The sequence below is a fragment of the Muricoccus harenae genome (assembly GCF_009848505.1).
GTDB classification, from domain to species: domain Bacteria; phylum Pseudomonadota; class Alphaproteobacteria; order Acetobacterales; family Acetobacteraceae; genus Roseomonas; species Roseomonas harenae.
Genome location: NZ_WWDL01000022.1, coordinates 1 through 55,079, shown reverse-complemented (window position 1 = coordinate 55,079; position 55,079 = coordinate 1). Strand labels below are relative to the sequence as shown.

Annotated in this window: 57 protein-coding genes, 1 tRNA gene and 2 rRNA genes (1 of these 60 running past the window's edge); 18 read left to right on the top strand and 42 right to left on the bottom strand. The window is 69.6% G+C overall.

The genetic code is table 11. The features are described from left to right. Together atpA and GSE44_RS16160 are read right to left on the bottom strand one after the other, a co-directional pair. A protein-coding gene (atpA, locus tag GSE44_RS16165; protein WP_159349866.1) for a F0F1 ATP synthase subunit alpha crosses the window boundary here: on the bottom strand, positions 1-540 show its beginning. Its footprint begins 993 nt before the window's first position; the window shows 540 of its 1,533 coding nt (coding positions 1-540); its start codon is at positions 538-540; its stop codon lies beyond the left edge, outside the window. Between the two features lie 2 nt (positions 541-542). After that, on the bottom strand, positions 543-1,142 hold the full coding sequence (locus GSE44_RS16160; protein ID WP_159349865.1) for a F0F1 ATP synthase subunit delta: 600 nt from the start codon (positions 1,140-1,142) through the stop codon (positions 543-545). Positions 1,143-1,524: 382 nt separating this feature from the next. Between GSE44_RS16160 and GSE44_RS16155 the strand changes: the two genes are divergently transcribed. Then, positions 1,525-1,770, top strand: a complete 246-nt coding sequence (locus GSE44_RS16155) for a hypothetical protein (RefSeq protein ID WP_159349864.1) — start codon at positions 1,525-1,527, stop codon at positions 1,768-1,770. A 12-nt stretch (positions 1,771-1,782) separates the two neighbouring features. Then, the gene (locus GSE44_RS16150) at positions 1,783-2,097 is read left to right on the top strand and encodes a hypothetical protein (protein WP_159349863.1); all 315 of its coding nucleotides are present in this window, start codon (positions 1,783-1,785) and stop codon (positions 2,095-2,097) included. 96 nt (positions 2,098-2,193) lie between these two features. On the opposite strand, the gene GSE44_RS16145 is transcribed toward GSE44_RS16150, so the two are convergent. Beyond that, complete coding sequence (locus GSE44_RS16145; protein ID WP_235924877.1) at positions 2,194-4,524, bottom strand: primosomal protein N'; 2,331 nt, start codon at positions 4,522-4,524, stop codon at positions 2,194-2,196. 72 nt (positions 4,525-4,596) lie between these two features. On the opposite strand from GSE44_RS16145, the gene fsa reads away from it, so the two are divergent. Both fsa and GSE44_RS16135 read left to right on the top strand, forming a co-directional pair. After that, positions 4,597-5,253 (top strand): fructose-6-phosphate aldolase, encoded by a 657-nt coding sequence (fsa, locus tag GSE44_RS16140; RefSeq protein WP_159349862.1) that lies wholly within the window; start codon positions 4,597-4,599, stop codon positions 5,251-5,253. A gap of 348 nt (positions 5,254-5,601) precedes the next feature. Beyond that, positions 5,602-6,276, top strand: coding sequence for a hypothetical protein (locus GSE44_RS16135; RefSeq protein ID WP_159349861.1), 675 nt, complete (start codon positions 5,602-5,604; stop codon positions 6,274-6,276). 99 nt (positions 6,277-6,375) lie between these two features. On the opposite strand, the gene GSE44_RS16130 is transcribed toward GSE44_RS16135, so the two are convergent. Then, on the bottom strand, positions 6,376-7,344 hold the full coding sequence (locus GSE44_RS16130) for a Gfo/Idh/MocA family protein (RefSeq protein WP_159349860.1): 969 nt from the start codon (positions 7,342-7,344) through the stop codon (positions 6,376-6,378). A 133-nt stretch (positions 7,345-7,477) separates the two neighbouring features. Here GSE44_RS16130 and secD point away from each other — a divergent pair, with 133 nt between their 5' ends. The 4 genes from secD (at position 7,478) to GSE44_RS26270 (ending at position 11,831) form a co-directional block, all read left to right on the top strand. Further along, positions 7,478-9,085: a protein translocase subunit SecD gene (secD, locus tag GSE44_RS16125; RefSeq protein WP_159349859.1), complete on the top strand. Its 1,608-nt coding sequence runs from the start codon at positions 7,478-7,480 to the stop codon at positions 9,083-9,085. A 14-nt stretch (positions 9,086-9,099) separates the two neighbouring features. Continuing rightward, positions 9,100-10,113, top strand: coding sequence for a protein translocase subunit SecF (gene secF, locus GSE44_RS16120; protein WP_159349858.1), 1,014 nt, complete (start codon positions 9,100-9,102; stop codon positions 10,111-10,113). Beyond that, on the top strand, positions 10,110-11,078 hold the full coding sequence (locus tag GSE44_RS16115) for a tripartite tricarboxylate transporter substrate-binding protein (protein WP_159349857.1): 969 nt from the start codon (positions 10,110-10,112) through the stop codon (positions 11,076-11,078). Before secF ends, GSE44_RS16115 begins: the two co-directional genes overlap by 4 nt. Positions 11,079-11,282: 204 nt before the next feature. Further along, positions 11,283-11,831: an EAL domain-containing protein gene (locus tag GSE44_RS26270; RefSeq protein ID WP_268893661.1), complete on the top strand. Its 549-nt coding sequence runs from the start codon at positions 11,283-11,285 to the stop codon at positions 11,829-11,831. A 10-nt stretch (positions 11,832-11,841) separates the two neighbouring features. Here the strand turns inward: GSE44_RS26270 and GSE44_RS16105 are convergent, their stop codons facing one another. The 15 genes from GSE44_RS16105 to GSE44_RS16035 all read right to left on the bottom strand — a co-directional run bounded on the left by GSE44_RS16105 (position 11,842) and on the right by GSE44_RS16035 (position 26,781). Further along, positions 11,842-12,621 (bottom strand): DUF4394 domain-containing protein, encoded by a 780-nt coding sequence (locus tag GSE44_RS16105; RefSeq protein WP_159349855.1) that lies wholly within the window; start codon positions 12,619-12,621, stop codon positions 11,842-11,844. 212 nt (positions 12,622-12,833) lie between these two features. Continuing rightward, on the bottom strand, positions 12,834-13,517 hold the full coding sequence (locus GSE44_RS16100; protein WP_159349854.1) for an anti-sigma factor: 684 nt from the start codon (positions 13,515-13,517) through the stop codon (positions 12,834-12,836). Next, complete coding sequence (locus GSE44_RS16095) at positions 13,514-14,062, bottom strand: sigma-70 family RNA polymerase sigma factor (protein WP_159349853.1); 549 nt, start codon at positions 14,060-14,062, stop codon at positions 13,514-13,516. The genes GSE44_RS16100 and GSE44_RS16095 overlap by 4 nt, the downstream gene beginning before the upstream one ends. Then, positions 14,055-15,239, bottom strand: a complete 1,185-nt coding sequence (locus GSE44_RS16090) for an iron-containing alcohol dehydrogenase (protein ID WP_159349852.1) — start codon at positions 15,237-15,239, stop codon at positions 14,055-14,057. The genes GSE44_RS16095 and GSE44_RS16090 overlap by 8 nt, the downstream gene beginning before the upstream one ends. A 67-nt stretch (positions 15,240-15,306) precedes the next feature. Beyond that, positions 15,307-16,401, bottom strand: a complete 1,095-nt coding sequence (locus GSE44_RS16085) for an ABC transporter ATP-binding protein (protein WP_159349851.1) — start codon at positions 16,399-16,401, stop codon at positions 15,307-15,309. Next, entirely contained in the window at positions 16,398-17,393 is a 996-nt protein-coding gene (locus tag GSE44_RS16080) for an ABC transporter ATP-binding protein (RefSeq protein ID WP_159349850.1), read from the bottom strand. The genes GSE44_RS16085 and GSE44_RS16080 overlap by 4 nt, the downstream gene beginning before the upstream one ends. A 5-nt stretch (positions 17,394-17,398) precedes the next feature. Then, positions 17,399-18,829, bottom strand: coding sequence for an amidohydrolase family protein (locus GSE44_RS16075; protein ID WP_159349849.1), 1,431 nt, complete (start codon positions 18,827-18,829; stop codon positions 17,399-17,401). Between the two features lie 104 nt (positions 18,830-18,933). Continuing rightward, positions 18,934-20,526 carry an ABC transporter substrate-binding protein gene (locus tag GSE44_RS16070; protein ID WP_159349848.1) on the bottom strand — a complete coding sequence of 531 codons (1,593 nt, stop codon included), beginning with the start codon at positions 20,524-20,526 and terminating at the stop codon, positions 18,934-18,936. 17 nt (positions 20,527-20,543) lie between these two features. Continuing rightward, a complete protein-coding gene (locus GSE44_RS16065; protein WP_159349847.1) occupies positions 20,544-21,446 on the bottom strand; it encodes an ABC transporter permease in 903 nt (300 codons plus the stop codon). Continuing rightward, positions 21,446-22,384, bottom strand: a complete 939-nt coding sequence (locus GSE44_RS16060) for an ABC transporter permease (RefSeq protein WP_159349846.1) — start codon at positions 22,382-22,384, stop codon at positions 21,446-21,448. Before GSE44_RS16060 ends, GSE44_RS16065 begins: the two co-directional genes overlap by 1 nt. A gap of 4 nt (positions 22,385-22,388) precedes the next feature. Beyond that, on the bottom strand, positions 22,389-24,026 hold the full coding sequence (locus GSE44_RS16055) for an amidohydrolase (RefSeq protein ID WP_159349845.1): 1,638 nt from the start codon (positions 24,024-24,026) through the stop codon (positions 22,389-22,391). Then, positions 24,023-24,805, bottom strand: a complete 783-nt coding sequence (locus GSE44_RS16050; RefSeq protein WP_159349844.1) for a class II aldolase/adducin family protein — start codon at positions 24,803-24,805, stop codon at positions 24,023-24,025. The genes GSE44_RS16055 and GSE44_RS16050 overlap by 4 nt, the downstream gene beginning before the upstream one ends. 142 nt (positions 24,806-24,947) lie before the next feature. Continuing rightward, the gene (locus GSE44_RS16045) at positions 24,948-25,385 is read right to left on the bottom strand and encodes an acyl-CoA thioesterase (RefSeq protein ID WP_159349843.1); all 438 of its coding nucleotides are present in this window, start codon (positions 25,383-25,385) and stop codon (positions 24,948-24,950) included. Then, positions 25,382-26,077: a class I SAM-dependent methyltransferase gene (locus GSE44_RS16040; RefSeq protein WP_159349842.1), complete on the bottom strand. Its 696-nt coding sequence runs from the start codon at positions 26,075-26,077 to the stop codon at positions 25,382-25,384. The genes GSE44_RS16045 and GSE44_RS16040 overlap by 4 nt, the downstream gene beginning before the upstream one ends. Next, entirely contained in the window at positions 26,074-26,781 is a 708-nt protein-coding gene (locus GSE44_RS16035; protein WP_159349841.1) for an RraA family protein, read from the bottom strand. Before GSE44_RS16035 ends, GSE44_RS16040 begins: the two co-directional genes overlap by 4 nt. A gap of 143 nt (positions 26,782-26,924) precedes the next feature. Here GSE44_RS16035 and GSE44_RS16030 point away from each other — a divergent pair, with 143 nt between their 5' ends. Next, positions 26,925-28,592, top strand: a complete 1,668-nt coding sequence (locus GSE44_RS16030) for a methyl-accepting chemotaxis protein (protein WP_159349840.1) — start codon at positions 26,925-26,927, stop codon at positions 28,590-28,592. Continuing rightward, positions 28,589-29,779, top strand: a complete 1,191-nt coding sequence (locus GSE44_RS16025) for a PP2C family protein-serine/threonine phosphatase (protein ID WP_159349839.1) — start codon at positions 28,589-28,591, stop codon at positions 29,777-29,779. Before GSE44_RS16030 ends, GSE44_RS16025 begins: the two co-directional genes overlap by 4 nt. A gap of 41 nt (positions 29,780-29,820) precedes the next feature. Here GSE44_RS16025 and GSE44_RS16020 read toward each other — a convergent pair whose 3' ends face one another. Next, positions 29,821-30,336, bottom strand: a complete 516-nt coding sequence (locus tag GSE44_RS16020) for a hypothetical protein (RefSeq protein ID WP_159349838.1) — start codon at positions 30,334-30,336, stop codon at positions 29,821-29,823. A 133-nt stretch (positions 30,337-30,469) separates the two neighbouring features. Here GSE44_RS16020 and GSE44_RS16015 point away from each other — a divergent pair, with 133 nt between their 5' ends. Next, positions 30,470-31,633 carry a helix-turn-helix transcriptional regulator gene (locus GSE44_RS16015; RefSeq protein ID WP_159349837.1) on the top strand — a complete coding sequence of 388 codons (1,164 nt, stop codon included), beginning with the start codon at positions 30,470-30,472 and terminating at the stop codon, positions 31,631-31,633. A gap of 27 nt (positions 31,634-31,660) precedes the next feature. On the opposite strand, the gene GSE44_RS16010 is transcribed toward GSE44_RS16015, so the two are convergent. Genes GSE44_RS16010 through GSE44_RS15980 form a run of 7 tightly spaced genes read right to left on the bottom strand, consistent with a single transcriptional unit; the run spans position 31,661 to position 38,726 of the window. Beyond that, positions 31,661-34,204 carry an ATP-binding protein gene (locus tag GSE44_RS16010; protein ID WP_159349836.1) on the bottom strand — a complete coding sequence of 848 codons (2,544 nt, stop codon included), beginning with the start codon at positions 34,202-34,204 and terminating at the stop codon, positions 31,661-31,663. Then, complete coding sequence (locus GSE44_RS16005) at positions 34,201-34,944, bottom strand: response regulator (RefSeq protein ID WP_159349835.1); 744 nt, start codon at positions 34,942-34,944, stop codon at positions 34,201-34,203. The genes GSE44_RS16010 and GSE44_RS16005 overlap by 4 nt, the downstream gene beginning before the upstream one ends. Next, on the bottom strand, positions 34,941-36,005 hold the full coding sequence (locus GSE44_RS16000) for a chemotaxis protein CheB (RefSeq protein ID WP_159349834.1): 1,065 nt from the start codon (positions 36,003-36,005) through the stop codon (positions 34,941-34,943). Before GSE44_RS16000 ends, GSE44_RS16005 begins: the two co-directional genes overlap by 4 nt. After that, positions 36,002-37,138 carry a chemotaxis protein CheW gene (locus tag GSE44_RS15995; RefSeq protein WP_159349833.1) on the bottom strand — a complete coding sequence of 379 codons (1,137 nt, stop codon included), beginning with the start codon at positions 37,136-37,138 and terminating at the stop codon, positions 36,002-36,004. Before GSE44_RS15995 ends, GSE44_RS16000 begins: the two co-directional genes overlap by 4 nt. Next, entirely contained in the window at positions 37,135-37,914 is a 780-nt protein-coding gene (locus GSE44_RS15990) for a CheR family methyltransferase (RefSeq protein ID WP_159349832.1), read from the bottom strand. Before GSE44_RS15990 ends, GSE44_RS15995 begins: the two co-directional genes overlap by 4 nt. Positions 37,915-37,936: 22 nt before the next feature. Next, positions 37,937-38,263 carry an STAS domain-containing protein gene (locus tag GSE44_RS15985; RefSeq protein WP_159349831.1) on the bottom strand — a complete coding sequence of 109 codons (327 nt, stop codon included), beginning with the start codon at positions 38,261-38,263 and terminating at the stop codon, positions 37,937-37,939. 52 nt (positions 38,264-38,315) lie between these two features. Continuing rightward, positions 38,316-38,726, bottom strand: a complete 411-nt coding sequence (locus tag GSE44_RS15980; protein ID WP_159349830.1) for an ATP-binding protein — start codon at positions 38,724-38,726, stop codon at positions 38,316-38,318. 186 nt (positions 38,727-38,912) lie between these two features. On the opposite strand from GSE44_RS15980, the gene GSE44_RS15975 reads away from it, so the two are divergent. After that, positions 38,913-40,643: a solute carrier family 23 protein gene (locus GSE44_RS15975; RefSeq protein WP_159349829.1), complete on the top strand. Its 1,731-nt coding sequence runs from the start codon at positions 38,913-38,915 to the stop codon at positions 40,641-40,643. Positions 40,644-40,648: 5 nt separating this feature from the next. On the opposite strand, the gene phoB is transcribed toward GSE44_RS15975, so the two are convergent. The 8 genes from phoB to GSE44_RS15935 form a co-directional block, all read right to left on the bottom strand. Then, positions 40,649-41,365: a phosphate regulon transcriptional regulator PhoB gene (phoB, locus tag GSE44_RS15970; protein WP_159349828.1), complete on the bottom strand. Its 717-nt coding sequence runs from the start codon at positions 41,363-41,365 to the stop codon at positions 40,649-40,651. After that, on the bottom strand, positions 41,362-42,111 hold the full coding sequence (gene phoU, locus GSE44_RS15965; RefSeq protein ID WP_159349827.1) for a phosphate signaling complex protein PhoU: 750 nt from the start codon (positions 42,109-42,111) through the stop codon (positions 41,362-41,364). Before phoU ends, phoB begins: the two co-directional genes overlap by 4 nt. 17 nt (positions 42,112-42,128) lie before the next feature. Further along, the gene (gene pstB / locus GSE44_RS15960) at positions 42,129-42,911 is read right to left on the bottom strand and encodes a phosphate ABC transporter ATP-binding protein PstB (RefSeq protein ID WP_159349904.1); all 783 of its coding nucleotides are present in this window, start codon (positions 42,909-42,911) and stop codon (positions 42,129-42,131) included. 113 nt (positions 42,912-43,024) lie between these two features. After that, positions 43,025-43,918, bottom strand: coding sequence for a phosphate ABC transporter permease PstA (pstA, locus tag GSE44_RS15955; RefSeq protein WP_159349826.1), 894 nt, complete (start codon positions 43,916-43,918; stop codon positions 43,025-43,027). A 5-nt stretch (positions 43,919-43,923) separates the two neighbouring features. After that, positions 43,924-44,904: a phosphate ABC transporter permease subunit PstC gene (gene pstC / locus GSE44_RS15950; protein ID WP_159349825.1), complete on the bottom strand. Its 981-nt coding sequence runs from the start codon at positions 44,902-44,904 to the stop codon at positions 43,924-43,926. 56 nt (positions 44,905-44,960) lie between these two features. Then, positions 44,961-46,001 carry a phosphate ABC transporter substrate-binding protein PstS gene (gene pstS, locus GSE44_RS15945; protein WP_159349824.1) on the bottom strand — a complete coding sequence of 347 codons (1,041 nt, stop codon included), beginning with the start codon at positions 45,999-46,001 and terminating at the stop codon, positions 44,961-44,963. A 166-nt stretch (positions 46,002-46,167) separates the two neighbouring features. Then, entirely contained in the window at positions 46,168-46,596 is a 429-nt protein-coding gene (locus tag GSE44_RS15940) for a hypothetical protein (protein WP_159349823.1), read from the bottom strand. A 14-nt stretch (positions 46,597-46,610) separates the two neighbouring features. Beyond that, on the bottom strand, positions 46,611-46,913 hold the full coding sequence (locus tag GSE44_RS15935) for a hypothetical protein (protein WP_159349822.1): 303 nt from the start codon (positions 46,911-46,913) through the stop codon (positions 46,611-46,613). A gap of 173 nt (positions 46,914-47,086) precedes the next feature. Between GSE44_RS15935 and GSE44_RS15930 the strand changes: the two genes are divergently transcribed. Next, positions 47,087-47,242: a hypothetical protein gene (locus GSE44_RS15930; protein WP_159349821.1), complete on the top strand. Its 156-nt coding sequence runs from the start codon at positions 47,087-47,089 to the stop codon at positions 47,240-47,242. Positions 47,243-47,272: 30 nt separating this feature from the next. On the opposite strand, the gene GSE44_RS15925 is transcribed toward GSE44_RS15930, so the two are convergent. From GSE44_RS15925 to GSE44_RS15910, 4 genes are all read right to left on the bottom strand, one after another. Then, on the bottom strand, positions 47,273-49,036 hold the full coding sequence (locus GSE44_RS15925; protein WP_159349820.1) for a sensor histidine kinase: 1,764 nt from the start codon (positions 49,034-49,036) through the stop codon (positions 47,273-47,275). 39 nt (positions 49,037-49,075) lie between these two features. Then, complete coding sequence (locus tag GSE44_RS15920) at positions 49,076-49,246, bottom strand: NepR family anti-sigma factor (RefSeq protein WP_235924873.1); 171 nt, start codon at positions 49,244-49,246, stop codon at positions 49,076-49,078. 38 nt (positions 49,247-49,284) lie between these two features. After that, a complete protein-coding gene (locus GSE44_RS15915; protein ID WP_235924872.1) occupies positions 49,285-49,905 on the bottom strand; it encodes a sigma-70 family RNA polymerase sigma factor in 621 nt (206 codons plus the stop codon). Between the two features lie 94 nt (positions 49,906-49,999). Next, a complete protein-coding gene (locus GSE44_RS15910) occupies positions 50,000-50,524 on the bottom strand; it encodes a sigma-70 family RNA polymerase sigma factor (RefSeq protein ID WP_159349818.1) in 525 nt (174 codons plus the stop codon). 120 nt (positions 50,525-50,644) lie between these two features. On the opposite strand from GSE44_RS15910, the gene GSE44_RS15905 reads away from it, so the two are divergent. The 5 genes from GSE44_RS15905 to GSE44_RS15885 all read left to right on the top strand — a co-directional run bounded on the left by GSE44_RS15905 (position 50,645) and on the right by GSE44_RS15885 (position 54,526). Beyond that, entirely contained in the window at positions 50,645-51,361 is a 717-nt protein-coding gene (locus GSE44_RS15905) for a response regulator (RefSeq protein ID WP_159349817.1), read from the top strand. Positions 51,362-51,481: 120 nt separating this feature from the next. Then, positions 51,482-51,733 carry a CsbD family protein gene (locus GSE44_RS15900; RefSeq protein WP_159349816.1) on the top strand — a complete coding sequence of 84 codons (252 nt, stop codon included), beginning with the start codon at positions 51,482-51,484 and terminating at the stop codon, positions 51,731-51,733. An 86-nt stretch (positions 51,734-51,819) separates the two neighbouring features. Then, entirely contained in the window at positions 51,820-51,981 is a 162-nt protein-coding gene (locus tag GSE44_RS15895) for a DUF1328 domain-containing protein (protein ID WP_159349815.1), read from the top strand. A 7-nt stretch (positions 51,982-51,988) separates the two neighbouring features. Next, the gene (locus GSE44_RS15890) at positions 51,989-52,651 is read left to right on the top strand and encodes a hypothetical protein (RefSeq protein ID WP_159349814.1); all 663 of its coding nucleotides are present in this window, start codon (positions 51,989-51,991) and stop codon (positions 52,649-52,651) included. 39 nt (positions 52,652-52,690) lie between these two features. Beyond that, the gene (locus tag GSE44_RS15885) at positions 52,691-54,526 is read left to right on the top strand and encodes an ABC transporter ATP-binding protein/permease (RefSeq protein WP_159349813.1); all 1,836 of its coding nucleotides are present in this window, start codon (positions 52,691-52,693) and stop codon (positions 54,524-54,526) included. A gap of 59 nt (positions 54,527-54,585) precedes the next feature. On the opposite strand, the gene GSE44_RS15880 is transcribed toward GSE44_RS15885, so the two are convergent. The 3 genes from GSE44_RS15880 to GSE44_RS15870 form a co-directional block, all read right to left on the bottom strand. Continuing rightward, positions 54,586-54,662: transfer RNA gene (locus GSE44_RS15880), tRNA-Met, on the bottom strand. Between the two features lie 46 nt (positions 54,663-54,708). Next, positions 54,709-54,823 (bottom strand): 5S ribosomal RNA (gene rrf, locus GSE44_RS15875). Between the two features lie 121 nt (positions 54,824-54,944). Continuing rightward, a 23S ribosomal RNA gene (locus tag GSE44_RS15870) occupies positions 54,945-55,079 on the bottom strand; the annotation flags it as partial.

Sequence of the window (55,079 nt, the reverse complement as noted above, 5' to 3'; positions counted from 1 at the left end):
GATGACAGCGGTCTTGCCCGTCTGGCGGTCACCGATGACCAGCTCACGCTGGCCGCGGCCGATCGGGATCAGGCTGTCGATCGCCTTGATGCCGGTCTGCATCGGCTCGTGCACGGACTTGCGCGGGATGATGCCCGGCGCCTTCACCTCGACGCGCGAGCGCGTGACGTTGGTCAGCGGGCCCTTGCCGTCGATCGGGTTGCCGAGGCCATCGACCACGCGGCCGAGCAGGCCCTTGCCGACGGGCACGTCCACGATGGTGCCGGTGCGGGAGACGGTGTCGCCTTCGCGGATGCGGCTGTCATCGCCGAAGACCACGATGCCGACATTGTCGGATTCGAGGTTCAGCGCCATGCCGCGCACGCCGGCGGAAGGGAACTCCACCATCTCGCCGGCCATGACGTTCTGCAGGCCGTAGCAACGGGCGATGCCGTCACCGACCGTCAGGACGGTGCCGACCTCGGCCACATTGGCGTCGGTGTCGAAGCCAGCAATCTGCTGCTTCAGGATGTCCGAGATTTCTGCGGGACGGATGTCCATGGTCAGGCGGCCCCCTTCATGGCGTAGCTCAGGCGCTGGAGCCTGGACTTGATGGATGTGTCGTAGAGGCGAGACCCGATCTTGACGATCAGGCCGCCCAGGATGGAAGCGTCCACCGTCTCGGTGAGGCGGACGTTGGAATAGCCGGCCTCGGTGAGGCGGGCGGCGATCTGGGTGCGCTGGGTCGCGTTCAGCGGATGGGCGGTGACGACCTCGGCCGCCTGCTGCCCCCGCTGCTCTGCAAGCAGGGCGCCGAAGGTGGACAGCACCTCGGCGAGCGCCGAGAGGCGGCGGTTGGCGATCAACACGCCCACCAGGTTCTTCACGTCCCCGCCGATGCGGGCGCGGTCCAGCACGGCGAAGGCGCCGTTCCGCTGGGCCGCGGCGCCCAGCCGGGGATCGGCGATGAAGGCGCGGAAGCCGGCATCCTCGCGGACGAGGGCGGCAAGGTTCTCGACCTCGGCCGCGACGGCGTCGACCGTCTTCTTGTCCTTGGCCAGTTCCAGCAGCGCGAGGGCGTAGCGCTGCGCCACGCCGCCCGTCTGGCCTGAAGTGGCCTGGGGCGCGGCAGACTTGTCGATGGCGGCTGCTTCGGAGGCCACTGGCGATCCCGTTCGAGGGGTTGGTGAGGACCTGTCCGCCCGATTCCACCGGCATTACCGGGTTAGGCGGGCCTGCGCGTGACGCTCCGGGAATCCCCAGGCGCCGGCGCGGGCCCCTTAACATGATGCAATGCGGCGGTGCAATCGCCCCAGGGCGCGAACAACGCCCCTGGGTCGGGCCCATCGCACACCGATGCCGCCCGGCATGCCGGCCAGCCCGGAAGCGGCGCGTCCCGCGCCCCTGCCTGTGCCCCATAATTGGTGCACCTGCCGGTCGATTGGAACCCTCCCCCACCTGCCGCGCTCTATCCCTGACCCGGAGGGGCGGGGCGCTCCGCCCCTGCTTCCGGAGCGACCACGAATTCCTGCCAAGGAGGCCAGCATGAGCACGGATAAGACCGACCAGAAGCGGGACCGCGAAACGGGCGACTGGGTATCGGACCTGAAGCCGGGGGCGGGGCGCGAGGCAAAGGCCGACAAGGCAGTCGAGGACACCTTCCCCGCCTCCGATCCCGCGAACACGAATTCCGGCACCACAGGCTTCATCTCGCCGGGCGGCAAGGACCTCGGCAAGGCCACCGACCAGGGTAGCGGCGAGGCCGGCACCCGGTCGGGCGGCAAGCCCTAGGGGTGCCGTGCCATGAGCGGTAGCAAGCCTGGGGACCGGCCAGAGGAGGTCCGGTCCGAGGAGAAGCGGAGCGGACCTTACGAAGGCCTGGAGGAGGAGCGGCGGCTCCGCGAAACGGGCGGCTGGCGGGAGGGGCTGCAACCCGGCGTCGGCCGGGGCGCCGAACTCGACGAGGCGCTGGAGAGCGCCGCCCCGGATGCCGATCCGGCGATGCGGCCCGCAGTGCCCGGATTCGGCGTCCAGCCGGATGCAACGGAGATCTATGTCGAAGGCGGCGGTGTGGCCCGGGCGCGAAATGCGCGGGACGACCTGCCACTCCAGGGCTGATCGCTTCTTCAGCCGCGTGAACGGAGCAGCCCCGGACGGAGTCTGGGGCTGTTTTCCGTTGGCCGCAGCCTGCGAATCCGTTTCTTAGACGAAGCCTTAGAGGAAGCTCACCGGGTCCACGTCGACCTGCACCCGCACCGCATTCGGCACCTCCACCCGGGAGAGCCAGGAACGCAGGAGCGGCTGAACGGCCACGTCCCGCCGCGCCTTCAGAAGCAGGCGGCGGCGGTGGCGGCCGCGCAGCATGGCCAGGGGCGCCGGGGCGGGCCCCAGAACCTGGACCCCCTCCCCGCCCGGTGCGGCCAGGCCAAGGTCCCGCGCCACCCGGTCCGCCGCGCGTTCATCCTCGGAGGAGACGATCAGGGCGGCGAGACGGCCAAAGGGCGGCCAGGCGCCGGGGCGCCGGGCCTCCGCCTCCTCGGCCATGAAGTTTTCCAGGTTGCCCGACACCAGGGCCTGCATGACCGGGTGTTCGGGGTTCCAGGATTGCAGCAGCACCTTGCCCGGGCTTTCCGCGCGGCCGGCGCGGCCGGAAACCTGGTGGAGCAGCTGCACCGTCCGCTCAGCGGCCCGCAAGTCGCCACCCGCGAGGCCAAGATCGGCATCCACCACCCCCACCAGCGTCAGATGCGCGAAGTGCCAGCCCTTGGCGACGATCTGGGTGCCGATCAGCAAATCCACTTCGCGGTCCGCGATCATGCGGGCGGCCTCGGCGGCGGCGGCGGGGCCGGGAATGGTGTCGGAAGCCATCACGAAGCGGCGCGCATCGGGGAAAAGCTGCGCAGCCTCCTCCTGGATTCGCTCCACTCCGGGACCGATGGCGGTCAGGCTGCCCTCCGCGCCGCATTCCGGGCAGTGCGGGGGGATGGGCTCAGCATGGCCGCAATGGTGGCATTGCAAGCGCCTTTGCGCGCGGTGCTCCACCAGCCAGGCCGTACAGTTGGGACACCGGATGCGATGGCCGCAGGTGCGGCACAGTGTCATCGGCGCATAGCCGCGACGGTTGAGGAAGAGCATGGCCTGCTCCCCCTTCGCCAGGGTCTCGGTGATCGCCTCGATCAGCGGAGGGGAGATGAAGCGGCCGCGCTCGGGCGGAACCTTGCGCAGGTCCAGCACCGTCACCTCCGGAAGGCCGGCGCTGCCGTGGCGGCTGGGAAGGTTGACGGCCGAATAGCGGCCCTGCTCGGCATTGGTCAGCGTCTCAAGGCTCGGCGTGGCGGAGACGAGGACGCAGCTCGCCTCGGCCATGCGGGCGCGCACCACGGCCATGTCGCGGGCGTGGTAGATAACGCCGTCCTCCTGCTTGAAGGCGGTCTCGTGCTCCTCGTCCACGATGATGAGGCCGAGATTCGGGAAGGGCAGGAACAGGGCCGAGCGGGCGCCGACCAGCACCCCCACCTCCCCATCCGCCACCGCACGCCAGGTGGCGCGGCGCAGCCGGCCCGAGAGTTCCGAGTGCCACAGGGCGGGGGCGCAGCCGAAACGGGCCTTGAAGCGGTCCAGCCATTGCGCCGAGAGGGCGATTTCCGGCAGCAGAACCAGTGCCTGGCGCCCCTGGCGCAGGCATTCGGCCACGGCATCGAGATAGACCTCGGTCTTGCCCGAGCCGGTCACGCCGGCCAGCAGAGTGACGCCAAAGGCGCGCTTCGCCACCGATTCCCGGAGGCTGGCCGCCGCCTCCTCCTGCTCCGGCGCCAGGAACGGGCCGGGATGCTCCGGATCGGGCCGGGCGAAGCTGCGGGGGCGCGGCAGCAGGGCGGGCTCGATCAGCCCGGCATCGGCCAGGCCGCGCAGCACGCCGGTGGAGACCTCGGCCTCATCGGCGATATCGGCGCCGGCCCGGGGTTCGCCGGGTTGCATCGCTTCCAACACCCGGCGGCGCTGGGGGGTCATCCGGTAGCCCGGGGCGCCCTCGCGGGCGATCTCGCCGGCGGCGGAAAGCTTCCATCCGGCCTGCTGGCCCGGCGGTTCCAGGGCGGAGGGCACGCTCATCGCCATGCGCAGCACCGCCCCGGGCGGGGCAAGCGTGTAGGCGGCCACCCATTCGACGAAGCGGCGCAGTGCCTCCTTCATCGGCGGCGCAGGCAGGATTCCCAGGATATCGCGGAGGCGGCCCTCGGCCAGGTTCGGATCCGGTTCGCCATCCCAGACCACTCCGAGCATCTCGCGCCCGCCCAGGGGCACGGCAACGAAGCTGCCCGGCTCCGGCAGAAGCGTGCCGTTGGGCACGCGGTAATCATAGGCGCCGCCCCCTGGCGTATCGAGCGGCAGCGGCAGCAGCACGCGGATGCGGCGGGCCGGCGGCCCCTTGGGCGCGGCGCCGCGGCGCTTGCCCTTGGTCGTGGCGGCGGGCGCGGAGACGAGGCCGTCCCCGAACAGCCCGCCATCCAGGCTTGCGCCCTTCGCGCTGGACTCGGCCTCTTCCATCGCTATTGATCCGCCCCCGCCAGACCCCGCCCCTTCCCGGCCTCCAGGGCCGCGCCTTCCAGGACAGAGATCATGAAATTTTTCGTGGACACCGCCGAGGTCTCCGAAATCCGCGCCCTCGCCGAGAGCGGGCTGCTCGACGGCGTCACCACCAACCCGTCCCTGATCGCCAAGTCCGGCCGCCCAATGGCCGAGGTGATCAAGGAGATCTGCGACATCACCCCCGGCCCCGTCAGCGCCGAGGTCACGGCCACGGATTACAACGGCATGATGCGCGAGGGGGAATTCCTCGGGCGGATCGCCCCCAACGTCGTCATCAAGCTGCCGCTGACCGAAGCCGGGCTGCGCGCATGCAAACATATGGTGAACAACGGGGTGATGGTCAACGTGACCCTGTGCTTCTCCGCGGCCCAGGCGCTGCTCGCGGGCAAGGCCGGCGCGACCTACATCTCCCCCTTCGTCGGGCGGTTGGACGACATCGGCCAGGACGGCATGCAGCTGATCGAGGACACGGTCCAGATCTATGACAACTATCCGGCCATCCGGACCGAGGTGCTGGTGGCCTCCATCCGCCACCCGATCCACCTGATCCAGGCCGCCAAGATCGGTGCGCATGTCGCCACCCTGCCGCCGTCGGTGATCAAGTCACTCTACAAGCATCCGCTGACAGATCGGGGGCTGGAGAGCTTCCTGGCGGATTGGCAGAAGACGGGGCAGTCGATTCTCTGATCCGCGGCCAGGGGCTTTGCCCCTGGATCCCACCGGGGGCCGAACGCGGCCCCCGGACCCCCGGGGGTTTGCCACGGTGGCCGGCGCGGAAGCTGCCCAGATCCACCATCCACTCGGCACCTGCGCCAGTGGTACTGTGCGTTTGATTTCTGCGGGCACAAGCCCGCCTCTCCTCCTACATTGAAGTTGCATGGCGCCCCAACACACGCAGAAGCTGTAGTGCGGAGCAGTTCCAGTCGAACTGGGCGAGTTTACGGCCACCAGGACAACCGAAGGGGCGCCGACATCTCCGCACCCTGGACTGCATCCAGGCAGAAGGGCAGCCGTGACGCCCATTCAGGAGGTGCCATGTACGACCAGCAGACGTTCAAGACCGAACTCGACGGCCTCTACAGCGACTACAGCAAGCAGATGCCCCGCTGGTACGCCGACCGATGGGGCAAGACGGAAGAGATCGACCGGGCTTGGAAGCTCTACTCCAATGCCCGGAATTCGCAGCTCTCCATGCTGGTGCTTGGCGACATCTCAATCCGCCAGGACAACGACATGCTGAAGAACATAGGAACGACGGCCGCCTACCCCATGACCAATCCCAGCGGCACGACGACCGGCCGAAATCCCCGAACCTCGGCTTCCAACAAGACCGGCAGCGTTCTCAACGAGCAGGATTGGTGGCCGCTTCCGAACGACGCCTGGCTGCTTGGCGGCATCCACGGGCTCGCTCAGTTCCATCTCGCATCGGGCACGAACCCGGCCGATGACCTGTTATGGGACGCCTCCGCATCGCGCCCGCGCGTTCTTGGCCGCGAGCTGATCGGGCTTTTCGCCTTCGGCTACATCCGCGTCAGGCATGACCATGAGGCGAAGCTGGGAATCGTGTTCGGGCCGAACAACAAGAAGGCGGCGACGGATTCCACCTTCACCAAATACCTGTTCGCCCTGAAGGAATATATCGGCGTCGCCCAGATCAAGGCGAAGCTGATCAACACCAAGGATTACAGCCGGTTCGCGACGCCAGCCTGAGGGCCGGCGCGGCCTGGAGCATCCTTCGCCCTCCGCCTTCGAGGGCAATGCTCCAGGCGCTTCTCCCCGGGGCGGTTCACCCATAGGGCAATGGCACTCCTAGGCGCCCACGGCCTCCAGACACGCCTTCACCGCCGCCTCCACCCGCAGCGCCGCATCCAGCGCCGCCCGCCCGGCCGCGCCATCCGCCTCGATCGGCGCTCCGTCCAGGCAAGCCGCGGCAAAGGAGGCATGCTCGGCCTCCAGGCTGTCGCTTTCCGCCCAGGTTGCCTGGGAGAGGCCATGGCCGGGGATCTGCTCCAGCGGCTCGCCCTCCCCGCGCCGGACCCAGCTCATCTCCCGCTTCAGATGGTCCAGGTTGAGGTAGCCGCTGTCGCCGAAGAGCCGCAGGCGGCGCTCCATGTGCAGGGAGACGCGGCTGGCAGTGATGGTGGCGGCGGCACCATTGCCGAAGCGGAGCCGGGCATTGGCGATGTCGATGGTCGGGGAGACGACGCTGCTGCCGACAGCATCCACCCCGACCAGCGGACTGTTCGCCAGGGCCAGCGCCAGGTCCAGGTCGTGGATCATCAGGTCCAGGATCACCGAGACATCCAGGCTGCGTGGCCGGAAGGGCGCGATGCGGATGGCCTCCATATAGAGCGGGCGTCCCACCCGCGCGGCGAGGCCGCCCTCCGCCCGAAGCGCGCGCATGCCGCCGGAAAAGCGCTCGAGCTGCCCGACCTGCAGGACGACGCCCTTCGCCTTGGCCAGCGCGACCAACTCGTCGGCCTGCTCCAGCGTGGCGGCGATCGGCTTCTCCACCAGCACATGCCTTCCGGCGGAAAGCGCCTCATGGGCCAGTCCATGGTGGAAGGCGGTAGGCGCGGCCACGATCACGGCTTCCGCCCGGCCAATCACCTCCTCTGCCGAAAGGGCGGGGCAGCCGGCCTCGGCCGCCACCACCGCGGCACGGGCCGGATCGGCATCATGCAGGCCGATGAAGTCGAAGCGCGGGGCCTTCGCGGCCTTCAGCGCGTGGAAGCGGCCGAAATGGCCGGCCCCCAGGATGCCCAGACGTAGCCGCATATGCCCGATCCCCTTCGAAGACGGAGGCCTGTAGCAAAGAACCACCAGGGTTGCATCGGGGGCGGCCGGGCCGCATGTTCCGCCCCTGTTTCCAGGGCAGATTGCCAGTTTTTAACGGGGGGCCGAACAGGCCATGCTGTACTTCGCGCGGTGGAAGGTCGCCGCGATCCTGGGCGTTATCGCCTTGGGCCTGCTTCTTTGCGTTCCGAATCTCGTGCCCCGCTCGGCCCTGCCCGACTGGGCGGCGCGGCAGATCTCGCTGGGCCTCGACCTGCGCGGCGGCTCCTATCTCCTGCTGGAGGTGGACATGAACGCGGTGGTGCGGGAGCGGGTGGAAAGCCTGGCCGATGGTGCCCGCACACGGCTGCGCACTGCCAATATTGGCTACCTGAACCTGTCGCCGGATCCGAACAACCGCCGCCTCACGCTGCGCGTGCGCGATCCGGCCCAGACCGAGGCCGCCGCCGCCCAGTTGCGGGAACTGGCCAACCCGGTTCCGATCCGCGGCTCCGCCACTGGCGCCACCGAGCCGGACATCACCGTCGCCACCAGCCCGGACGGCACCGTCACCGCCACCCTGTCGGACGCCGCCCTGGTGGCGCGCGGCACCGGCGCCGTGGAGCAGTCCATCGAGATCGTCCGCCGCCGCATCGATGAAACCGGCGTGTCCGAAGCGCTGATTGCCCGCCAGGGGCAGAACCGCATTCTGGTGCAGCTGCCGGGCGTGGAGGACCCCAACCGGATCAAGGACCTGCTGGGCCGCACCGCCCGCATGACCTTCCACCTGCTGGACGAGAATGCGAATCCGAACGGCACGGGCGCCCCGCCCCCGGGCGTGCAGTTCCTTTCCGGCGAGGCGCGGGACGGTCAGCCTGCCCAGCGCTACGCCGTGCGCCGCCGCGTGGAGGTGGACGGCGCCAACCTGTCCGATGCCCGCGCGGGCCAGGACAGCCGGAATGGCGAATGGGTGGTGAACTTCACCTTCGACAGCGTGGGCACCCGCCGCTTTGCCGAGGTGACGCGGCAGAATGTCGGCCGCCCCTTCGCCATCGTGCTGGATGACAAGGTGATCACCGCTCCGGTGATCCGCGAGCCGATCATCGGCGGCAGCGGCCAGATCAGCGGCAGCTTCAACGCACGCAGCGCGAACGACATCGCCGTGCTGCTGCGCGCCGGCGCCCTGCCCGCGCCCCTGACGGTGGTGGAGGAGCGAACGGTCGGGCCGGAGCTGGGCGCGGATGCCATCCGGGCGGGCATGATCTCGCTCGCGGTCGGCGCCCTCTTCGTCTTCCTCTACATGGGCTTTGCCTATGGCCTGTTCGGCTGGTTCGCCAACATCGCCCTGCTGGTGAACATCATGCTGATGATGGCGGCGCTGTCCCTGCTGCAGGCGACGCTGACGCTGCCGGGCATCGCCGGCATCGTGCTGACCCTCGGCACGGCGCTCGACGCCAACATCCTCATCAATGAACGCATCCGCGAGGAGACGCGGGCGGGGCGGACTCCGATCCAGGCGCTGGAGATGGGCTTCACCAAGGCCTCCGGCACGATCATGGACAGCAACCTGACCAACCTGATCGCCATGGTTTGCCTCTATGCCTTCGGCTCCGGCCCGGTGAAGGGCTTTGCCGTCACGGTCGCCATCGGCACCATCGTGCAGATGTGGACCGCCACCACCCTCGTCCGCCTGTTCGTCTCCTGGTGGTACCGCGCGCGCCGTCCGCGCGAGCTGCCGGTCTGAGAGGGAGAACAACCATGTTCGGCTTCCTCCGCCGCCCTCTCTTCCGCCTGGTGCCCGATGACACGCGCATCCCCTTCATGAAGGGGCGCGTAATGGGGCTCGTCGTCTCGGCGGTGCTCTCCATCGGCTCCGTCATCCTCGCCATCAATCCGGGGCTCGAACAGGGCATCGACTTCAAGGGCGGCATCATCATGGAGGCCCGCACGCCGGGCCCCGCCGATCTCGGCCAGCTCCGCAGCGCCGTCGCGGGCCTCAATCTCGGCGATGTCGGCATCCAGGAATTCGGCGACGCCTCCACCGTCCTGATCCGCCTGCCCGTGCAGGGGGAGGAAGGCGCGACGCAGCAGGCCGTCTCCCGCGTGCGTGGCGCGCTCGAGACGGTGGCTCCCGGCGCGCGCATCCTGCGGACCGAGGCGGTGGGCAACCGCGTCTCGGACGAGCTGTTCCGGGGTGGGCTGATCGCGCTCGGCATCTCGCTCGGCGCGATGCTGATCTACATCTGGTTCCGCTTCGAATGGCAGTTCGCCATCGGCGCCATCGTCACGCTGATCCTCGATACGACCAAGGTGGTGGGCTTCCTCGCCGTCACCCGGCTCGAGTTTAACCTGACGACCATCGCGGCGATCCTGACGATCATCGGCTTCTCGGCCAACGACAAGGTCGTGGTCTATGACCGGATGCGGGAGAACCTGCGCAAGTTCAAGACGATGCCGCTGCGCGAGCTGATCGACCGCTCGATCAACGAGACGCTGAACCGCACTCTCGGCACGTCCATGACGCTGTTCCTCTCGGCGCTGCCGCTGGCCCTGTTCGGTGGCGAGACACTGGCGGGCTTCGCCTGGGCGATGCTCTTCGGCATCGTCATCTCCGCCTCCTCCTCGATCTTCATCGCGGCGCCGATCCTGCTCTTCCTCGGGGAGAACCGGCTGCGGCGCGGGACCGAGGCCGTGGCTAAACCGGGCGCTGCGGGCAGGTCGGGCGCGCAGGCGCCCAAGACCGCTGCGACCGCCGCAAGGCCGCGGGGATGACAAGGCGGCGCGCCCTCCTCGGCGCCCTGCCCCTGGCCGCCGCTGGCTCGCGGACGGCCTGGGCGCAGCTTTCCTACCCCTATGTGCCGCCGGGCACGCGGCCGCGCAGCATCACGCTGCTGGTCGGGGCCGCGGGAGGCAGCGGCGCCGATCTCTGGGTACGCGGCTTCGCGCCCTTCCTCGAGCGACACATGAAGCAGGTGCAGGTCGCGGTGGTGAATCGCGTCGGCGAGGGCGGGCTCGCAGTGATGCGCGACCTGGCGGATGCGCCGACCGACGGCTCCGTCATGGCTTATGCGCCCATGCCCTCCCTCCTGGCGCGCATGGTGGAGCGCCATGCGACCGCGCTGTTCGATCGGCTGCGCTTCATCGGCAGCGTGACAGAGGAGCCGGTGGCGCTGGTCGCCCCGCCCGGCACGGAGCTGGCGGCGCTGCGCAGCCAGAGCGGTGGGAGGCCCCTGGCCCTGCCGCCGCCGGTAAGCGCGGCCGCCATCCTCGCCGCCGAACTTGGAACCGAGCTGCCGCTGGAGCACCTGCACTTCCCCTCAGCCACCGCGGCGAGGCAGGCGGCGATGTCCGGCAATGTCGAGGCAGCGATGCTTGCCATCTCCGACTGCGTCATGCCCGTGCGGGAGGGTAAGCTGGCCGTGCTCGCGATTGCCGCGCGCGCCCGGCATCCACAGCTTCCCGAAACCCCCACCCTGCGCGAAGCCGGATTGGCGATCGAGGCGGGGTTGCGCCGGGGGATCGCCGTACCGGCAAGCATTGCCCCTGAGGCGGCATCCCGCATCTCCCGTGCCCTTGCCGCCGCCGCCGCCGATCCGGAGTTCCTCGCCCAGGCGGAGGCCCGCTTCATTCTGCCGGTCTTCCACGAAGAGACGGCGTGGCGCGCGCTGATTACCCAGGACCTGGTGACGCTCCGCAGCCGCTGGGAAACCTCGCCCTGGCAGGTGAGCGGCGGCTGACGGAAAACTTGCAAGTCGATAGCGCGAGAGGGGTGTTCTGGGGCCCTGCCTGGGCCGGCCCTATGCTCCGGCCCAGGCATCGCGGTAGGCCGGACTTGCCCGTCGAACCGGTTCGTGAAGGTGCGCTGGCTGCCAATCAGGCTCACAGAGACGGCAAAATCCACGCCGTCATCCGGAATTCCGGGCTTCTTTCCGCCGTCCAGGATGGGCTTCGCCTCATCGGGGCGCCGCCCGCGCCGTGCCGCTGTCCGAAGCCATGGCCTGGTTGGTCCGCCCTCGGCGCCCGCCGCTGGGACTCCTCTGCGAGCCGCATCCCGGAAGCTCCGGCTGGGACGCGCTGCATGCGGCGTCGCAGCCGTGACCCGCCTGCGCCAGGCGGGCCATCCCGTCCGGATTGACGACATGAGCCTGGAAAAGAACCGGGACGTGTTGCTGGACCTCCCCTTCACCGGCCTCAAGCTGGACCGGCATCTGGTGGACGCAACGCGCCACAGCCGTCGCGCAAGGGCGGAGATCGAGCGTCTGGTCGCCATGGCCCATGCACGGGGAATGCTGGTAACGGCCGAGGGGGTGACGGATGCCGCGCTGTGGCAGGCCTCGCGTGGGCCTGGGCTGACCATCCGCAGGGTTTCGCCGTCGGCCGCCCCCTTCTGGCGGCGGCCCATCCGGCCTGGGCTGCCGCCTGACGCGGCACGCGGCGTCCGCTCAGCCGCGCGAAGGACTGAGCGCGGAGCGGAGCGCACGGCCGCCTAGCCGTTAGCCGTCAGCGCATCGCGGCGATGTCGATCACCTCCATGCTGCCAGCGACCGGGCCAAGAGCCGTCGGCATCCCGTTCTCCAGATTGATCGTGTGCAGCACACCGCCCGACAGGAAGTACCCGGTGTTGGTCGTGCCCTCGGTGAGGATGTCGAAGGCTGCACTTGCGGGGACGCCTTCGCCGATTCGGCCGCGCATCTGCTGCACGCCGTCATTCGGCGGTGCCTGTAGGTTCAGTTGGCCGAGCACGGCATCCACCGTCAGCAGCATGGTGGCCGAGGCGCCCATCATGCTGTTCGTATAGGCGCCGGCCGAGATGCGCGGCGTTGTATCCGCCAGCGGGGTGCCCGGCTGGTACTTTAGCTGGCCGTCGCGGACGACCTGCCCATTCTCCACATTGACGCGGAAATTTATGCCGGAGCTGCCCATTAGTCGCAGGCGGTCCGCCACAGGGTTGAAGTCGACCACCGCGCGCCCGCCGGATTCGAAGCGCTCATTCAGCTGGCTTACCTTCGTGGCCGCACCGCTCATCGAGTCGATGGTGACGACCTGCCCGCTCTCCGTCACTCCGTAGAGCTTGCCGTCGGCCGGGCGGATGTCGATTCCCAGCAGCTTTCCCTCGGCGCCGCGCACGCGGACCGGGGCGGCAGCGCGGCGCGTATCGGTATCGATGTTGACCAGGCTGCCCTCGGCAGTCAGGCCGATCAAGGTCGCGGCCTCCGCCCCGACTGAAAGGCCGAGGATGGCGGCACCTGCCAGGGCAAGGCGGTGGATGGAACAGGGCATGCGTCTCTCCGTGCTTGGGCGGGACGCCTTGCCCCGCCCAGGCGCTACGGGGCGCGATGCTGTCTGGACGCCGGGACGAGCATCACCAAAGCGCGAGCGCGACAGAGCGCGGGGCAGCCCGGCTGGCACACGCTCTTTATCGACGCCCCCTTTATCGAAGCCACGCGGTTCCGGAGATGCCGACGCTCGCCGCAACGCCCGAGGCAAAATTCCTAAGACGGCCGCGCCGGTGCAAGGCGCCCGATGAACAGGATGGGCCCCGTCGGCCGCCCTGTCGGGGACCCGCCCGGTGGCTCCAGCGTGATCTCGATCAACATGCCCGGCTGCGGCCGCACGAGACCGGGCGCGACGCTGGCCTGCCCGCTTGCGGGGATCAGCCCAAGCGAAATGGGCGCAGTTGCTCCGGGCGGCAGGGCCCAGAGCTGCTGAACACGGCCGGGCTCCACGGCGCGGGGGTTCAGGCTGGCGAGGCGCAGCCCGCCGCCCTCGCTCTCCACGAGCCAGGCCGGCTGGTCGCGGCTGGTGAGGAGCACCGTCATCATCCGGGCGGGCTCGGCGGGGCGCAGGATGAGGAAGGCAGCTAACCCGGCCGCAACCGCGGTGGCACCAGCCGCCCAGGCCTTCCAGAGCCGGGATGGACGCAACGGCCCGGCGGGCGCCGAACCACGTGCGGCGAGTGAGGCCTCGATCCGGTCCCACAATTCGGCGGGGGGCGCCTCGGGCAGGGAAAGGCCGGCAAGTGGGGCGAGCCGGGCCTCCCAGGCGGCGGCAGCTTCGCGCAGGGGTGCGTTGAAGGGAATGGCGCGGGCGACCTCGGCAGCCTCCCTGGCGTCAAGGGTGCCGAGCACATGCTCGGCGGCGAGGGAGTCCAGCGCCTCCGGATCGGCGGGGATCATGCGAGGCACCCCTTCAGCCGCGCGAGGCCGCGGCGGATCCAGGCCTTCACCGTGCCCAGCGGCATCTCCAGCCGTGCGGCAATCTGCGCATGGGAGAGGCCGTGGACGAAGGCAAGGACGATCCCTTCGCGGTTATTTGCCTCCAGCGCAGCGAGGCAGTCGCGCAGGCGCACGGATTCCTGCGCTTCGGCCAGACGCTCCAGCGCCTCCGGTGCCACCGCGGTATCGCCGAGGCTGGGGTCGTCGATCGGGGTCTCGCGCCCACGGGCGCGGGCGAGGTCCAGGGCGGCATTGCGGACTATGGCGCCGAGCCAGGCGCCAGCCTCGCCGCGCAACGGGTCGAACTGGACGGCTCGGCCGGCGATCTTGAGCACGGCATCATGCAACGCATCGGCCGCCGCATCGCGGTCGCGCAGGATCGCCATTGCGATGCCGAAGAGCCGCGAGGAATGCGCGTCATAGAGGCGCCGGAGCGCGCCGGCCTCCCCGGCCGCGACGCCGCGGATCAGACCGGCTGCGTCCAGGGCGAGGTTCGTGTCAGGCATAGACCTCACGATACAGCGCAACGATCTCCGCCGCATCCGGGACGCGCGGATTGTTGGCCGGGCTGCCCGAGGCCAGGGCCTGGGCCGCCATCGTCTCCAGCAGCCCGTCCCAGCGAGCCGCGTCGATGCCATAGGCGGCGGGGGTGGGAACGTTCAGCTCATGGTTCAGGGCCTCGAGCTCCTCCACGAGGCGGACTGCGGCGGACTGGTCTCCCTCCCCGTCCCCGGCAATCCCCATGACGCGCGCTGCCTCCGCGTAGCGCGGCAACGCGGCCTGCAGGCCGAAACGGGTGACGGCCGGCAGCAGCATGGCGTTGGAAAGGCCGTGCGGGACGTGGAAATGCGCGCCGATCGGGCGTGACATGCCATGAACCAGCGCCACGGAGGCATTGGAGAAAGCAAGGCCTGCCAGGGTGGCGCCGCGCATCATCGCCTCCCGCGCTTCCTCGTCGCGCTCGCCGCCGCCCTTCGCGGCATCGGCATAGGCGCGGCGGAGATTCGGCGCGATCAACCGCATGGCATTGCGCGCAAATTCGTCGCTGAAGGGATTGGCGCGCTGGCTGACGAAGGCCTCCAGCGCATGGGTGAGGCTGTCGATGCCGGTGTCGGCGACGGTGCGGGGCGGCACGGTCCAGGTGAGCTGGTGGTCCACGATGGCCGCCAGCGGCAGGGCACCGAGGCCGGCGATAAGCATCTTCTCGTCATTCGCCGTGTCGGTGATGACGGTAAAGCGAGTCGCCTCGCTGCCCGTGCCGGCGGTGGTGGGAATGCAGATGATGGGCACGGCGCCGCGGTTGGCCTGGGCGGGCACCTTGTAGGCACGGATATGCGTGCCTTCGGGTGCGGCGGCGAGAATGGCCATGGCCTTGGCCGTGTCCATCGGGCTGCCGCCGCCGAAGCCGATGAGGCAGTCATAATCCCCGGCGCGGAAGGCCTGCACGCCCGCCTCCACCACGGTGTCGGTGGGGTCAGGCACCGTGTCGTGGAAGACGCCGGGGGTGATCCCCGCCTCGCGCAGCGGGGCAAGGCAGCGATCCACCGTGCCGGAGGAGGCCATCCAGGGATCGGTGACGACCAGCGGGCGCGAGAGGCCGAACTGCGCCAGCACCTCCGCCACCTTCGAGACGGCCCCTCCGCCGGAGAGGATCAGCCGCGGCGCGAGGAGAGAGACGAGCATGGATGCGTTTCCCGTGACCTTTGCCGCGCATCCTGCGGCGTGCCGACGGGGCGGACAATGCCCCTGGTCAGGCCACCGGAGCGATGGCGGGCGTCGTCCGCGCGGCCAGTGCCGCCGCATAGGCCGCCAGCCGCCGCGCCGCGATGGGTGCGACGCCTGTCCCCGCCTCCGCATTGAAGCGCGGGAGGTCCTCGGCGAAATGGCAGGCGCTGGTATGGCCGGGCGCGATCTCGCGCAGCGGCGGGTCCAGTTCCTTGCACTTCGGTTGCGCCACGGGGCAGCGCGTGTGGAAGCGGCAGCCGCTCGGGATGGCCAGCGGGCTGGGCAGGTCGCCGCCCAGTGGCGTGACGCCGCCGCGGCGGGAGGGATCCGGGCGCGGAATGGCGGCGAGCAGCGCGCGTGTATAGGGATGGCGCGGATTCGAGAAGAGCTCGTGCTTCGGCGCCACCTCGACGATGCGGCCGAGATACATCACCGCCACGCGATCGGCGACATGCTTCACCACCGCCAGGTCATGCGCGATGAACAGGTAGGACAGGCCGAGGCGCTGCTGCAGATCCCGCAGCAGATTCACCACCTGCGCCTGGATCGACACGTCGAGCGCCGAGACAGGCTCATCGCAGACCACCACCTCCGGCTCCACCGCCAGCGCGCGGGCGATGCCGATGCGCTGGCGCTGCCCGCCGGAGAACTCATGCGGGTAGCGATCGGCGTGGAAGGGGCGCAGGCCGGTCAGGCGCAGCAATTCCGCCACGCGCTCACGGCGCGAGGCGTTATCGCCGATTCCATGCACGGTCATCGGCTCGGCAATGGCATCCGCCACGGTCGACCGCGGATTGAGGCTGGCGTAAGGGTCCTGGAAGACGATCTGGAGATGGCGCCGCAGCGCGCGCAGCTTCGCTCCGCCCACCTTCGTCACATCCTCACCGCGGAAGAGGACATTGCCGGCGGAGGGTTCGATCAGGCGCATGACGAGGCGCGCGGTAGTGGACTTGCCGCAGCCGCTTTCCCCTACCAGCGCCAGCGTCTCGCCACGGTGTAGGGCGAAGGACACGCCATCCACGGCGCGTACGGCGCCGACCTGCCTCGCGACGATCAGTCCCTTCTTCACCGGGTAGTGCTTGGCGACGCCAACGGCCTCAAGGAGCGGAGCGTTGTTCATGCGGCGACACCCAGGGCCAGATCGACAGGCGCACGGATGCAGGCGGCGCGATGGCCGGGCGAGAGTTCGCGCAAGGGCGGGTCGATCTCCGTGCAGGCGCGGATGGCGAAGGGGCAGCGCGGATTGAAGCGGCAGCCGGCGGGATAGGCAAAGGGTGGGGGCACGCTGCCATCGATGGAGAGCAGGCGCTCCCGATCCTCCTCGATCCGCGGGATGCTGCCGAGAAGACCGATGGTGTAGGGGTGCTGGGGGTCCTCGAAGATGTCCTTCGCGGTGCCGCGCTCCACCACCCGGCCGGCATACATCACCGCCACCTCATCAGCCATTTCGGCCACGACACCGAGGTCGTGCGTGATGAGGATGACCGACATGCCCGTCTCCTGCTGCAGGTCCCGCAGCAGGTCGAGGATCTGCGCCTGCACCGTCACGTCCAGCGCGGTCGTGGGCTCGTCGGCGATCAGCAGCCGCGGCTTGCAGGAGAGGGCCATCGCGATCATCACGCGCTGGCGCATGCCGCCTGAAAGCTGATGCGGGAATTCGGCGAAACGGCGTTCCGGCGAGGGAATGCGGACGCGGCGCAGCGCCTCGATCGCACGCTCGCGCAGCTCGGCGGCGCTCGCCTTCGGATCATGCGCGCGCATTGCCTCGGTGAGCTGGTCGCCGACGCTGTGCACCGGGTTCAGCGAGGTCATCGGCTCCTGGAAGATCATGGCAATGTCGGCGCCACGCACGCCGCGCATCTCGGCAGGCGAGAGCGCGGCCAGGTCACGCCCATCCAGCATCACGCTTCCCTGCGCGATGCGCCCGGGCTGCGGGACCAGGCGCATGATGGAGAGCGACAGCATGGACTTGCCGCAGCCGCTCTCCCCCACGATGCCGAGGGTCTTTCCACGCGGCACGTCCAGCGTGACACCGTCTACCGCAGCAATGTCTCCATTGCTGCTGCGGAAGACGGTGCGGAGATCCTCGATGCGGAGGAGTGCGTCGCTCATGCGGCTCATGCCCAGGGGAAGCTGGGCGGGCTGATCTTGTCCACCGGCCGGTGCGCCCAATCCTGGGAAGGCGCGTTATCCAGAACGCGCTTCTGCGCCTCGTGCAGATGCGCGGCGGCCTGCTCGTAATCCATGGTCAGCACCATCCCGTCCTTCACGACGAGTTGCCCGTCCACATACACGTCGCGTAGTGCCCGGTCGCCAGCGGCATAGACGAGGCTGCGCATGGGGTCCCGCCCGGGGCGCATCATAGGATGCTCGGCATTCACTAGCACGATGTCGGCGCGACAGCCGGCGGCAAGGCGGCCGATGTCGTCGCGCCCCAGTGCCTTCGCGCCGCCGATGGTGGCGGCATCGAAGATCTCGGTGGTGGTGACGGCGCGCGGATCGGTCGCCTGGGTGCGGGCGAGATAGCCGACGAGCCGCATCTCATCGAGCATGTTGTGCGGATAAGTGTCTGTCCCGAGCCCCATGTTGACGCCGCTGCGCTTGTAGCGGCCGAAATTCTTCATGGTGATGCCGCGCCGCGCGAAGACGGTGGGGCAATGAGCCACGGTGGTGCCGGTCTCGGCCAGGCGCTTCAGGTCGGTGTTGGTGTGCCACTGCGTCGAGGGGTGGTCGTCCAGGAAGATGCCATGGCCGATGATGGCTCGGTCGTTCAGCAGGCCCATGCTGTCCAGCCAGCCGATCGGCGTGTAGCCGTGGCGGCGCGTGATCTCGTGGAACTCGACCACGGATTGCGCGGCATGGATCTGCCAGGACAGGCCGCGCATCTTTGCCTCCTGGCTGCTCTCGCGCAGCAGGCCGGGGGCGCAGGTGTCGATCTGGGCGGGGACCACCATGCCGAAGAGGCGGCCGCTCTCATGCTGCTCGGCGCGATCGATGAGGGAGAGCGCCTCGGCCATGGCCTTCTCGCCAGCCGCCTCGTCCCATTCATACTCGACCACATGGCCGTTCTTGGTGAACCAGCGCGCCGACTTGAACATGGGCGCGATGCAGACGCGCATGCCGGATTCCGCCAGCAGGTCCAGCCAGCCCGGATGCGCCATCGAAAGATCGGCGACCGTGGTCACGCCGGAGAGCAGCAACTCGCTCAGCGCCACGCGCACGCAGCTCGGCACTGCCTCCGCATCCGCGCGGAAGATCGGCATGAACTCGTAAAGTGAGGAGTTGTAGAGGCCGGGCGAGCCGATCTCGTCCAGCAGCCCCTTGTTCATCGGCTCGGAGGAGGGGTGCGAGTGAATGTTCACCAGCCCCGGCATGACCATCACGCCGCGCCCGGCGATCTCCTCCTCCGCCGGGCCGGTATAGCCACGGCCGACGAAGGTGAGGACGCCGCCATCGAAGGCGACATCCGCGTCGTTCATATAGACATGCTGTTCCGCCGAGGCGTCCCAGGCGACGACGACGTCGGCATTACGGATGACGGTTGTCATGGGTCCTCGGCTCCTCCAGGAGCGTGGCGGGCGGCCCCTGCGGGGCCGTCAGTTATGACGGCGGCGGCGCGAACCGGGAGGTCCGACACCGCCGCCATTCCGGTTCAACGCGTCAGGCGGATGTCGAGGCCCTTGTAGAGCCCGACACCATAGATGCCATGCGGCCGCACGCCCTCCGTGCGCTGCGACGCCGCCATCCAGAGCTGCTCGCGCGCCAGCGGAAGCCACACATTGGCCTGGGCGATGCGGCGCTGCGCCTCGCCAATGGCCTTGGTGCGCTCCTCCTCCGTCAGCGCGGTCTTGGCGACGCGCAGCAGGCGGTCGGTCTCCGGATCGTTCCAGTTCATCCGGTTCGGAGTCGGGCGATTCGCGCTATCGAAGTAGAGCGCGAAGCCGTCCGTCGCGGAGATATAGGGGTAGGACATGACGAAGGCATCGAATTCCTGCGTCGCGAGCTTACCCCAGCCCACCGTCGCATCCCAGAGCTGGACGCGCATGTCGATGCCCACGCGGCGGAGATCGGCCTGGATCGCCTCACCCATCCGGCGCCACTCACCGGTCTGCAGCCCGTAGAGCAGGAACGAGGCACGCTGGCCGTCCTTCTCCCGGATGCCGTCCGCGCCCGGCTTCCAACCGGCCTCGTCGAGCACGCGCCGCGCCTCATCGGCGTTGAACTGCGGCACAAGCTTTGCGGCTTCGGCGTCGTAGCCGGAGACGCGCGGGTTCAGATAGGCATCAGCCGGATCGGCAGCGCCGAAGAAGGTGGCCTGGACCACCGCCTTGCGGTTCACGGCCAGGTTGATGGCGCGGCGGATCGCGGGGTCGCTCACGACGGGCTTGTCGACCTTGAAGCCCATGAAGAAGTCCCAGAAGTAGCTTTCCTGCCGGGTCAGCTTAACCGTCGGGACGTTGCGCAGGCCCTGGATGGCGAATTGCGGGATGTACTGCGTCACGTCGCCCTGGCCGGATTGCAGGGCGGCGAGGCGGGTGTTCGCCTCGGGGATGATGCGCCAGATCACCCGGTCCACCTGCGGTGACGGGTTATTATAGATGGGCGGGCCCCAGCGGTAGTTCGGGTGGCGCTGCAGCACGAAATCCTGGCGCGGCGCCCAGGACACCCAGCAATAGGGGCCGGTGCCGTTGAAGCCCTGCACGCCGAAATTGTCGCCGAGCTTCTCAACATTCGCCTGGTCGACGATCGAGGCGAAGAACAGGGTCAGCTGGTAGAGCAGCTCGCCGAAGGGCTCCTTCAGCCGGTACTCCACCGTGTAGTCATCGATCGCGACCACATCATCCACGGGACCCGCGCGCCAGCGCACGGGGGAACGGGTGGCGGGATCAACCCAACGCTTGATCGTGTAGGCCACGTCGCGCGCGGTAAAGGGCTTGCCGTCGCAGAAGGTGACGTCACGGCGCAGCTTGAAGGTGTAGGTCTTGCCGTCCTCGGAAACCGTCCAGGATTCTGCCAGGCCCGGGCGGATGGTCCGCTGGTCCCAGTCGAGGGAGACGAGCGTGTCGCTCATCATGTAGACGAGCTCGCCGGCGCCACGGGCGGTGGAACGCGCGGGGTCGTAGCGGTCCGCGTCGATCTCGCGCAGCACGACGAGCGTGTTGCGCGGCGCCGCCTGGGCCAGGGCATCGGCGGCGGGTGCCGCCGCGCCCAGGGCCAGCAGGCCGGCATAAAGCCACTTCTTCATCGACATTCCCCTCTGTGTCACACGCGGAGCCGGGGATCGAGCGCGTCGCGCAGCGCATCCCCCAGCACGTTGAAGGCGAGCACCACCGCGAAGATGGCGACGCACGGAATCACCGCGATGTGCGGCGCGAAGAACAGGAAGTTGCGGCCGTCGCTCGCCATCGCGCCCAGCTCCGCCGTGGGCGGCTGCGCACCGAGGCCGAGGAAGGAGAGCGCAGAGCCGAGCAGGATCACCTGCCCGAAGCGGAGCGTGGCGAAGACGAAGATCGCCGAGAGGCAATTCGGCGCTACATGGCGCAGGATGATGCGCGCGTTGGACATGCCAGTGGCCCGCGCCGCCTCGATATAGTCGAGCCCCATCACCGCCAGCGCCGAGCCGCGCACGATGCGCGCCATCAGCGGCACGGTCGCGACGGAGAGCGCCAGCACCACGGCCGGGATGCCGGGGCCGAAGATCGCCGCCAGCGCCAGGCCGAAGAGGATGGCGGGGAAGGACAGCATCACGTCCATCAGCCGCATCAGCAGCCCGTCCACGCGCCGGTAGAAGGCGGCAGTGAAGCCCACCAGCGCACCAATGCCGCCGCCCAACACCACGGAGGCGAAGCCCATCAGCAGGGTGATGCGCAGCCCGTAGAGCAAGCGCGTGATCATGTCCCGCCCTTGCGCATCCGCGCCCAGCAGCAGGCCAGGGGAACCGGGCGGCTGCATGGCCAGGGACAGGTCGTTGTCGAAGGGATCGGTCGGCGCCAGCACCGGCGCCAGGATGGCGGCGCCGAGCACCAGCGCCACCAGCAGCAGGGCGAAGGCCGCGGCCGGCTCGCGGATCAGCCGCGCCAGCGTGCCTGCACGCCGCGGCGGCGCGACTTCCGCCGCCACATGGGGGGCGGAGTTTTCCGCCGGGGTTCCGAGGACCGCGCTCATCAGGTCCGCATCCGGGGATCGAGGGCGGCGTAGAGAACGTCGACCGTCAGGTTGATGAGGATGAAGCCGAGCGAGAGGATGATGATCGTGCCCTGCGCCATCGGGAAATCGGCCGAGAGGATGGCGCCCACCGCCAGCCGTCCCACACCCGGCCAGGAGAAGACCGTCTCCGTCACCACCGCACCGCCCAGCAGGAAGCCGATCTGCAGTCCGATCAGTGTGACGACCGGGATCATCGCGTTGCGCAACGCGTGGCGGGTGACGACCTGGAACTCCCCGAGCCCCTTGGCGCGCGCGGTGCGCACATGCTCGACGCTCAGCACGTCCAGCACTGCCGTGCGCGTCATGCGGGCGACGGGGCCGATGAAGACACCCCCAAGTGTCAAGGCCGGCAGGATGATCGCCTTCAGGCCCTCCTCGGTCCAAAGCGGACCACCGCGGCCTGTGAAGGGCAGCATCTGCAGCTTGAAGCCGACATACCAAATCAGCACGAGGCCGAGGAAGAACACCGGGATCGAGCCGCCCGCCACCGCGAAGGCGGTGATCAGCCGGTCCAGCAGCTTGCCGCGCCAATAGGCGCCGATGGTGCCGAGCGTTATGCCGATCGGGATGGACCAGATGAGGCTCGCGAACATCAGCTCCAGCGTCGGCCCGACGGTGTTGCCGAGTTCCTGGATCACCGGGACGTTGTTGATGATGGAGACGCCGAGATCGCCCTGCACCAGCCGCCACATATAGAGGCCGAACTGCTCGTAGAGCGGCCGGTCGAGCCCGAGGTCGCGGCGCAGCGCCTCGACCACATCCGGCGTGGCGGAGGGGCCGGCCCGCACCAGCGCGGGATCGTTCGGCACCACCTGCATCAGCAGGAAACCAACCAGGACCACCCCCAGCAGCACGGGGATGGCCATCAGGATTCGCTGGACGGCGTGGCGTCCCATGCGATCAGGCCGCCGCCGCACGAAGGGCGCCGTGCCGGTCGAAGATGGGATGTCCGCCGCGAAGCGTCAGATCCGCCTCGGTCGTCAGCACCTCCTCCGGCGCGATGGCGAAGATGTCCTTCGACAGCACCGCCACATCGGCCAGCATGCCCACCTCCAGCGTGCCACGCCGGGCTTCCGCGAATTGCGAATAGGCACCGCACCAGGTGTAGCAATGCACGGCCTGCTCGGCCGTCAACGCCTCGGAGGCGCCCAGCACCGTGCCCTTGTTCGTCTTCCGGGTGAGCATCGTGAAGAGGTTGATGAAGGGATCGACCGAGGAAACCGGGCTGTCCGAGGAGGCCGCTGGGTTGTGCCCCTCCTCCAGCCAAGTCCGCATCGGATAGGCCATCTCCGAGCGCTCCAGCCCAAGGTTTTTCACGTAAAGATCGCCGAACTCGTACATGAAGACCGGCTGCGGCACCGGGATGATGCCATTGGCCTTCATGCGGCGGCGCTGATCGGCATTGAGGAAGCCGCAATGCTCGATCCGGTGGCGGCGCCCGGCGAGCGGCGCGTCGGCCTCCCCCGCCTTCTCCATTCCCACCAGCACCTGTTCGATGGCGGCATCGCCGATGGCGTGGATGTCGAGCTGCCAGCCCTGGCGGTGATACAGCGCCAGCAAGCGCTCCATCGTCTCGTCCGGGAACATGAACATGCCCGTACCGCCGCCGGCGCTCTCGAGATAGGGCTCGAAGAAGGCGGCGGTCAGCCCGCCCGCCGAGCCATCACCGAAGACCTTCACGGCGCCCCAGGCGAGCATGTCGTCCGTATGGTCGGGGCGGAGGCCCTCGTTCCATGCTGCCTCGGCGATGCCTTCAGGGTTGCCGGCCAGCACCTGCCACATGCGCTGCATGAGGCGGCCTTCCGCCAGGGCGCGGCGATAGGCGCCGATCTCGTTGAGCCCGGCGGTCATGCCGACATTCATGTCGCTGGCGGTGGCGAAGCCGCGGGCCGCGAGGTCGCGCCCGGCGGCCTCGATGGAGGCCACCATGTGGTCCTCGGAGGGCAGCGGCATCGCGTCGATGATCAGGCGCTTGGCGCGTTCCAGGAACAGGCCGGTCAGCGCGCCGTTCTTCCGCTCGATCGCCCCGCCCTCGGGGTCCGGCGTGTTGTGGCCGACGCCTGCGGCCTTCATGGCGGCGCTGTTCGCCACGCCCATATGGCCGCAGGTACGAACGATATAGACAGGGTTATTCGGGGAGACCCGGTCGAGCTCCGCCGCCGTCGGATGGCGGCCGATGTCCAGCGCGCCATGGTCATAGCCGCGGCCGAGCACCCAGGCGCCCTTCGGCGCCTTCTGCACGGCTTCGCTGATGCGGCGCAGCACCTCGTCCAGTGTCGTGACCTGCTCGGCGCGGAGATTCACCTGGCTGAGGCCGAGCCCATAGGGCAGCAGATGCATATGCGCTTCGTTGAAGGCGGGGATCGCGACCCGCCCACCAAGATCGAGGCGCTTGGTGCCGGTGGGGGCAGCGCCCTCCACCGCGTCTTTCGCGCCGACGGCAGCCACGCGGCCATCGGCGATGAGGATCGCCTCGGCAAAGCCTCCGGACAGGCCGCGGAAGACGCGGCCGCCGGTGATAAGAAGAGACTCGCTCAAGAACGCCAATCCCGGCCTTGGCCCTCGATCAGCGGCAGGGCGGAATCCCAGGAGAACTGGGCATGGGCCAGGGTATGCGGGCCGTTGAACTGAGCCGCGGTCTTCAGCCGGACTTCCTCAGGCGGCAGCACCAGCTCGGCGCCGCCGGACAGGGCGGCGACCTGCGCCTGGCAGGCGCGCTCCAGGTAGTAGATCTGGTTCCAGGCCTCGGGGATGGTGCGCCCGGCAACGAGCAGCCCATGGTTGAGCAGGATCATCGCCTTGTTGGTCGGGCCGAGATCGGCGACCAGCCGCTCGCGCTCGTCCAGGTCCAGCGCGATGCCCTCATAGCCATGGTAGGACAGGCAGCCATAGAACTTCAGCGCGTGCTGGCTGATCGGCAGCAGCCCGTGCTTCTGGGCGGACACCGCGATGCCGGCGGAGGTGTGCGTGTGCACCACGCACATCAGGTCCTCCCGCGCCATATGGATGGCGGAGTGGATGGTGAAGCCGGCGGCGTTCACCTTGCGGGAGGCGGGCTCGTCCTCCAGCACGTTGCCGTCGAGGTCGATCTTCACGAGGTCGCTTGCGCGCATCTCGTGGAAGAGCACGCCGTAGCGGTTGATGAGGAAATGGTGGTCCGGCCCCGGAAGGCGGGCCGAGATGTGGGTGTAGATGAGGTCCGTCATCCGGTGGTGCGCCACCAGCCGATAAAGGGCCGCGAGGTCGCAGCGGACCTGCCACTCCTCCGCCGTCATGCCAGCCGGGGCCTCGCCATCAGGGCGAAGAGCGATATTCATCGGTGGGTCCTCCGTGGGCGCGGATGGTTCCTTCCGGGGGGGCAATGCGTCAACCCGGATATCGTATCCTATCGCCCGTTCTGGTGCATCGGCCGCCCAGAACGCAAGCACCTTGCCGCCGCTCTGGGCGCAGCCTGCCCTGTCAGCGGCGAAGTGCGAGCCGTTCCGGCGGCGGTCCGACGGGAGCGGCAGCGAAGCTGGCAAGGATGTCTTCAGGCCAGAGACAGACCCGGCGCGCTTCCAGGTCCACGCAGAGGAAGAGCAACTCACAGCGCGCGCTCTCGAATCCGGCCTCGGCATGAAAGAGCCGGTGGCGGACCAGCAGGCGCTTGGCGTCATGGGCCAGCACCTCGCTCTCGGCCGCCAGCGGATCATCCAGCCGGACCTCGCGCGCATAGGCGACCCAGTTCTCGGCGGCGAAGGTGCCGAGGCCGCGGGCCCGGAAGCCCGGGCCCAGGCCAAGACTGGGCCACAGCACATCCGTCGCCATGTCGAAGACCGCCACATAGGGCGCGAGGTTCATGTGCCCGTAATGGTCCACCCATTCCTGGCGGACGCGGGCGAGGACGGGACGGCTCACACGGGCTTCCGCAGGATCCACTTCGGGTTGATGACCTCGAGTTCCAGCTTGTTGGCCGCCGCGAACTCGTCCGCGGCCTGCTTCACTCCGGGCCAGGGATAGTCGTCGCCGACCATGATTCCGCCAGGCCGCAGCAGCTTCCAGTAGATCTCGATGTCGCGCTTCACCGGCTCATATTCATGCGCGGCGTCGATATGCACGAGATCCGGCCGCAGCCGCAGCTTCGCGACCAGAATGGCCGCGTTGTCGCTGGTCTGCGGCAGGGGCACCACGCGCTCCGCATGGCCGGTATGGACCATGTTGGAGAGGAACTGCCAGTAGAGGCTCGGCCAGCCAGGGACAAGGCCAAGGCTGTCCGAGATCCGGTCCGGACGCGTACGGTCCCAATGGCCGGGGCTGCCGAGAAAGGTGTCGATCGCCAGCAGCACGGAGTCCGGCCGGACCCGCCGCATGGTCTCGGAAAGGCGCGCGACGGACTGCCCCTTCCACACGCCGACATCAACGCCGATGGCGGGCTTCGCTTCCTCCACCGCGCGCATCAGGACCGGATGGTCGCCGTTCCAACCCTGCAGGTCCAGCGTCCGGGTCGGGGTGAAGCCAGCATAGATGTCGGTGCCATGCAGCGCCTCCATCACCCGGGCGGCGGTGGGGGTGAGCGTCACCGGCGCCGCCGCGGGGGCAGGCTCGCTCAATGGATCTCGTCCGCCCGGCCCAGTGCCTCGCGCAGCGCGGCGACGGTGAAGTCGCGCGAGGCACAAAGGTCGAGGATCACCTTCTCCCTCCGTGACAGCAGCTCGATGGCGGCCGGGATCTTCGTCACGGCGTCATAGGGGATGACCACGGCGCCGTGACGGTCCGCATGCACCACCGCGTCATGGTGGCAGGCCATGCCATGCACCGAGACCTCCTGCCCGTACTGCACGATGTGCACATAGGCATGGGACGGGTTCACGGCGCCCGCGATCAGCTGGAAGCCCGGGGCGAGCATGTCGAGGTCGCGGATCGAGCCGTTGGTAACGCAGCCCTGCGCGCCGAGCGCCTTGTGGACGTTGGTGTTCACCTCGCCCCAGAAGGCGCCGGTGCCGGGGGTGTCGTCCAGGTCCTGCAGCACCACCACCGTCGGCATCGCGGCCTCGGCCACATATTCGTACCAGCCGATCCGGGCGGCGCGGTCCACCTCCTTCGCGCGACCCGAGGGGGCGGCGGCGCGGATGGTCCCGGTGCGGGCCAGCCCGCAGATCGGCGGCAGGGTGGTGGAGGCGGGCACCAGCGGCCGCAGGGTGAAGCCATGGCCCCGCCGGTGCGGGGCCACCATCTCCAGCGCATTGCAGATGGTGGGCGTATCCCAGGCCTGCAGGGCTTCAAGATCCTGGGCGGTGAAGGGCTGGTCGGGCATTCGGTTCCTCTGGTTTCCTCGCGGCCCGCAGCATCGCCGGGCAGGGCGCGGAGAGCAAATCCGGCCTGCAGGCCGCCCCAGGCGCCACAACCCCGGCGTGCGGATGCTTGTTCCGGCTCGGCGCCGGAGGCTAGCCTCCGCACATGGATACGCCCCCCACCGCCCGAGCGACCGAGCAGGCGGTGGGCCGGAGCGCCCCCTCCCCCGAAGAACCACCTGCCCCATCCGCCAGACCGGCCATAGGCCTCGCCGCGCGGATGGGCCGGATCGGCACCCGCGCGGCGCTGATCGCCCTGCTGATGCTGGCCGTGGTCGGCCTGCTGACCGGCAGCGCCATTATGCTCGCCGAGCGCCAGATCGCCATCATCGAGCGGATGGGCGGCCCGGATGAGGAAGCGGATGCGATGCTGGACCGCTTCGCGACCCAGATCGCCGATTTCACCACGGCCATGTCCAACGTGCTCGCGGGCGTGCTGCGCGCCGCGCCCGCGGCAAGCCGGATGATGCGGACCGGCACCATGCTTGGCGAGTCCTTCGCCGCCGTGGACCAGCACCTGGGCGCGGAGATCGATCCCATCGTCATGAGCGGGGCGCGCGACATCGCGGCGCGGCTGGGCCCGCTGGTCGAACGGGTGCGTGATGCCTTCGCCGCCAACCGCAATACGGAGTTCGCCGGGTTGCAGGAGGAATGGCTGGATGCGCAGGCGAGCCTGCTGGCCGTAACGCTCGCCGCCCGCCGTGTGGTGCAGGCGCGCAACGCCGAGACGCTGGCCGAAGCCCATGGGCTCAACACCGATGCGCGGCGCGTCATCCTCGGCACCGGCGCTGCGGGGCTGGTGGGCTGCGCCCTTATCCTCTTCGTGCTGCTGCGGCTGATCGCGCGCCCGGTCGGGAGAATCGCCCAGGCGATGGACGCGCTCTCCTCCGGCCGGCTCGAAACCGAGGTGCCGGAAACCGGCCGCACCGACCAGCTGGGCGAAATGTCGCGCGCCGTGCTCGTCTTCAAGGACAGCCTGCTGGCCGCCCGCGCCCTGACCGATCAGGCGCTGGAGAATGCGCGCCGCACGGCGGTGGCCACCACTCAGGCCTCGGGTGCCATCAGCCAGGTGAGCGACAGCGCCATGACCCAGCTGTCGGAGCTGCGCCAAACCGCCGATGCCCTGGCCCAGACCACCGACGCCATCGCCGATGTCTCCCGCTCCACCGCCCAGGCGCATGACCATGCCGAGCAGGCCAAGGCCGTGGTGGCCGCGAACCTCGCCAAGGTGAACGGGCTGATCGAGCTGGTGGACGCGGTGGGGGAGGATACCGAGCGGGTGACGCGGATCGCGGGCACCATCGCCAAGGTCGCCACCCAGACGAACATTCTGGCCGTCAACGCCGCCATCGAGGCGGCGCGGGCCGGCGAGCACGGGCGTGGGCTCGCGGTGGTAGCCGAGGAGGTGCGGGCGCTCGCCGCCTCGGCCGAGAACCTGGCGCAGGAGATCGCGGATGTCGTCGTGGTCGCCGGGCGCCGCGCACGGGAAGGCAGCGGCACCGCCGCCGCCGTGGGGGAAGCAATGGATGGATTGGAGCACATGGTGGCGGAAAGCGCACGGCTGGCCGGTGCCATCGCCGTGGCCATGGAGGAGCAGCAGGCGACGGTGGGCGGGCTGAACGAGCGCGTCGCCACCCTCACCCGCATCGGCCAGTCCAACGCCACCGCCGCGGAGGAAATCACGGTGACGATGATCGACCTCTCCCGCCTGGCCGGCGACACCCGGCGGGTGGTGGAAAGTCTGGCGGTAGGCGGCGGGGAGCGGGTGGCGTGATCGATGTGGACGTGATCCAGCCTGGCGTAAACGAGAAGGTCTCCATCCTCGTCGTCGAGGATTCCTCCTTCAATCGCCTGGTCCTGAAGAAGCGGCTGGCCGAGTTGGGCTATGCCAATGTCACCGAGGCGACGGACGGGGTGGAGGGGCTGGCCGCCATCGATCGCGGCGCCTTCGACATCGTCCTGCTGGACCTCGAGATGCCGCGCCTGGATGGCATCGGCGTGCTGGAGCACCTGCATGCGGCGCGCGGCGCGGCGCCGCCGGTGATCGTCATCTCCGCCCTGACGGAGATGGAGAAGATCGTCCGCTGCATCGAGTTGGGTGCCGAGGACTATCTGCCGAAATCCTTCGACCCACCGCTGCTGCGCGCGCGTCTTGGCGCCGTGCTGGAGAAGAAGCGGCTGCGGGACCTGGCCGACCAGCGCCTCGCGGCACTGGAGGCGGAGCTGGAAAGCGCCCGCGCCGCCCAGCTCGACCTCGTGCCGCGCGACTTCGCCACCATTGCCCCCGCCGGCCTCTCGCTCCATGCGGCGATGATCCCGGCGCGGCAGGTGGGCGGCGATCTGTATGACGCGGTGCGGCTCGGCCCAGGCCTGCTCCTCGCCTGCGTGGCCGATGTCTCGGGCAAGGGGGCGCCGGCCGGACTCACCATGGCGCGCAGCCTGGGGCTGATCCGCGCCTCCGCCGCGCTGCTCTCGGCCGGGGGTGCTGTGCCGGATCCCGCGGCGATCCTGGCTCATGCCAATGACGACCTCTCGAGCGAGAACGAGAGCCAGACCTTCGTCACCGTGGTGCTGGCGATCCTGGATGCCGCCTCCGGCACCGGCCGCATCGCGCTGGCCGGGCATGAGCCGCCCTTCATCCTCTCGGCCGGCACGGCGCGGGCGGTGGCCGATCTTTCGCGCCAGCCGCCGCTCGGCACGATGGAGGGCTTCCCCTACCGCTCAGACGCGCTGACGCTCGCGCCGGGCGAGGCGCTGTTCCTGTTCTCGGATGGGGTGACGGAGGCGGAGGACGGGGAGGACGGCTTCTTCGGCCGGGACCGCCTTGCGAGCGTTTTGCGGCCGAAGGGGGACGGCACCCCGCGGGAGGTCGTCCGCGCGGTGCTGGATGCCGTGGCGGACTATGCCGCGGGCGTGCCGCAGGCGGATGACATCACCGTCCTCGCGGTGCGGCGGGCCTGAGCGGGGCCCCGCAAGCGATGGTGCCGCGGCCGTCCGGCGGTTCAGCGCATTCGGAAGCTGACGGCGAATTCGTCCAGCGTGACGACCGAGCGGCCGTTCATCAGGATGGTGCCGTCGGCCGAGAGGATCTGGGCACGGCGATTGATGCGGCGCAGGTCCAGCCGATACTCCACCTGCCCCCGCCCCTCGACGGGGATGGGCAGGTGGCGGAGCCGCCCGGCCTGCATCGGCATGGCCTCGCCCTCAAAGCCCAGCCAGCGGCCGTAATAAGCCAGGAGCCGCGACAGGATGGCGACGTCCACGCGGGCCTCGCCTGCGCCGGTTGCGCGCACCAGACCGAGTTCATGGCGCCCATCCCGCGTGCCGAGGGCAGCGATCTGACCGGGCCCGTTCCAGCGCGGCTCCAGCGGATCACCTTCATGCGCCATGCTATCTGCGAAGCCGGCATTGTCGTTGGCAGTTAGCGTTGGATGCCAAACATTCGTCGTCAGAGCGGGGTTCGAACCCGGTCGGATCCGGGGATGGAGTGACTGGTCGAGCACGGTCTGCTTGCCCATTCGCGGCCTGTTCCAGTGTAGCATTCACGCTTCCGCGATTTACGGCATCATCAATTCTGAGGATCGGACAGATTAACGTTTCGACAGACGTCTTGCGGCGAGAAAGATGTCGTCCAGTCCGGATGGAGACCTGATGGATTCCGCCCTGGCGATCATCGATCGGATCTATGCCGCGGCAGCTGGCGAGACGCCATGGGAAGACGTCATCCGCACGCTCCAGCAGGCGGTGGGCGCGGCCAGTTCAAGCCTATTCGTCCTGGGCCGGCCGGAAGGTGGCCTGGAGTCGCTCCACGGCAACACCTTCGATCCCGTGGTCATCGCGGCCTATGCAGCGCATTACCACCAGATGGATCCGTGGATCCGGCGGCTGCGGCCGGAGCGGCTGGCCGAGGGCACGCCGCTCCATATCGCGCGCGGCGAAAGCATCATTCCGCAGGACGAATACCGGCGAACCGAGTTCTACAACGATTTCGGGCGCGGCGCCGGGGTGGAATGGGTCATCGGCGCGGTCGGGCGGCTGGGCGGGGACAGCTACTTCCAGTTCGCCCTCCAGCGCCCGACGGGCAAGGATGCCTTCGACGCACAGGCGCTGGCCGTCCTGCAATCCGCCGGCCCCCATCTGCAGCGTGCGCTGCAGCTCCGCGAGCAGCTCCGCGCCGCCGATGCCGCACTTCCCGCCCGCATGCTCGATGCGCTGCCGGTGGCGGCGCTCGTCGTCGACTCGGAGCTCACGCTCCGCTACGCGAATGCCGCGGCCATACCGCTCTGCGGCCCGGACACCGGGATCCGCCTGGCAAAGGGCGGTCCCCGGCCGGGCGCGCCCATCAGGCTGCGGCTGGGCCATTCGGGCGAGATGACGCGGTTGCTGCTGCTGGTCCGCTCCGTCGCACTGAACGGGGCGCCCGGAGGGGCCATCCGGCTGCGGCCGGGACCGAAAGGACAGCGGCTCTCAACCGCACTCTTCATCTCCCCGCTTCCCGCCGGCCTCCCCCACGCTGGAGACGGGACGGCGCCCGGGCGGGCGCCGGGTCTGGCCCTGATCATCCTGCGCCCGCTGAACCGCGCGATGCCGGCGCCCTCGCTGCTACAGGAACTCTTCGGCCTCACCCTCGCGGAGGCCGAAGTGGCGGTGGGCCTGGCCGGCGGCACGCGGGCCGAGGTGCTGGCGGAGCGGCGCGACCGGACGCTCTCGACCGTCCGCGCCCAGGTGCGGGCGGTGCTGGAGAAGACAGGAACAGGAAATCTGCGGGAGCTGGAGGCCCTGCTCGCCTCCCTCGCCTCCGCCGCGCCCGAGTAATGCACGGCGGGTGACGGCGGAGGCGGATCAGCCCTCGCTGCCCAGCCCGTCCGGTTCCAGCAGCAGCACCGGCTCGCCATTCCCCAGCACGCCGACGCCGCCCACGCCCGGCAGCCGGGCGATCGCCGGATGCAGGGGCCGCAGCAGGATATCGGCGCGGCGCTGCACCCGGTCCACCCCCAGCGCCAGCAGGCCGGCAGCGGCGCGAGTCACCACCACCGCGCCATGGGCGGCATCGGGCAGGCCGAGCAACTGGGCTAGCGGCAGCACCACGCGCCCATCGCCCGCGCCTTCCAGCACCGCCTCCACCCGGGCCGCAGGGATGGCGTAGGGGTGGCCCCCCACCTCCACCAGCAGCACGGTCTGGGTCGAGGCGGTCAGCGGCAGGCGCAGGGTGAAGCTGGTGCCGCGACCGGGGGTGCTGGCCACCTCCAGCGTGCCGCCGGCCCGCCGTGCGGCATCCTGCACCACATCCAGCCCGACGCCGCGGCCGGAGGTGGCGGTGACGGTGGTCGCGGTGGAGAAGCCGGGGCGGAAGAGCAGCGCCTCAATCTGCGCAGCGGATAGGTCCGGCGCTTCCTCCGCCGTCACCAGCCCGCGCTCCAGCGCGCGGGCCAGGACACGGTCGTGATGGATGCCGCGGCCGTCATCCGAGACACGCACCCGGATCTGCCCCGCGCGCCGGGCGGCGGAGATGCGCAGCAGCGCGCGGCCGGGCTTGCCCGCGGCCTGGCGCTCGGCGGGTGACTCGATGCCGTGATCCACGGCATTGCGCACCAAGTGCAGCAGCGGATCGGCTAGCAACTCCACCAGCGAGCGGTCGATCGCGACCTCCTGGCCCTCCAGCGCGACCTCCACCTCCTTGCCCGCCGGCTCGGCCACGGCACGCGCCACGCGGGGCAGCCGGGCGAAGAGGGTGCCGACCGGGACGACGCGCAATTCCATCACCGCCTCGTCCAGCCGGCGGAGCGAGAAGGACAGGCGGCTCTCGGCCTCCTCCAGCGCATCCTCGAAGCCGCGCAGATGGTCCGCCAGCTCCGTCAGCTCCCGCCCGGTGGCGCCGTCCAGCTTCCCGGCGATGACGGAAAGCCGTGCGATGGCGCTGCGCGGCGTGCTCTCCCGCAGCGCTTCCGACAGGGCGAGGGAAGCGGCGCGGACCTCGGATTCGAGGGAGATCAGCCCGTCGATCGTCTCCTGCCGCACGCGCATCGTGGCGCCGCCGGCGGTGGCGGGGGCATGGGAGGCCTCCTCCTCGGCGGCGGAGAGGGAGAGAAGGACGCGGCGCGAGGGATCTGCCGCCGTGGCAGCGCGGGACAGCGCCTCCAGCTCCGCCGCGCTGGCCAGCAGCAATTCCAGCAGGGGCGGGCTGGCGCCGGGAAGGGTACGGCTGCCGAGGATCTCCGCCTCGGGCCGCAGCGCATCGGCAATGGCGCCTTCCAGCGCTTCGCCCTGGCCCATCGCCAAGCGGGCAACATAGAGGCGCCCGCCGGAATCGAGGGCGATGGCGGCACGCTGCCGCGCGGTCTCGCTCAACAGGGGCAGGAAGCCGGCGGGGATGCGGGAATCGGCGCTGGCCGAGGCGGCAGAGAGCGGACCACCGCCACCCTCGGCATGGCGGATGGCCTCTGCCAGCACCGGCCCGCGGGCGCCGAGCAGGGCGGCGGCGTCGGGATCGGCGGCGCGATCCGCTAGGTCCTCGAGGGCCAGCAAGGCGCGTTCCAGTGAATCCTGGCCCAGGGCACAGGCGGCGGCGGCGGCGTCGCGCGCGGCGGAGGCCAAGGCACCATGGCCGCCGGGTGGGTCGGCCAGGGCGGCGGCCCCGGCGGAGAGCGCCGCAAGATCCACCGCGCCGCGCGCCGCCTGAGGGATGGCCTCCGCCCCGGCTGCCTCGCCTGCCCGCGCGGCGAGCAGGGCGAGGCGGCGGCGCAGATGGCCCAGGGCGGGCAGCGCGCCCGCCCCGCCGGCCGCCTCACCCAGCCTTTCCAAGGCAGTGGCAAGGCCTGGCAGGCGTATCACCCGGGCGGCGGCGGCGAGATCGGCGGCCTCGGCGAGCGAGGCCTCGTCGCGCCCGGCCGAAAGCGCCGCGAGAGCCGGTGCGGCGGCGGCGCAGCGGGAGGCGAAGGCGCCCAGCAGGGGATCGGCGCCGGAGGAGGCAGGCAGGACCGCCTCGGCCGCCGGCGTGGCATCAGGCGGGCTGTCGCCCAGGGTCGCCAGCCCGGCGATCCGGCGGAGCAGCGCCGGGTCGGCCGGCATGTCCCGATGCGCTTCCAGCACCCGCGCGCGCAACCCGCGCAGCGCATCCACCGCCGCCGTCAGCCCATCCGCCACCCGGCCCGTCACCGCCAGCTTGCCGGCGCGGGCGAGGCCGAGCAGGTCCTCGCAGCCATGCGCCAGGTCCCGCATGCCGGCCGCACCGAGCACCGAGGCCATGCCCTTCAGGCTGTGGAAGGCACGGAACAGGGTGTTCACCCCCTCCCCCTGCACGGGGGCGGAGAGCAGCCGTTCGATGGCGTCGAGATGCTCCTCGCTCTCGGCGGCAAAGCCCTCCCAGAGGGCGGCATCCTCGATCATGGGCCCTCCACCCTGCTCTTAGGCGGAAGCCCGGCGGCGCGGCGGGCGGCGCGGCGGATGGCCTCGCCCTGGCGTTCGCCAAGGTCCGGGCTGAAGGCGCCGGAGGGCTTGCCGACCACGGCGCTCGCGCCGAGCCGGCGCGCCTCAGTGGCTACCTCACCACCGGGCACGGCGGCGGAGGACACGACAACCACGGCGCCCGTGCCGCGCAGCGCCCATTCCCGCAGTACGCCGAGCCCGTCGAGAACCGGCATCTCGATATCGAGAAGGATGAGATCGGGCTCCTCCTCGGCCATGCGCGCCAGAGCCTCGCGGCCGTCGGCGGCTTCGGCGACCACAGCGAAGACCGGATCGGAGGACAGGCTTTCCCGCACCAGGCGCCGCATCATGGCGCTGTCATCCACCACCAGGGTGCGGATCGGCGCGCGGTCCGGCGGAGCCGCCCCCGCAGGCTCGGCCGGTTCGAAGGGCAGGTCATGGCCGGCGGCGACCACGGTGCGAGCATGGGCGGCGAGCGCGGCAGCGGCGGAAGCCGCGTCGAAGGGCTCGGGCAGAGGATCGAAGGCGCGCAGAGCGGATTGCAGGGACTCGATCCCGGCACCTCCGGCCATGCCGCGCAGCGTATCGAGTGCGCGGCGCTGCTCGCGTTCCTCCGTGGCGGCTGCAAGCCGCTCTGCCGCCGCCTCCCATTCGGGGAGCAGGAGCGCCAGCAGCTCGGGGTCGAGCGGCGCACCGCTCATGCCGCACCCCAGCCGCGGCCCGCCGCGCGCGGCACCGCCAGCACGCGCAGCCGCGCGCCGAGCCCGGCGGGATCGGCCGTCTCGGCCACCAGCCCCGCCTCGATCACGGCGCCGGGCATCCCGGCCACTACGCAGCTCTCCGGCGATTGCGCCAGCACGGCCATGCCCCTTTCCCGCAGCGCGGCAGCCCCCGCCGCGCCGTCCCGCCCCATGCCGCTGAGGACGATTCCAAGGGCACGTTGCGCCACCAGAGCGGCCGAGCGGAAGAGCATGTCCGCCGAAGGGTGCACCACCCCCTCCCCGCGGCCGAGGCGCATCACCAGCCCGCCCGACGCGCCGCCGCGTGCGACATGGCCGTCCGTGTTGCCGGGAATCACCGTCACGACCCCTGCGCGCAACTCCATGCCATGCTCGGCGAGCACGACCTGCGCGCCACTGCGGCGGCCGAGATGGCGGACGAAATCCGGGCCGAGATCGGCCGGCATGTGCTGCGCCACCACGCAGGGCACCGGCAGCGGGCCGGCCGCCGCGAGCAGCGTCGCCAGCGCATCCGGCCCGCCGGTGGAGGCGGCGACGACCACCACGTCGCAGCCCTTCCCCGCTGGTGGCGCGAAGGCCGGAGCCTGCGGCAGCGCGACGGGCCTCGGCCGCGCCTGGCCGGTACGCTGCCGGGCCCAGTGGCGCAGCCTTCCACGCAACTCCCGGTCGATCTGCGCCAGGTCCAGCCCGCCGATGGAGGAGCCCTTCCACAGCACGTCCGCCGCCCCGGCCGCCAGCGCCGCCAGGGCATTTTCCGAACCGTCCCGCGTGTGATGGCTCACCATGACCACGGCGGGCGGATCAGGCAGGGCCGCCATGCCGCGCGTGGCGGCGAGCCCGTCCAGGCCGGGCATCTCCAGGTCCATGGTCACGATGTCCGGGTGCAGCCGCCCGGCCAGCTCGATCGCCGTGGCGCCGTCGCTCGCCTCGCCCACCACGCGCAGGTCGCCATCGGCCTCGATGATCCGCCGCAACGCCATCCGCATGAAGCCGGAATCATCCACCACCATGGCGCGGATCACGGCGCATGGGTTCCGAGCGATGCGGCCAGGACATGGGCGCGGCAGACCGGCAGGGCCGCGCCATCCAGGCGCAGGATCGCGGCCACCAGGCCACCACCCGCTACCGGTACGAGATCGGCTTCCGGAACCGCCCGCAGCCCGAGCACCGAGGTGACGGCGAGCGCCACCGGCCGGGCGCCCTGCAGGCGCAACATCGGCACGGCGCCGGAGCCTGCCAGCACGGCCGTCCGTCCCAGCCGCAGCCCGGCATCGAGGACGGGCAGGACATCGCCCCGATGCGCGATGATCCCGGCAAGCGCCGCTTGCCCGTTCCCATGGTTGCGCGGCGCCTGGGGCGGCAGGACCGCCGCCACTTCCTCCAGCGGCAGGGCGAAGCGGGCGCCAGCGGCCAGGGCGAGGAGAAGGGCGCGAGTCGGCACCGCCGCCGCCGCGACGGGCGGCCGGGCGAAGGGGGCGGCGGCCAGCAGTGCAGGAATGGCCAGGGCAGGCGGTAGCGGAGGGGCCTCCGCGACCGGCGCGGCGCCATGGCAGGGCAGGCCGATCTGCCGGCCCTCCGACAGGAGGATGGCGAGCAGAGGCGCGTCGTCCCCCTCCCCCTCCACCAGCGCAGGATCCAGCACCAGCACGGGCCCGGCTTCGGTCCATGCCATGCCGCGCACGCCGGCGGGCGGATCGGGCACGGGATGCAGCGGCGGCATGGGCATCAGCCGTGCCAGGGCCGCGAAGGGAATGTCGAGCACACCGCGGGAAAGGCGCAGGCGGAAGCCGCCCCGCGCGGCTTGGACGGCACCCTCCGCTTGCGTCTCGGCCTCCGCGCGATGCGCCAGGCGCAGCCGGGGCGGCGGAAAAGGCGGCGGCGGCACCGGCGCGGCATCCGCCGGCGGCGAGTCGATGAGGGAATCGCCGCCGAGCAACACCGCTCCCTCGGGGCCGGGCACCAGCGCCCAGGCCCGCGCCGGATGCGCGGCGCCGGGCAGCACCCAGGCCGGAAGCACACCGGTGCCGAGCAGCCCGATGCAAAGCCGCCCTGCCCCGCCCGGCAGCGGCCGCAGCACCGGCGAGGCGGTGACGGAGGCGCCCTCCGGCAGGCGGTGAACAGTGCCGCCCGCGATGATTCCGGCCGCCGCGCTCACAGCCGACGCCAGATGGCATGGGTGCCAGGTTCGGCGCGCAGCGGTAGGCCGGGGCCAGGCATGTCGGTCGGGCCGAGAAGCAGGGCGCCACCAGGCAGAAGCCGTGCCACCAGCCCGCGCAGCACCGCATCCCGCGCCGCAGGCAGGAGGTAGATCAGGACATTGCGACAGAGGATAGCGCCGAAGCGGCCGGTTTCCTCCGGCAGGTCGAGCAGGTTGGTGCGGCGGAAGACGGGGCGTGTCAGGCCATCAGCCCGCGGCAACACCCAGCCGGCGTCCCGGGTGAACCAGGGCAGGAATGCGCCCGGCACCTCGCGTAGGGCATCCGGAGGGCCGGCGGGGTAGCGCGCGGCCTCGGCCAGGGCCAAGGCGGGGCGGCAGAGATCCAGCCCCAGCACCTCCGCCTCGATTCCCTGGGCAGCGGCGAGAATGGCGAGGCTCCACGCTTCCTCCCCCGAAGCGCAGCCGGCCGAGAGAAGGCGCAGCGGGCCGCCGGGAAGCGCAGGAAGAAGCGCCGTCAGCGCCAGAAGCTGCGGCGCGGCGCGGAAGAGCCGCGTTTCCTGGACCGTCACCGCATCCAGCAGCGCGGCCCATCCCGGGGAGGCGAGGTCGGGCGGCGAATCGATCGCACCGGCGAGCGGGGCAGCCCGTTCCAGCCGCCGCCGCAGCACGTCCGATGGAGCCAGCCCAGCCAGCGCCGCCAGCCCGGCTTCCGCCACCGCGAAGGCGGCGGGATCCGGAGCGGCAGGGCGCGGGGCGCGGCGCGTGGCGGGCACGGGCCGGCCCCGTCCGGCGCGGTCAGCCGGCGGCCAGGGCCTCGGCGCGCGAGCCGTGCGAGGGAATGATCTTGTCGAAGCCGGAGATCTCGAAGACCTCGCGCACAGCCGGCTGGAGCCCGCAGACGGAGAAGCCAACATTGCGGGTGCGGGCCTGCTTGGCCGTCTTCAGCAGCACGCGCAGCCCGGCGGAGGATACGTAGCGCACCCCCGTCATATCCGCGACGACACCGCCCTGATCGAGCAGCGCGATGAGCTTCTCCTCCGTGGCCGCGGCCGTGGCGGTGTCCAGGCGGCCTTCCAGGGCGGCGATGGTGGTCGCGCCTTCCCGGTGCTCGACGATCTGCATGATGTCTCCAGTTCCTCCGGGCCCGAGGCCCCGTTGATCTTTGCCGCCGGCCTCAGCCCACGTCCAGCAGGGCCGTCAGGCGGTTCAGCCCCTCCCGCCGCTCGTAATGGGCCTCGCGCGTCAGGCGACGGACGAAATGCACGCCCAGGCCTCCGATGTCGCGCTCCTCCACCCCCGCCTCCAAATCGGGTGCGGCGGCGGAGAGCGGGTCGAATTCGGGGCCGTCATCCTCGATGAGCAGATGGAGCGAATCGCCCTCCCGCCGGGCCTCGACGCGCAGCAGGCTGGCCCCACCGGCGTGCATGGCGACATTGGCGGCCAGTTCCTCCGCCACGAGGGCGAGGTGCTGGGCTGCACGCGGCGACAGCTCGGCCGTTTCGGCAAAAGCCTCCAGACGGTCGAGCAGCGCCGGCAGCGCATCCACCTCGGGCGGCATCTCATGGCGCAGCACCGTGGCGTCCAACCGGACCTCCCCTCTCGATCCATCGAGGATAGGATGAGCCAGGGGGCATTGGAACATCGGCCAAGTCGATTGCGTGTGGCACGGCGAGGCCTCGGGTGAGGACAGGTCATACCACCCAGCGCCACAACCGGCGCTTGCACCGCGGCTGAGCAGGCTTGACTGTTTATGGAGGAGCATCGGGTCAGGGTGAAAGGTCTGTTTGATTCGCTGGAACGCAACCGGGACAGACGCCGTCAGCGCCCTGCCGGCATCACCTATGACCTCGACGACGCGCCACCCGCGCGTGAGGCAGTACCCCTCTACCTCCAGCAACTCGGGATTCAGTCGATCTACTTCCTGCTGCCGGGCCTCGTCGCCACGGCGGCGGGTGCCTCGCCAGGCGAGGCCACGGCCTTTCTCTGCCTCAGCCTCGCGGCGCTCGGTTTCGCAGGGCTGATCCAGCAGGCCCGGCGCGGCCCCTTCGGCTCGGGCTACGCGATCTGCTTCATCCCGGCCCCGGTCTTCGTCGCGCCCTTCCTTACGGCGGTGCCGCTGGTGGGGCTGCAAGGAGCCACGGGCCTGCTGGCGCTGACGGGGTTGGCCGCCATGGCCTTCGTCCTGCTGCTGCCGCGCCTGGCCGCGCTGATGCCAACGGAGGTGGCTGGTGTCGTCGTCTTCCTCATCGGCGCCAGCCTGCTGCCACGGGCACTCGGCGCCGCGCATCCGGCGGAATGGCAGGCAGGCGCGCAGACCCTGGGCATGGAACTCGCCCTCGGCACGTTGGCGGCGATGATCCTTGTCTCCCTGCTGCGCGGCGGGGTGGCACGCTTCGGGGTGCTGGTCGGCGCCGCGCTAGGCACCCTCGTCGCCTTGCTCCTCGGGCTGGGACCGGCGGACTGGCGGGCAATGCTGGAGGCGGCACCCTGGTTTGCCCTTCCCATGCCGCGCCCACCCGATCTTTGGGTGATCGACCTGGCGCTGCTTCCAGCCTTCCTGCTGGCGGCGCTGGCCACCGCGGCCTCGATGCTGGGGGATCTGGTCGCCTTCCAGCGCGCGGCGGATGGCGCCTGGACGCGGCCCGACGTGCCGCCGATCCGGCGCGGGCTGCTGGGCGAGTTCCTGGCCATGACCGTCGCGGGGCTGGCCGGGGCGATGGCCACCTCCTCCTCCTCTGCCTGCGTGGGGCTGTCGATCGCGACGCGCACCCTCGCGCGGCGGGTGGTGCTGATCGGCTGCGCGGTGCTGCTGCTGCTGGCCTGCTCGCCGAAGCTCGTCACCCTCTTCATCCTGGTGCCGGCGCCGGTGCAGGCTGCGATGCTCGGCTATGTGTGCTGCTTCATGATGGCGGCCGGCTGCCGCCTCATCACCGCGCGGATGTTGGATTCGCGGCGCACCTTCGTCGTCGGGCTCGGACTGGCCGCGGGGCTGGGCGCGGCCATCGCGCCGGAGCTGTTCGGCTCCATGCTGCCGCGCGCCCTGGCCAGTCCGGTGACCCTGGGGACAGCCGTGGCCCTGGTAGTGAACCTGCTCACCCGCCCCCTGGTCGCGCAGCAGGCTGGCTTCACGCTCGAGGCCGGGCCGGGTCTGACCCAGGCGGTGGAGGATCGCATCCAGGCGCTGGGCGGCGCATGGGGCGCGCGCTGGGAGACGATGGAGAAGGTCTCCCATGCGCTGATGGAAATGGGCGAGGTGTTGACCGGGCGGGACGTGCCGGAAATGCGCGTGCAGGCGCGCTTCGACGACGACCAGGTGACCTTGGCGGTCCAGTATGACGGCCCGCCGGTCCAGACCCCCGCCGCACGGCCCGACGCCGCCGACCTGGACGGGCCGCTGGCAGCGCAGGAGGCCTTCGCCATGTGGCTGGCAACACGGCGCGGCAGCGGCTTCACCCAGCGCCATGCGAACGGCCGCACGGAGTTGCGCATTCACTTCGACTGAGGGAGCTATCCCTCCAGGTCGAGCGAATAGCCGGCGCTGCGGACCGTGCGGATCACATCCGTGTCGCCATCGCCGTTCACCGCCTTGCGGAGACGGCGGATGTGCACATCCACCGTGCGCAGCTCCACATGGATGTCACGGCCCCAGACGGCATCCAGAAGCTGCTCGCGCGAGAAGACCCGGCCGGGATGCTGGAGGAAGAATTCCAGCAGCCGGTATTCGGTGGGGCCGAGATGCAGGGGGCGGCCGCGGCGCGTCACGCGATGCGCATCCTGGTCCATCACGATGTCCTGCCAGGACAGCGCGCCCTTGTTGGAAGGGCCGCTCGACCGGCGCATCACGGCGCGGATGCGGGCCAGCAACGCCTCGATGGTGAAGGGCTTGCCGATGTGGTCATCCGCCCCGGTGTCGAGCGCGCGGACGGCATCCGCCTCCTCAGTGCGCGCGGTGACCATGATGATGGGCAGGTCCCGCGTCTCGGGGCGGCGGCGCAACTGGCGGCAGACCTCAAGGCCGGACATGGCCGGCAGCATCCAGTCCAGCAACATCAGGTCGGGCTTGGTCTCGGAGACGCGCATCAGCGCCTCCGGACCATCCGACGCTTCCTCGACCCGGAAGCCCTGCTTCTCCAGGTTGTAGCGCAGGAGAGTGAGCAGCGGGGCCTCGTCCTCCACCACCAGGATGGTGGGGCGCTGGCTTTCGGGAAGCGATATGGCTCTCATGCAAGGGGCGTTCCGACGGAAGATATCGGCGGCGGGCTGTCAGCGGAGACATCGGCCTTGGGCCGGTCCTCCGGCAGCACGGCGCCGCGCACGGCGTAATGCACAGTCTCGGCAATATTCGTCGCGTGGTCGCCAATGCGCTCGAAGTTCTTCGCGATGAACAGCATATGGGTGGCCGCGGTGATGTTGCGCGGATCTTCCATCATATGGGTCAGCATCTCGCGGAAGATGCCGGTGTAGATGTCATCCACCGGGGCGTCCGCGGCCCAGACGCGCTCGGCCAGTTCCGCATCGTCGCGCACGAAGGCGTCGATGCTGTCCTTCAGGTTGCGCTGCACCAGCTGCGCCATCCACTGGAAGCCATTGACGCCACCAAGGAAGGGCTGGCCGGCGATGATGATCGCGCGCTTGGCAACGTTGCGGGCGTAGTCGCCGATGCGCTCGATATCCTGGCTGATCTTCAGCGCCGCGATGATGAAGCGCAGGTCGCTCGCCATGGGCTGGCGCAGCGCGAGCAGCCGCACGCAGAAGGTCTCCACCTCGCGCTCCAGCGCGTCGATTGGCTTGTCGCGGCCCACCACCTCCCCCGCGAGCTCGGCATCGCGGCGGACGAGCGCATAGGCGGAATCCGCCACCTGCCGCTCGGCCAGGCCGCCCATGCGGGCGATCAATTCGCGGAGCCGCCGCAGCTCCTCTTCATAGGACTTCACGATGCGATCCGTCGGGCGATCCGTTGGGCGGTCCATCTGTTCTTTCCCCCGACTCAGCCGAAGCGGCCGGTGATGTATTCCTGGGTGCGCTTCTGCCGCGGGGCGGTGAAGAGATCGGCGGCCGGGGCCACCTCCACCAGTTCGCCCAGATAGAAGAAGGCCACCTGGTCAGCGCAGCGGGCAGCCTGCTGCATGTTGTGTGTCACGATCGCGATGGTGAAGTCCTGCTTCAACTCATCGATCAGCTCCTCGATCTTGAGGGTGCTGATGGGATCAAGCGCGCTGGTCGGTTCGTCGAACAGGATCACGTCCGGACGCACTGCAATGCTGCGCGCGATGCAGAGCCGCTGCTGCTGGCCGCCTGACAGGCCCATGGCCGAGCTGTGCAGCCGGTCCTTCACTTCCGGCCAAAGAGCGGCGCGTGTCAGCGCCCATTCCACCCGTTCCTCCATCTCCGCGCGCCCCAGGCGCTCGTGCAGGCGGATGCCGAAGGCGATGTTCTCGTGGATCGTCATCGGAAATGGAGTGGGCTTCTGGAAGACCATGCCGACCTTGGCGCGCAGCCCGTTCAGGTCCAGCTCGGGGTCGATGATGTTCTGGCCGTCCAGCATCACCTCGCCCTCGGCGCGCTGGCCGGGATAGAGGCTGTACATGCGGTTCAGCACGCGCAGCAGCGTGGACTTGCCGCAGCCGGAGGGGCCGATCATGCCCGTGACCTGCCGGTCCGGCAGGTCGAGCGTGATGCCCTTCAGCGCCTTGTTCTCACCGTAGTAGAAATCGAGGCCGCGGATGGCGATCCGCGCCGGATTCATGCTGGCGGTGGAGCGCGCCGCCATGCCGCCGAAGGAGCCGGAGCCCTCGCGCGGGGCATCTGCGGCTGCCCGCGAAGCCGCGGTGCCGGCATGCATGGCGGTATCCGTTCCGGTATCGTCGGCCATCGCGGCCTCCCCTATCGACGCGCGCGCAGCACGGCGCGCGCCAGAATGTTCAGCCCGAGAACGCCCAGCGTGATGACCAGCGCCCCGGTCCAGGCGAGGGTGATCCAGTCCTCGTAGGGCGAGCCGGCGTAGGAGTAGATGGTAATGGGCAGGCTCGACATCGGCCGCGCCAGGTCCACCGACCAGTTGAGGTTGCCGAGCGAGGTGAAGAGCAGCGGCGCCGTCTCGCCCGCCACCCGGGCCACGGCGAGCAGCACGCCGGTGATGATGCCGGAGACCGCGGCGCGCCAGCAGACCAGCACGATCATCTTCCACTTAGGGGCACCGAGGCCGATCACCGCCTCGCGCAGCGTGTTCGGAATCAGGCGCAGCATGTCCTCGGTGGTGCGGACCACCACGGGGATGACGATGATGGCCAGCGCCACCACCCCCGCCCAGCCGGAGAAGCCACCGAAGGGCAAGACCAGCAGCTGGTAGACGAAGAGTCCGATCAGGATCGACGGCGCAGAGAGCAGCACGTCCGAGACGAAGCGCACCACATTTCCGAAGTGCGAATTGCCCGCATATTCCGCGAGATAGGTGCCGACGAGCAACCCAATGGGTGTACCCAGCAACGTTGCCAGGGATACCTGGATCAGGCTGCCGATAATTGCGTTCAGCAAGCCGCCCTCCGAGCCGGGGGGCCGCGTCACTTCGGTGAAGACGCGAAGCGAGATGCCCCCTGCACCCTTCACCAGAAGCGTCGCCAGGATGGAGACGAGGAAGAGCAGGCCAAGGATGGTGGCGACCATACAGAGGAAGCGGATGACCGCATCCGTCCGCGCGCGGCGGCGGCCGAGGGCTGCGGAGGCGCGAGGATCCTTCGCGCGACCGGGAACCGGGGTTGAGGCGGTGGTGGCGGACATCGGCTTCAGCCCTTCAGCCGCGAGCGCAGCAGCCAGCGCGACAGCGCTAGGACCACGAAGGAGATGACGAAGAGGAGAAAGCCCAGGGCGAGAAGGGAGGAGAGCTTGAGGCTGCCCGCCGCGCTCTCCCCGAATTCCAGCGCGACAATGGAGGCGATGGTGTTGCCCGGCCCGAAGACCGAGGCGGTGATGCGGTTGGCGTTGCCGATGACGAAGGTGACGGCCATGGTCTCGCCCAGCGCGCGGCCGAGGCCGAGCATGATGCCGCCGACGACGGAGACGCGGGTATAGGGCAGCACCACGCGCCGCATCACCTCCCACCGCGTGGCGCCGAGGCCGTAGGCACTTTCCTTGAAAACGCCCGGCACCTGCAGGAACACGTCCCGCATCGTGGCCGCGATGAAGGGCAGAACCATGATCGCGAGGATCAGCGCGGCGGTGAACAGCCCGGTGCCGAAGGGCGGGCCCTGGAAAAGGTCCCCGATGACAGGCAGCTCGCCTAGTGTGTCGATGATGGCAGGCTGGATGGTGGTGGCCATCATCGGGACAATGACGAAGAAGCCCCACATGCCGAAGATGATGGAGGGCACCGCCGCCAGCAGCTCGATCGCGGTGCCGACAGGGCCGCGCATCCAGTCGGGGGCCAGCTCCGTCAGGAAAAAGGCGATGCCGAAGGCCAGGGGCACAGCCATCAGCAGAGCCAGGACCGCGGTGAGGATGGTGCCGTAGATCGAGACACCGGCGCCGTAGACATCCTGCACCGGATCCCATTCGGTCGAGGTCAGGAAGGCTGCACCGAAGGCCCGGAAGGCCGGCAGCCCGCCGAGTAGCAGCTCGATGATGATGGCACCGAGCAGCACCAGCACCAGCATGGCGGAGGCACGGCAGAGCAGAGCGAAGACCGCGTCCCCCGTGCCGCCGCCGCGCCGCGTAACGGGACGTGGTGGGGCAACGTGGACGCCTTCGGCGACGGCGGAATGGGACACGCGGCCTCTCTCGGTTCAGGGTCGCCCGGCGGCCGTTGCCGCCGGGCGGTTCGGCTTCAGCGCGCCGGCCAGACCGGCTTGCCGTCCACCTGCACCTGGCCCCAGGTGGCGCGGACCGCGGTCTGCACGGTCTCCGGCAGGGGAATGTACTCCAACTCGCGCGCCGCGGCGCCGCCGTTGGTGTAGGCCCAGTCGAAGAAGCGGAACACGGCGGTGGCACGGGCCGCATCCTGCGGGTCGTTCGGCACCAGCACGAAGGTGGGGGAGACGATCGGCCAGGAGGTGGCACCCTGCTGGTCGATCAGGCTGGCGGCAAAGCCGGGCGTGCTCCAGTCGGCGCTGGAAGCCGCGGCCTGGAAGGACTCCATGGTCGGGCGCACGAACTGGCCAGCCTTGTTGCGAAGCTGCGCGGTGGCGAGCTTGTTCTGGGAGGCATAGGCGTTCTCGACGTAGCCCAGGCCGCCGCGGGTGTTGCGGACCGTGCCCGCCACGCCCTCATTGCCACGGGCGCCCGCGCCCGTGCCCCAGCGCACCGAGGTGCCGGCGCCCACACGCTGCTTCCACTCCGACGAAACGGCGGAGAGATAGGAGGTGAAGACGAAGCTCGTGCCCGAGGAGTCGGCGCGGTAGACCGGGGCGATTGCCAGGTTCGGCAGGGTCACGCCGTTATTCAGCTCAACGATCCGGGGATCGTTCCACTTGCTGATCTTACCCATGTAAATATCAGCGAGCAGCTCGCCGGTCAGGCGCAGCTGGTCGGGGGCAACGCCCGGGATGTTCACGATGGGAACCACCGCGCCCATGACCGTCGGGAACTGAAGCAGCTTGGCTTCGGTAAGCTGCTGCGCATTGAGCGGCGCGTCGGAGGCGCCGAAATCGACCGTGCGGTTGCGGATCTGGTTGATGCCCGCCCCTGAGCCGACCGACTGGTAGTTGAGCTGAAGGCCGGCCGCCTTAGCCCCCTCGCCCCAGCGCTGATAGACTGGGTTGGGGAAGGACGCGCCAGCGCCCGTGATCGTGGCGGGCTGGGAAAGGGCTGGGGAAGCCACGAAAGGCAGCGCGGCAAGGGCGGCAAGGGCAAGTCGACGTTGGATCACCGGATCGTCTCCGAAGTTTCGGTCAGGCCTGGGGCCCGACGCGCGCCTTCTAGGCCGATCCAGCGACTCTCGTATTTCATATTTTTGACAGATCGATGACAGCAGGCAAATGCGAAAAGGGCACCCCGCCAGGAGGTGCCCTGATCCGCCTTGGCAGCGCTTCGCGTTACATGCGACGGCCACCCCGCAGCTTCGGCCAGAGCGCCGCGATGGCGATGCCGCCCAGCGCCATCAGCGGCGCCGCCTGCGTGGTGAAGCCGCTGACAGCCGATTGCGCGGCCCCGGTCAGCGCCACGTTGCGGACGGCCTGCGCCTCTATCTCCTCCCGCGCCGTGGTGTTGCGCGAAGCGAGGAAGACGAAGACGCCTGCCAGCACCAGATCCGCCACCAATACGATCAGTGCCGAGGTGATCGGCCCGAAGCTGTTCCGCGCGGCGTACCAGCCCAACACATGGAGCATGACGAAGGCCGCCACGCCCATGAGGCCGGCGGCCGCGTAGAAGGCGGCCCGCGTCGCGGCGGCATTGGCTTTCGCCTTCAGGCGGCGGCCTTCGGCCTGCGCCGCCATTCCGACCAGGCTGAAGGTCCGCAGCATGCCCCGCGCTCCTCTCAGCGGCCCAGGATGCGGGCGAGGATGTATCCGGCCGCCGCGGCGATCAGGATCGACTGCGCCGGGCGCTCCCGCACGCGGTCGGCCACTGCCTCGTACTGCACCTGGGCGGTATCGGCGGCGCGGGCCGCATAGCCCTCGGCAGCGTCCACCGCCTGGGACATGTACTTCTGGCGGTCGGCATACAGGTCCTCGACCTGCTTCTTCAGGGCGGCGATCTGCTCGGTGACGTTGCTGGCAGCGTCGTTGACGGCAGTGGCAGCCTCATCGACGGTTTTGCCCGCCTCGGTGTTCGCAGCCATGTCTGGTCTCTCCTTCGACACGTCTCGGTCCCATCCGCAACGCGGCCCCGGGTGGGCGGTTGCGAGGATGGTGACGCGCCGCCTTTGCGATGCCGCAACCTGTGGGCGAGGCGCCGCGTTCCTGTGACACCGCAATTCGAAGGCATGGCCAGCAGGCCAGGGAAGAAACGGCGATGAGGATCCAGCGGATCGCGATGATGGTGCTCCTGGCAGGCCTGATCGCCGGTCCGGTCGCCTACATGCAGTTCAACTCGGTGGTGGAGGGAGCGGATTTGCTCCTTGCGGCCTTTGACTCCGGCGAGTTGCAGCTCGCAGCCGTGCCGAACTGATCTTCGGCATTGGGAACTGACGGAGCGCCCTCAGCGCGCCATGGCGCGCGGTGCCGGATTCTCCCGGACGGGGAAGCGCACGACCCAACGCGTGCCGGTCCGTCCCCCCTCCCCTGGCTCTAGCCGCCCGCCGGTCAGCTGGCCGCCGAGTTGCTTGGCGAAGCCCTCCATCAACTGAAGGCCGAGGCCGCGTGGGCGCGCTCCGCGGTCCGGCAGGCCGATCCCGTCATCCTCGATGACCAGCGTCACCTCGCCATTCTCTTCGACGAGGCTGAGTCGGACGGCGCCACGCGCCTCATCGGGGAAGGCGTGCTCGACGGCATTCCCAACGGCTTCGGTCACCAGCAGCGAGAGGGAGACGGCCTGGTCGGTCGAGATGGTGATGTCGGCGACGTCCAGCTTCAGCGCCAGCCGCTCGCCCGGCGCCTCGTTGTGGGAGGCGAATTGCTGGTTCGCCAGCTCCGTCAGGAAGGGCAGTAGCGAGACCGTCTCGAAGGAGTGCTGCACGTAGAGGTGCCGGTGCAGCGTCGCCAGCGCCCGGACGCGGTTGCGCGCCGAGAGGAATTCCTCGGCGGCGGCCGGGTCGCCGATGCGGCTGGCCTGGAGATTGAGCAGCGAGGAGACGATCTGCAGGTTATTCTTCACCCGATGATGGATCTCGCCCATCAGCGCATCGCGCTGTTCGAGCGCGGCGCGCAGATCGGCCTCGCGCCGGGCCAGGGCGGCGGCAGCCTCGCTGAAGGCCAGTTCCACCGCGCGAACCTCCCGCGGCTCCGTGCCGGCGGGGCTGACGCGGAACACATTGCCCGGCCGCCAGCCACGCACGCGCACCGACAGCAGCCGCAGCGGCCGCACCATGGCCAGGTCCGCCCCCACAACGATGGCGGCGAGGCAGGCGATGAGGAATGTGGCCAGTTCCGTCATGCGCTGGATCAGGACTGCGCGCGCGGCAGCCCTGGCGGGGGAGATGGGATGGCCGACGATCAGGCGGAGGCCCGGATTCAAGCGGGCGCTGGCATAGGCCATCTCGTCGCCCCGCTCAGACGCCATGATGGCACGCTCGGATTCGCCGAGGCTTTCGACAACGGAGGGCGGTAGTTCCGGCGTTGTGACCCGGCCGGGCGCGAGCACGCGGCCGTTCCGGTCGACCAGCCAAACGAAGTTGCCCTCGACCGGCCGACTCCCCGGAAGGGTCGGATATTCGCGTAGCACAAGGAAGCCGATCAGTGCCCAGGTTGAGCCGGTGCCGGGCACGGCCACCGGGAGCACGGGCGATCTCCCTCCGCCACCGGGCAAGAAGGCGCCATAGGCGGGCGCGCCGCCACTCAACGCTTCCCGCACAAGGGGCTCTGGTTCAAAGCCTTCCGGAAGGCCGCCACAGAGAGGTGGCTGGCCCGGAGCGACAAGTGCCAATTCAGCAATCTCGCCAGGATGCAGGTCGATGACGCGGCGCAGGGCAGTGGAACAGCCGGCCAGCCCGCCACGCTCCAGCGGATCCTGCCGGGCCAGCGGATCCTGCCGGGCGACGGCAGAGAGTAGGGTCTCGGAAGCCCCGAGCGCAGCGCCGTAGCGCACGGCCATGAGCGAACGGAACGACTCGGCCCCTCTCCGGCCTTCGTCGAGGGCGGCGTGGTAGTCCTGGAGAGCGTTATTGACGGCGATGGCGACCACCGGAATGCCGGCCACCATCAGCAACACGATCATCCGGCCCCGAATACCCCCGAGGATCGAGGCGATTCGGAGTCTCAGCCGCCCGGCGCCGGCGTGCGAAGGGGTTTGCAGGTCGTCGCGCATGGCGGCGCCGGACGTCGATGGATCGTCCGGCACCCGCCGTCAGCCCTGCTCGCGATCCTGCTCGATCAGGCGCAGGAGCTCCTCGGGAATTGGCTCGCGCATGACATCATCGAACATCTGGTGCAGGCCCCGCTGGAGCCAGAGGTCAAAAGCGGCATCGGGCGCGGCTGAGCCGCGCCCGTTCACCGTGCCCTGCACCGTTTTTGCCACCGGCGCCGCTTTCTTCCTCGAGTGACTCTCGTCCATCCTCAGACAGGGGTCGCATGCCCCATCCCAGCTTCATCCGTCGCAGTATGACGGCGCGGGGCGCGAGGGGAAGAGGTCTTCCGAGCGACGACCGGCGCATCGACGCCGCGCTCCTCGCCGGTGAGCCAGCGCTGCAGGGTCTGGCGGGCGCGGAAAACGCGGCACTTGGCGGTGCCCACGGCGCAATCCATGGCCGCGGCAACCTCCTCGTAGGACATGCCCTGGACCGTCACCATAACCAGCGCGGTGCGCTGCTCGGCCGGCAGGCGGGAAAGATGGCCGCGCAGCTCGCGCATCACCAGGCTGTCCTCCTGGGCGCCCGGGCGGGCAAAGGCGCTGCTCGGCACATCGTCGATATCGGTCGTCTCGCGCTTGCGGCGGACGTCGGAGATGAAGCGGTTGCGGAGGATGCGGAACATCCAGGCGCCGAAATTGGTCCCCGGGGTGAAGCTGTCCTTTGCGGCGAGGGCAGAGGTGACGGCGGCCTGGACCAGGTCATCCGCGTCGGCGCGGTTGCGGGTCAGCGCCAGGGCCTGCACGCGGAGCCTCGGCAGCGTGGTCACGAGCAGCTTGTGGAAATCCGCGACGGTATGGGTCGGACGGGCGGCAACGGTCTGGGTCATCGGTAAATCCCCTCTGCTCGATCTTCACCGGACCAATGCACCGCCCCCGAATTCGGTTACCGCCTTCCGGATCACGAAAACGCCATGCCCGGATTCACTTCGCGGAAGGCGCATCCGGGGCATCAGGTTGACCGCTGGCATCGTAGCGACTGGCCAGCGCGCGACGGGCTCGGGAGACCCGGGTCTTGAGCGTACCCACCTGCACGCCCGCGACACGCGCCGCATCCTCGCTGGAGAAGCCAAGGGCACCCACCAGAACCAGCGCCTCCTGCTGGTCGCGCGGCAGGTGGCTCATGGCGCGGGCTAAGCCCATCATCTCCATGCGGTGCTCCTGCCCGGCAGGCATTCCCTCCTCCACCGTCACACGATCTAGCGCGCGCTTCTGGGCCGCGGCCCGGCGGCGGTTCTCGAACCATGCGTTCCGCAGGATGGAGAAGGTCCAGGCCTTGAGGCTGGTCCCCGGCTGCCACTGCTCCTCGTTGCGCAGCGCACGCAACAATGTGTCTTGCACCAGATCGTCGGCTGCGGCCGGATCGCGGGACAGGAAGCGGGCGAAAGCCCGCAGATCGGGTAGGAGGCGTATCAGCGCCGGGCGGAAATCCTGGTGGTCGATCGTCATATACCCGGCTGAAGCGAGGACCGCGCTCCGCACTCGACGCGGCGCGCGGCGGCCACATGTGGAAGCCTGTTCGGCTCTGCCATGTTGGCGGCCCGGCAGGATGTTGGAGGACTATCACGGATGAGTGCTGTCACGCAGGGGGAGTTGCTTCGCACCCTGCCCTTCGCGCGGCGCTACGCCCGCGCCCTGACGGGGAGCCAGGCGCGTGGCGATGCGCTAGTGGCGAAGGCGCTGCGCGCCGGCCTGCCGCCGGAGGTGCCAGGCCCGATCGCCCTCTTCTCAGGGGTCAGCCGGCTCGTGCCCGACAGCCCCGGCGAACATATCACCGCGAAGCAGCGGCAGCTTCTCCTGCTGACGGCGCTGGAGGATCTGTCCCTGACGGATGCCGCCCTGGCCGTCGGCATGGGCGTGGGCGAGGCGCACCGGCTGCTGGAATCGGCGCGTGGCGCACTGCTCGCGGTGGCTGCGACCGACATCATGGTGATCGAGGACGAGCCGATCATCGCCATGGACATCCGCCAGCTGGTCGAGAGCTGCGGCCATAACGTGGTGGGGATCGCCAGCGGCGAGGCGGAGGCGGTGTCCATGGCCCGAGAGCTGAAGCCCGGGCTGATCCTGGCGGATGTGAATCTCGGCCCGGGCGGCGACGGCATTTCCGCGGTGCAGCGCATCCTGCAGGAGCAGGACACTCCCGTGATCTTCGTCACCGCCTATCCGGAACGCCTGCTGACCGCAGAGCAGCTGGAGCCCGCCTTCATCATCAGCAAGCCCTTCGAGCCGGTGGCCCTGGCCATCGCGACCTATCAGGCGGTGTCGGGCGGGCTTCGGCTGGACTGATCCGCCGCCTCTTCCGCCCGGCGCCCTGCCCATCCGCGAGGCCGGATGGGCAACTGGCCGGGCCGGACGCCCGTTTCCCTCCACGGAGCCCGCATCGCGACGGGCAGCATGGAGGATTCGATGGATTGGGATCGACTTGCTGGCGACTGGAGCCAGATGGGCGATAAGGTCCGCAAGTACTGGGGGAAGCTGACTGAGGAGGACATCAGCCAGGCCGGCGGCCGGCGTGACCTGCTGCTGGAGCGAATCCGTGAGCGCTACGGCCTGGGACCGGACGAGGCCGAGAAGCAGCTGCAGGACTGGGCCGCCTCGCATGACACGCAGAACTCCGGTCAGGCAGTCCAGGACAGCGGTTCAGAACGCATGGTGTAGCGCCGCTGCAACGGGCCCGTTGCCGACCGGCAACCGGCTCTGGGATGCGACGTTCACAAGCCGCATCGGCCTTGAAGGAACCGCACATGCTCTACTGGACCGTTATTTTCCTTATCATTGCCTTGGTCGCGGGCGTGCTCGGCTTCGGCGGCGTTTCCTCCGCGGCCAGCGGGATCGCCAAGATCCTGTTCGTGATTTTCCTCGTGCTTTTCCTGATCTCCCTGGTGGCGGGCCAGGGCTGGATCTGAGGGATCCATGCAACGCCGCACGGCGCTGGTGGCCGGCCTCGCGATGCTCATCGCGGGGCCGGTTCCTGTTCGGGGGCAGGAGAGCCAGAGCACCCGGCTGTGGTTTGACCCGACCCAGCTGCCGTCCTTCACGGGGGTGGTGGACCGCTACCTCCTGACACCGGAGGGTAAGACGGACCGCCTGCTGTTCCGCGAAGGGCCGCAGGTGATCTTTCCCGAGCATGTGGCGGACGAGATCATGGCGGCGGTGGAGCCCGGGCGCTCCATCATCGTCTATGGCATCCGGGCGCGCCGCGTGCCTGCAATCACGCTGCTGGCCTGGGCAAAGGACAGCAGCGCACCGCCGCGCTTCGTCGACCGTCCCGCTTGGTCCTTCTCGGAATTCCGCGCGGCGGATGAGCGGTTGGAGGTTTCCGGCACCATCCGTTCCCCACTCTACACGCCGCAAGGCGACGTGCTTGGCGCCATCCTGGACGAAGGCGTGGTGATCCGTTTGCCGGTCGACATCGCGGCGGCGCTGGGGGACCGGCTGAACACCGGGCGCTCCATCGCCGCAGCGGGGCGTGGCGCAACGGTGGAGGGTCGCGGCAAGGCGCTGGATGCCGACAGGATCGGCGAAACGCCTGACAAGCTGGGGCCCCTCCCCGCCCCATTGGTACGTCCGCAGTGATGCGGATGGCGATGTGACCCAAGACAAGCGAGACACTGCGTGAGTGAAACAACGGGGGCCCAGGTCCAGATCCAGACCGGTGCGTTGAGGGCCTTCCTTCGCTTGGCGGGGGGATTCTTCCTGCGTGAGCGCCGGGCAAAATGGCTCGGCTTGGGCCTGTTGGCGCTGACGCTGCTGCAGGTGCTGATCCAGATCCGGTTCAACCTGTGGAACCGGGATTTCTTCAACGCGCTGGAGAATCGCGACCGCGACGCCTTCCTCTGGCAGATGGTGCTGTTCCTGGGGCTGGCGGGCTCGTCCATGGTGACGGCGGTTTATCAGCTCTACGTCAAGCAGCTGGTGCAGCTACGCTGGCGTGAATGGCTGACGCAGCGGCTGCTAAGCCTGTGGATGACCAATGCGCGCCACTATCAGCTCGAGCGCACGGGGGAGTCTGATAATCCGGACCAGCGCATCGCCGAGGATGCACGGCTGGCCGTGGACCTGGCTGTGGATTTCGCGACGGGCATCTTCAACTCGGCCGTGATGCTCATTGCCTTCGTCGGCATTCTCTGGACGATTTCTGGTGCGCTGAACCTGACCATCAGCGGCCATGCAATCGCTATCCCGGGCTACATGGTCTGGGCGGCATTGATCTATGCGCTCATCGGCTCGGGCCTGACTTATCTCGTCGGCAAGCCGATGGTGGCGCTGAACTTCTGGCGCACGGCAAAGGAGGCGGATTTCCGCTTCGGCCTGGTGCGGGCGCGCGAGAGCAGCGAGGGGATCGCGCTGATCGGCGGAGAGACCGATGAGCGGCGCGGGTTGCAGAACCTGTTCACCAGCGTGGCCACAGCAGTGCGCGACCTGATGCGGAGCCAGCGCAAGCTCATGTGGCTGACCAGCGCCTATGGGATGCTGACCTCGGTCTTCCCGACCGTGGTGGCCGCGCCTTCCTATTTCTCGGGAGCTATCACTCTGGGCGGGCTGATGCAGATCGGCTCCGCCTTCGGGCAGGTGCAGGCTTCGCTGAACTGGTTCGTGGACAACTTCCCGCGGCTTGCCGAATGGCGGTCCAGTGTTGAACGCCTGCTGAGCTTCCGTGAATCGCTGCGTGTGATTGAATCCATGGTCGAGGAGCCTGACCAGCCCACCATCGTGCGCATTGAGCAGGCCCCCGGCGAAGAGGAGAAGGTAGCCTTCCGCGACGTGCAGGTGGCCTTCTCGAATGGCTCGGTCGTGATCGCGGAGGCGACGGCAGAAATCCGCGCCGGCGAGCGCGTGTTGGTGAAGGGCGAGTCCGGCACGGGCAAGAGTACGCTGTTCCGCGCCTTCGCGGGCATCTGGCCCTGGGGCAGTGGCGAGATTCACATGCCGCCACGCGAGGCAACGATGTTCATGCCGCAGCGGCCCTATCTGCCGCTCGGCACGCTACGCGGCGCGCTCTCCTATCCCCACGCGCCGGAGACGGTGTCGGACGAAGCTGGAACGGCGGCGCTGGAGCAGGTCGGGCTGGCGCATCTGCGGGAGAAGCTGGAGGAGGATGCGCGCTGGGATCAGGTGCTGTCCCTGGGCGAGCAGCAACGCCTCGCCTTCGCGCGGCTGTTGATCCAGAAGCCGCGCTGGATTTTCATGGACGAGGCAACAGCCGCGTTGGATGAGGAGAACCAGGACACCATGATGCGGCTCGTGCTGGACAACCTGCCCGACAGCGCCCTGATCTCAATTGGGCATCGGCCAGGGCTGGATGCCTTTCACGAGCGCACGCTGCACCTTCACCGTGGGCCGGAGGGCGCGAAGCTGGCGAAGCGGCCGCCGAAGCGCGTTCTTGCAGGCCGCAAGATCAAGATTCGGAACCCCTTCCGTCGCCGGGTTCGGCAGGCGCCCGCCGGGTGATGGGCTGGTGGGATGCGGACGCAAAAAAGCCCCGCATCCTTCCGGATCGGGGTGATGTTTGGATGCGGGGACAGGATTTGAACCTGTGACCTTCAGGTTATGAGCCTGACGAGCTACCGGGCTGCTCCACCCCGCGTGGGTGTTATGGGTCCGTCGGGAGTATCATCTGATCCGGTCTGGTGGCCTGGCGCCGACCGACTCTCCCGTGCCTTAAGACACAGTACCATGGGCGCGGAGGCGTTTCACGGCCGAGTTCGGGATGGGATCGGGTGTGGCAGCCTCGCAATAGGCACCAGGCCACCGGACCGGAACAGATGTGACGGATGGGGGGTGGGGTGATGGTTTGGTGTGTTGGTGTGAGTGGGGAGTGCGTGTTGGTGCTGCGTGCGGTGAGGGTTTTATCCCTCATGCGGTGGGAAGTGTGAGTTCGATCGGGCGATTAGGACCGCTCAGCTACGTCCGTTACCGGACTTCCACCTGCGGCCTATCAACGTGATGGTCTATCACGGCCCTTGGGGAGACCTCGTCTTGAGGCTGGTTTCCCGCTTAGATG

Bases quoted from the DNA above. Each gene is read 5' to 3' on its own strand.
- GSE44_RS16155 (WP_159349864.1), top strand. From the start codon at position 1,525: ATGAGCACGGATAAGACCGACCAGAAGCGGGACCGCGAAACGGGCGAC.
- GSE44_RS16150 (WP_159349863.1), top strand. From the start codon at position 1,783: ATGAGCGGTAGCAAGCCTGGGGACCGGCCAGAGGAGGTCCGGTCCGAG.
- GSE44_RS16145 (WP_235924877.1), bottom strand. From the start codon at position 4,524: ATGGAAGAGGCCGAGTCCAGCGCGAAGGGCGCAAGCCTGGATGGCGGG.
- fsa (WP_159349862.1), top strand. From the start codon at position 4,597: ATGAAATTTTTCGTGGACACCGCCGAGGTCTCCGAAATCCGCGCCCTC.
- GSE44_RS16135 (WP_159349861.1), top strand. From the start codon at position 5,602: ATGTACGACCAGCAGACGTTCAAGACCGAACTCGACGGCCTCTACAGC.
- GSE44_RS16130 (WP_159349860.1), bottom strand. From the start codon at position 7,344: ATGCGGCTACGTCTGGGCATCCTGGGGGCCGGCCATTTCGGCCGCTTC.
- secD (WP_159349859.1), top strand. From the start codon at position 7,478: ATGCTGTACTTCGCGCGGTGGAAGGTCGCCGCGATCCTGGGCGTTATC.
- secF (WP_159349858.1), top strand. From the start codon at position 9,100: ATGTTCGGCTTCCTCCGCCGCCCTCTCTTCCGCCTGGTGCCCGATGAC.
- GSE44_RS16115 (WP_159349857.1), top strand. From the start codon at position 10,110: ATGACAAGGCGGCGCGCCCTCCTCGGCGCCCTGCCCCTGGCCGCCGCT.
- GSE44_RS26270 (WP_268893661.1), top strand. From the start codon at position 11,283: ATGGGCTTCGCCTCATCGGGGCGCCGCCCGCGCCGTGCCGCTGTCCGA.
- GSE44_RS16105 (WP_159349855.1), bottom strand. From the start codon at position 12,621: ATGCCCTGTTCCATCCACCGCCTTGCCCTGGCAGGTGCCGCCATCCTC.
- GSE44_RS16100 (WP_159349854.1), bottom strand. From the start codon at position 13,517: ATGATCCCCGCCGATCCGGAGGCGCTGGACTCCCTCGCCGCCGAGCAT.
- GSE44_RS16095 (WP_159349853.1), bottom strand. From the start codon at position 14,062: ATGCCTGACACGAACCTCGCCCTGGACGCAGCCGGTCTGATCCGCGGC.
- GSE44_RS16090 (WP_159349852.1), bottom strand. From the start codon at position 15,239: ATGCTCGTCTCTCTCCTCGCGCCGCGGCTGATCCTCTCCGGCGGAGGG.
- GSE44_RS16085 (WP_159349851.1), bottom strand. From the start codon at position 16,401: ATGAACAACGCTCCGCTCCTTGAGGCCGTTGGCGTCGCCAAGCACTAC.
- GSE44_RS16080 (WP_159349850.1), bottom strand. From the start codon at position 17,393: ATGAGCGACGCACTCCTCCGCATCGAGGATCTCCGCACCGTCTTCCGC.
- GSE44_RS16075 (WP_159349849.1), bottom strand. From the start codon at position 18,829: ATGACAACCGTCATCCGTAATGCCGACGTCGTCGTCGCCTGGGACGCC.
- GSE44_RS16070 (WP_159349848.1), bottom strand. From the start codon at position 20,526: ATGAAGAAGTGGCTTTATGCCGGCCTGCTGGCCCTGGGCGCGGCGGCA.
- GSE44_RS16065 (WP_159349847.1), bottom strand. From the start codon at position 21,446: ATGAGCGCGGTCCTCGGAACCCCGGCGGAAAACTCCGCCCCCCATGTG.
- GSE44_RS16060 (WP_159349846.1), bottom strand. From the start codon at position 22,384: ATGGGACGCCACGCCGTCCAGCGAATCCTGATGGCCATCCCCGTGCTG.
- GSE44_RS16050 (WP_159349844.1), bottom strand. From the start codon at position 24,805: ATGAATATCGCTCTTCGCCCTGATGGCGAGGCCCCGGCTGGCATGACG.
- GSE44_RS16035 (WP_159349841.1), bottom strand. From the start codon at position 26,781: ATGCCCGACCAGCCCTTCACCGCCCAGGATCTTGAAGCCCTGCAGGCC.
- GSE44_RS16030 (WP_159349840.1), top strand. From the start codon at position 26,925: ATGGATACGCCCCCCACCGCCCGAGCGACCGAGCAGGCGGTGGGCCGG.
- GSE44_RS16020 (WP_159349838.1), bottom strand. From the start codon at position 30,336: ATGGGCAAGCAGACCGTGCTCGACCAGTCACTCCATCCCCGGATCCGA.
- GSE44_RS16015 (WP_159349837.1), top strand. From the start codon at position 30,470: ATGGATTCCGCCCTGGCGATCATCGATCGGATCTATGCCGCGGCAGCT.
- GSE44_RS16010 (WP_159349836.1), bottom strand. From the start codon at position 34,204: ATGATCGAGGATGCCGCCCTCTGGGAGGGCTTTGCCGCCGAGAGCGAG.
- GSE44_RS16005 (WP_159349835.1), bottom strand. From the start codon at position 34,944: ATGAGCGGTGCGCCGCTCGACCCCGAGCTGCTGGCGCTCCTGCTCCCC.
- GSE44_RS15985 (WP_159349831.1), bottom strand. From the start codon at position 38,263: ATGCAGATCGTCGAGCACCGGGAAGGCGCGACCACCATCGCCGCCCTG.
- phoB (WP_159349828.1), bottom strand. From the start codon at position 41,365: ATGAGAGCCATATCGCTTCCCGAAAGCCAGCGCCCCACCATCCTGGTG.
- phoU (WP_159349827.1), bottom strand. From the start codon at position 42,111: ATGGACCGCCCAACGGATCGCCCGACGGATCGCATCGTGAAGTCCTAT.
- pstB (WP_159349904.1), bottom strand. From the start codon at position 42,911: ATGGCGGCGCGCTCCACCGCCAGCATGAATCCGGCGCGGATCGCCATC.
- pstA (WP_159349826.1), bottom strand. From the start codon at position 43,918: ATGTCCGCCACCACCGCCTCAACCCCGGTTCCCGGTCGCGCGAAGGAT.
- GSE44_RS15940 (WP_159349823.1), bottom strand. From the start codon at position 46,596: ATGCTGCGGACCTTCAGCCTGGTCGGAATGGCGGCGCAGGCCGAAGGC.
- GSE44_RS15935 (WP_159349822.1), bottom strand. From the start codon at position 46,913: ATGGCTGCGAACACCGAGGCGGGCAAAACCGTCGATGAGGCTGCCACT.
- GSE44_RS15930 (WP_159349821.1), top strand. From the start codon at position 47,087: ATGAGGATCCAGCGGATCGCGATGATGGTGCTCCTGGCAGGCCTGATC.
- GSE44_RS15925 (WP_159349820.1), bottom strand. From the start codon at position 49,036: ATGCGCGACGACCTGCAAACCCCTTCGCACGCCGGCGCCGGGCGGCTG.
- GSE44_RS15915 (WP_235924872.1), bottom strand. From the start codon at position 49,905: ATGACCCAGACCGTTGCCGCCCGTCCGACCCATACCGTCGCGGATTTC.
- GSE44_RS15910 (WP_159349818.1), bottom strand. From the start codon at position 50,524: ATGACGATCGACCACCAGGATTTCCGCCCGGCGCTGATACGCCTCCTA.
- GSE44_RS15905 (WP_159349817.1), top strand. From the start codon at position 50,645: ATGAGTGCTGTCACGCAGGGGGAGTTGCTTCGCACCCTGCCCTTCGCG.
- GSE44_RS15900 (WP_159349816.1), top strand. From the start codon at position 51,482: ATGGATTGGGATCGACTTGCTGGCGACTGGAGCCAGATGGGCGATAAG.
- GSE44_RS15895 (WP_159349815.1), top strand. From the start codon at position 51,820: ATGCTCTACTGGACCGTTATTTTCCTTATCATTGCCTTGGTCGCGGGC.
- GSE44_RS15890 (WP_159349814.1), top strand. From the start codon at position 51,989: ATGCAACGCCGCACGGCGCTGGTGGCCGGCCTCGCGATGCTCATCGCG.